We start from the raw sequence: 56,718 nt of genomic DNA, 5'->3' as shown, positions 1-56,718 counted from the left end.
CACGATACCATTCAAAAGTAATGTCTTCCTCCTGAAACAGCTGTTGATTAAAGAACAGCTTCGAGGCAATACGCTTATACTGTACTGCAGTGATATTCGTAAACCAATAGAGCCGATTTGGGTTGGGGTTATTATGACCTGATACCAGATAAATCTGCCTTTTAGTGACGATCAATTTCAGTGAACCATCAATATAATCACTTGGCCATACGATCTCATAGCCATGCTTTTTCTTATCGTACCTGGTGTAGTCACCGGAAGGTAAATACAAGACATCTGCCTGCAGGGAGTAAATATTGTCTGGAATGACATAGGACATATTGTTCCGATCAAATGCCGGCACCACCACTTTGGCACTGTCGATAGGAGATATGACAATACGCAGACTGTCATGTGCGGATTGTGTGTGGCCCGTAATGGTTGCTAAGAGAAAGAAATTGGAGAGTAAAAGTCGATACATGGCGTCAGGTTATAGGTTTTCAGCGATTGCAGGCGATGCAGCTGGTTTCGTTTGCTCAGCCGTGCACCAGCGGACGGGTAAATATAGCAGATATCGTTTATGGCGTGCAGTAAGTGAAAGCCAGAAATATGTTAAATCCGGTGTTCGCATACCCAGTGGTTCAAGACCTGACTGTAGTCGTATGGAAATCCCGCTATCTTGCACCTTCATCCGTAAACAACCCGATCCCCGTTCCCCAATAGCCATTGATGAGAAATATCAAATACTTCACCGCCATCCTGTTCCTGTCGATGATCATCCCGATGGCCCAGGCGCAGGAATTTGATGAAAAGATCGCCGCACGACTAAAGGAAGATAAGATAGACACCTGTATGGTGTACAAGTCTTATTGGGAAGGGAGTATACATTCCGATACCTGCAATTGGTCTGATCCCGTTTGGCTGCTCTGGGTGAAAGACGGTCAGTATTTTCAGCAGTATTTTGCACGGTGCAAAAGTGTCGCTAAGCTACCCATTGGTCCGTTGAACCCGCTTGCCTTTTATTTGGCCCATGCAGGCAGGGTAGCGGTGGAACAGATACAGGAACCCACGTACACCAAAATAACGAAGAAGGGACGCAAGTCGGACGAGGACACCTGGACGAGCTCCCTATCGCATGGGCTGGTATACCACTTCAATTGCAAAGTAGGAGAGAAGCAGGTGGAAAAATACATCAGCGATTACAACCTCGAAACAGCTAAACTGGGCAATGGCATGCCCAACCAGCATTACGTCGCCAACCGGCGCTCCGCTACCTTCGCGCTCATCCGCTACCTTCGCTCCTGGACGGGCACGACATATCTCCAATGGTTGCCAGGTCCCAAAGCCAAACCTGCGCCCAGCCTCAACGGTACCTGGATCCCCGAAAAGATCAATTGGAAGGAAGGCAGCTTTTATTCCCTGCTCATCCAGCAGGATACCAGCATCACGTTAGTGGCCGCCACTTCCCATAAGAACAAAGATGGCTCCATCGATTTCGGCACGCAGCCTGGGTTCATCGTACGCCACGGCACCATCATCCCGGTATCGAATACGGCAAAATAACTTTCCTCCACAACATCGCTTACAAAACGTTTACCCTGTCTGGCGAGCAGCTCCCTGGTCTGGCTGTCAGCGACTCGATGAAGCTGGCAATTAGTGATAAGCTCCGCCTGGTCTGGAATAACACCACCTACATCCGCACCGACCGGTTCACACCCGAAAGTCAGGAGCATATACAACGGTTAAGGAACTTTAATCCTTTCGCAACGCGGTAACGGCCCAGCCCGTAAACACCATGAAATATCCTCCCCAAAAACCTCCTCACAAAACCACCTTTTTGCCCCCGTTTTCCACAGTCGGGGAGGCCCTCGGTACCCAATCCCCCTTTAACACTTTCCCAACGGAAATTTTGGTTATTTTCGCGGCGGCGGCAAAGCTCCGGTAGGAGCTAAGTCGTTGAGCAACAGTCATGAGTCGGAAACTAATACAGCAAGTAAAACGCCTGTTTACCCGTACCTCCCTATGGGTGATCAGCCTGCTATTGGTGTGCACCGCCAATGCCGCCACCGCCGCCGACGCTATTTTCCACCAGGCCATCGTGCTGCAGTGGACGGGCCAGCAGCCCGTCCCCCTCACCGAAACCCAGGAACAGGCCGGTCCCAACAACGACCTGCACTACGGCGAACGCAAAGCCGTCGCCCACAGGAAAGTTAAAGTAAGCCTGCCCTGGCAATTCCAGGTGGTACCGGCTACCCCCCTCAGCACCTTCCCGCCCAGAGATAGTTTACCCGACGGTGCCAGTACAAGGCCCGCCTACTACCGGTTCCTCTTCCGGTACAAACCATTCTGATCCTGTCACACATAGATCCGGCACTGCACACACACCGGCCCACGCTGGCGGCACGCCGTTTTTGTATCGCTCATCCAACATTACTTCATCAACTAATCGACAGGATCATGAAATGCCCACATTGTAACGAGACCTTACTGATGACCGAACGGCACAATATCGAGATCGATTATTGTCCCAGTTGCCGTGGCATCTGGCTCGATAAAGGAGAACTGGACAAAATGCTGCAATATGTAGAAGACAAGGTCAAGGCCCCTCTACCCAATAGTCAGCAACAAGTTCAACAGAGCAACCAAAGCAGCCAGGGCTACCAAGGCTATCAGCAAGAGCAGCCCCGGCATAAACACGAGTACGACGACGACGATCATTATAAGAACAATCCCAATTACCAAAGACGGAAGAAGAAAGGGTTCCTCGGCGATCTCTTCGATTTCGACTAAGGACACAAGAACCCAAGGCGTTTAACAAAAACACGAATGCAATGAACCTAGTGCTGGAATTCCTGCGTAACCTCACCAATCCCGAGTGGATCATGGCCCACGGTGGCCTCTATATAGTGGTACTGATCATCTTTGCGGAGACAGGCTTGTTTGTCGGCTTCTTTTTGCCCGGTGATACCCTGCTCTTCATCGCCGGTATGGTCATCGCCAATACCGTTGCCCCCGAAAGTGCCCCCATCCTCAGCCTGCTCTATTGGCTGTTACTGATCACAGGTGCCGCCATCCTCGGCAATTTTGTGGGCTACTGGTTTGGTCGACGCTCCGGTGAAATGCTGATGCAGCGAAAGGATACCTGGATCTTCAAAAAGCGCCACCTCGTGCAGGCACAGGCTTTTTATGAGAAGAAGGGGGGAGCAGCCATTATGATCGCCCGCTTCCTGCCCATCGTGCGCACCTTTGCGCCCATTGTAGCAGGGATGGTGAAGATGAACGCCAAGAAGTTCGCGTACTTCAATATCCTCGGCGCCTGCGCCTGGACCGGCTCCATCGTGACGGCCGGATTTCTCCTAGGAGAAAACGCCTGGGTACAGGAAAACCTGGACAAGATCATCATTGGCATCGTAGTAGTAACCACTGCCCCCGTATTCATTAAAATGATCGCTGGCCGCAAGAAAAAGCAATCACTGCCCACCGATCCAATTAAATAATCTGTCATGACCGCATTGTATGTAATGCCCAATTTTGCCGACCCGGCCGTCTGGATCAGCCTGGTAACCTTGTGTTTCCTGGAGATCGTGTTGGGTATAGATAACATCATATTTATATCGATTGTAGCGGGCAAATTGCCCGAAAGTATGCAGCGCAAGGCACGCAACATCGGTTTGCTGCTCGCCATGGTGTTCCGCGTTTTGCTGCTGCTGTCCATCAACTGGATCATCTCGCTCAAAGAACCCGTATTCACCATACCCGATCTCGGTGCCCTCACCGATGCGCCCACCGCCCTCAGTTGGAAAGACCTCATCCTCATCGCCGGTGGTATCTTCCTCATCGTGAAGAGTACCCTGGAGATACACCACAAACTGGTGGATAAAGAAGAAGCCGAAAAGAAAGGACCTAAAGCGGGCAATTCCCTGCCTGCTGTGCTCGGCCAGATCATTCTCGTCGATATGGTCTTCTCCTTCGATTCGATCCTCACCGCGGTAGGTCTGGTAGAGAACGTGATCATCATGATCATCGCTGTGATCATTTCCATCGCCGTGATGATGTTGTTCGCAGGTCCCGTTACCCGTGTCATCAACAAGCAACCTACGCTGCAAATGCTGGCCCTGTCATTCCTCGTGGTGATCGGTGTGGTACTCGTAGCAGGTGGCTTCCACCAGGAAGTGGCCAAGAGCATCATCTACTCCTGCCTGGCCTTCTCGCTCGGCGTGGAAATGCTTAATATCAAGTTACGCGGCCGCCAAAAGAACATCAAGCTCAATACCGGCACTGCCCCGGTAGAAGACAATAAAGAAGGGGTTAAATAGCCCGGATAATGCCGGTCTCCGGTAGCGTCTCAAAATGAACAGAGCCTGTATCACCAGATACAGGCTCTTGTATTTACAATGAAATAGGATGATTACTTCGCCGGCTTCCCCGCATGCCTTTTCACTTCATGCTGTACCATCCGTTTGATCAATGCCAGCGGCAACGGTTTGTCCAGCGGAAACTGCACCGATCCGCGGCCCGTCTTATACACCGACAGTGCCTGCTCAAATGACGCGACACCCGTAGGTGCCGGGTAAAACCCAATATGTTGTTTGAAAGCGGCAAAATGCACGAGGTTGCGCCCATCCAGTTTGAAGGTGGGCATATCATACGCGATCGCTTCCTTGGCGTCCGGCACTTCCGCCTGTATGGTAGTACGAATGGTTTGCAACAATTGTTGCACTGCTTCAGGGAAAGCAGCAATATACGCGTCGATGTTGGTGGCTTTTTTAGCGCTGGTAACCATAACGAGGCAATTTAAGGTGACAGCTACAAAACTACCATCCTTTGCCCGCAATCCCCCGGCGGTAATGCGACAAATAAAGGGCCATCGGCGACATCGGCCCGATGCCAGCGCGCCGCGTAGGTTCGTCACCCGGGTCAGGCATCCCAATAACGCGCCCTGCTTACCTTAACCCCAGCTTGCGCATAAAACGTTGCAACAAACTGCGCCGCGGCGCCGTCCCGATCGGGATCACCAGCGCCGTTTGGCGTGGCTCCGTCGCTTTGTCCGACGGCTTCGCATGTATAGGTGCTTTGTTGATAGAAGTAGTAATAGCGCCAACCCTTCGGTATTTGCGAAAGATCGTGGCCGACATCAATTGCTCGTCTTCGCCCGTAGAGATCATCACGCCAAGATGTCTTTTCGCCACCCCAAAAGTAAAAGCTTCCATCAACTGATCTTCTGTACAGTCATACGTATTCTCTCCATTCTTAAACACGCGCTTGCCATTGATCATCGCCGACTGCGCATATATTTTCTTTTCCTCTTCCAGCAGCTCGCCATACTCCATCACCGGCGATTCACTCGTGATCGCCTTGAAGCGTTTGCGCTCGTCGTTTTGGATCAACGTATACATGTGCAGGTTGATGCCGCTGTGACAGGAAGTAGTGAGTATCTCAGATTGGGGAAACAACGACGACAGCGTACGCTCATAATCACTCAGCTGCGCAAAGCCTTTCAGCCTTTCCAGCCGGTCACTCAGTAAATAATCATCGCAAATAATAAGGTGATTGTTGTAGTAGCCGATGTTGATCGATTCATCCATCGGAAGCAGGCAGTCTTCCAGCGTGGTTTCGCCGGCGGCCTCATAATGGCCAAAGCCGAGGTGTTCAAGCAAAACGCGATCACTGACCCGTTCTGCCGGTTGGTTGTTCACAGTGATCATGGAACTTTTGAATCCCATAGGGTAAAGGATTTGGATGTGCGCTCAATGTATATAATAATTTGATCAATCGCAAGTCCCCGGGTACTTATATTAACCGGCAAAAAGCCGCAACAAATAGCGTCCAACCTACGCAAACGGTTGTTCAGATCAACATAATTACAGTTCACGAACACGCCGCTGGCTGCACTCGATACGCAGGATAGTTTTGCACCCATTAATATTGATCCGTATGTATAGAATCATCATTGCTGCCTGCCTGATCCTCGCAGCCTGCTCCAAATCCGGAAAGTCTGGCCCCGATGAACCTCAACAACCGCAAGGTCCGCCATTGTCCACATCACGCGGTGCACCCGTTGGTCCAATAGCCACAGCCACCATCGGCACGCAGGGCGGTCAGTTGTCAACCGCAGACGGGGGCGTAAAGGTCATTGTACCCGCAGGTGCTGTAACCAGCAACCAAACCTTCAGTATTCAAAACGTAGAAAATACCTTGCGACCCGATAAAGCAGCCAGCCGTTCCTTCCGCATGTTGCCAGAGAATATCACCTTCAGCAAACCAGTGGCTGTCGTCATGAAATACGACCCCGCCGATATCTCTACCGGTCTCGAAGACGTGATGCGCATCGCCTATCAAACACCCGAAGGGCAATGGAAAGCCACCAACGCAGCACTCGATAAAAACGCGCATACCCTCACGGTACACGTGCACCATTTCTGCGATTTTGCTTTCTATGAGCAGTTTGAACTCTTTGCCAGTAAGAACACCGCACTGGCCGGGGATAAAGTACAGTTCAGGGTAGGTGTAATAGCAACACCCAGTAACGAAGAAACGGGTGGTGTAGATGACCTCCTCTCACCCACACTGCACATGGCCGGGATGGACCTCACCAAAAACACCTACTACGAACAGATAGACCGGAGCTATATCACCAAAGTGAACAGCTGGAAGATAGTAACCGGCGGCGGCACCCTCACACCACAGGTTAATGGCTATGGTATCAAGGCCAACGCTGAATACACCGTTCCCGCACAGGTGCCTGCAGCCAAAGACGTGATCGTGGAAGTGAGCCTCGAAGGCTCCCGGCCCATACCCGATACATCGGCACCTGGTGGCAAACGTAGCCTCGGCCAATTGATCATCCGCAAAACCATACGTCTTATGCCAGAGGTTTTTGCCACGGCCACTTTTGATGGAAAAGAATACAATCTGAATGACGGACACAGAGGCCTGGCCTTCGACGGCCTCGCTGCCCTCGCAGGTAATGACAATGTCCAGGGTGCGAGTTTCTCCATCACCATGGGTAATATGCTGCGCGGAACTTACGGCCCCGGAGCAATTACGCCCAATTCCAGCAAAATGGCCCTCATTTTCAATTATAAATCAACTGGCGGTAAAACGGTGGCTGCGCAATCCAATTACTGCCAAATCGTAAATGATAAAACCGAAACTAAATATTCCAACGGCCGCCTCACGATTGAGAAATTTGGTGAGCCCGGTGATTTCATCGAAGGCGAATGGAAAGGTTCCGTCTATCAATTAAAAGCCGGCGGGCAGGCCTGCGACTACGAGCCCAAATCACTGGAGCTCCGTTTCCGTATCAAACGACAGTAATAACTTCAGACCATCACGTAGCATAAAGACCGGCTGCCTGCTTCGCAGGTGGCCGGTCTTGTCGTTAGCCTTCCCCCACATCGTCCACATCCCCTGCACTTACCGTCTTCCCGTTGTCAAAATCAGGCAAAGATTTGAACCATTGAACTGACATTACGACTTTTAAGCAGGCATGGCGTTAATATTGCGTCATATACGCTCCCCGCCGGATCAGCCCCCCAGGGCATGGAGAACCGGACTCAATCAGTTAAATTTGTAACAGGGGCATGCCCGATTGGCAGCATGGGCTGCGCGGCAAGGACACCACGACAGGCCCGGGCTGATCACCAGGTCCGACTGCTAAAAATTACCGCGGTTGCTGCCCCACACACACCACCCAACCAAAACGGTGGGCAGTGTGTTACATAAAAACAACCTATGCAGGATACATTCTTTTTTCAGGCCATGTTGTACCTGGCCGCAGCAGTGATCATGGTGCCCATCGCTAAAAGACTGGGGCTCGGTTCCGTACTCGGATACCTCATCGCAGGCATCATCATGGGGCCGGCCGTACTCAAGCTGATCGGTAAAGAAGGGCAGGACCTCATGCACTTCGCGGAATTTGGTGTCGTAATGATGCTTTTTGTTATCGGTCTCGAACTGGAGCCTTCCCGGCTCTGGCACCTGCGTCGCTCCATCGTCGGCATGGGTGGTCTGCAGGTCATCATCACCGCCGCCGTCGTGGCAGGCCTGGCGATCCTGTTCAACATAACCTGGCGCGAATCTCTCGCCATCGGTATGATCGTTTCCCTGTCATCCACCGCCATCGTACTGCAGTCGCTACAGGAGAAAGGATTGATGCAAACCGCCGGTGGACAAAGCTCCTTCGCCGTCTTGCTGTTTCAGGACATCGCCGTCATCCCCATGCTGGCCCTGTTTCCGCTACTGGCCGTTAGTCATGAAGAGGGCGCCGCCGTCGCTGGAGGCCATCACCAATCAGGCCTTGCCGGTACCTTACCCGCCTGGGCACAAACCCTCCTGGTATTAGGTTCTGTATTATTCATCATATTTACCGGTCGATACCTCACCCGCCCATTGTTCCGCCTCATTGCCAAAACCGGCATGCGCGAAATGTTTACCGCAACCGCCTTGTTACTGGTAGTAGGTATAGCCGTACTGATGAACTTCGTAGGGTTGAGCCCTGCCTTGGGCACCTTCCTCGCAGGTGTGGTACTGGCCAACAGTGAATACCGCCACGAGCTGGAGAGTGACATCGATCCCTTCAAAGGGTTGTTGCTGGGGCTCTTCTTTATCGCGGTAGGCGCCTCCATCAATTTCAGTCTCATCCTGCCACATGTATGGCTCATCGCCGGCCTGGTATTGGGGGTAATGCTGCTGAAGCTGATCATCCTTTTTGTGATCGGCAGACTGTTCAACATGAGTACCGCGCAGAATACCATCTTCAGTGTGGGCCTCAGTGGCATTGGTGAATTTGCCTTTGTATTGATCAGCTTCTCGCTGCAGGGTAATATCCTCAGCCAGGAAATCGCCGACACCATGATGGCAGTCGTTGCCATCAGTATGGCACTCACGCCGCTGATCATGATTGCCAACGAAAAGCTCATCGTGCCGCGCCTCTGCTCGGTCACCGCAGCTACCATCAAGTCTACCATCATTCGCGAAAGCGATATCATAGAAGAGAACAACCCCGTCATCATCGCCGGTTATGGCCATTTCGGCAATACCATCGGCCGCTTCCTGCGGGCCAACAATGTAGGTGCCACCATACTCGATACGGATAGTGACAACGTCGATTGGCTGCGCCGCATCGGTTACAAGGTGTACTACGGCGACGCCAGCCGCCACAACCTGCTCGAGATCGCCGGTGCCCACAAGGCCAAAATGATCATCATCGCCATCGGCGATGGGAAGAAGCGCCTGGAGGTGATCGATACCGTCAAGAAACATTTCCCCGATCTGCAGATGCTGGTACGCGCCGGTAACCGCTATGATGCGTATGACCTGATGAATGCAGGGATGCTGCACATCTACCGGGAAACACTCGATACCAGCCTGCGCCTGGGTGTCGATGCCATGAAGATGTTAGGCTTTGCCCCCGAGATCGCCGACCGCTCGGCCAAGACCTTCTTCAATCACGACGAAAAGGCCCTGAAATACCTCTCCACCATTCGCAACGATGAAGAGTACATCACCGCGGCCCGTCGCAACATGGAAGAGCTCACCCAGTTGGTACAGGCCGACCGGGTCGTGCAGGAGCCCCTGCATGAATTACCCGAATCGGCACCGGTAAATGGCTACCGGAAACCCGAAACTATTTCGGTCGATGACCTGTCGTCGGAAATGCTGTTGGTAAGGGCCGATGGGCATAGCAGCGAGGCCACCACCCTCACGCCGGCAGTACTTGATATCGACGAGCTGAACGTGGAGGCACCCGTTCGCCATCCCGACGAAACACCGCCCGGTACAGCTTAGTACAGACTGTCTACTGATTTAATAGAAAAGTATTATCTTCCGGCCCGATACGTATCCTTATTAACCGATTAAACAACATGAAAAAGATATATCTCAGTGACGCAGGCCCCAAGGTATCTCCGGCTATTTATGGATTTTACCGCTGGCAGGAGGTAGACAACAAGGCAAAGGCCATGGAAAGCACCATCAACCTCTGCCTCGAACTCGGTATCAACACGTTCGACCACGCAGATATTTACGGAGGCTATGCCTGTGAAGAACTCTTCGGCAATATCATCGCCAATAGCTCCATCAAGCGCGAAGACCTGGTATTGTTCACCAAATGTGGCGTTGTAGAGCCGCATGCTTCACGCCCCGATGTACGCATCCGCTATAACGATACTTCCAAAGAGCATATCCTGAAAAGCGTCGACAATTCGCTCAAGAAATTACGCACCGACTATATCGATATCTTCCTGCTCAATAACCTCGATCCCATCTCCAACCTCGAGGAAACAGCATTGACCCTGCAACGCCTCAAAGAGTCGGGCAAGGTGAAGAACATCGGTGTGGTGAACTTCTCGGTATTCCAGCACCAGCTGCTGGCTTCTTACCTCAAAACGCCCATCGTGAGCAACCACGTAGAGCTCAACCTGCTCAATACGGCTGCCCTCGACAACGGCCGGGTCGATTACAGCAAGCAGCGCTACATGCGTCCGCTGGCTTCTTCGCCACTCGCTGCCGGGCAGATCGCTACCGGTCAATCCGAGCAAGCGATCCGCGTACGCGCCAAACTGAAAGAGATCGGCGCCAAATACAATGCCGACCAGGAGTCCATTGCGGTGGCCTGGCTCGTGAAGCTCGGTGCCCTGCCACTGGTAGGTACTACCAGCGAGCAACGCATCCGCAATATCGCCAATGCCTTCTCCATCGAACTCGATCACCAGGATTGGTACGAGCTCTACAATGCGTCGAGAGGCGTATAGGCTATTACAATAAGTACATGACCGTCCAAATACTACAGGCTGCCTGCAAGGCAGCCTGTAGCTTTTATACGCCACCTCCGCAGCCCTAGGCCTCAGAGACGGCCCGATACCATAATTGTCGACCCATATTGATGATCATAACTTATAGAGACTGCCTGTGTTTATCCGGCAGGATCGGTAGCTGTAGTACGTTCGGGCAATACCAGCACCGGCACCGGGCTCTTGAAGATTACCTCTTTGGTAGTGCTCTTGAAAAACCATTTCTCCAGTAATGTATGTTTGTGTGGTACCAGGGCCAGCAGGTCGATCTGCTCCGCTTCGATAAAGAAGCCCAGCGCCTCCGCTACATCTTTGTTGTGCGCGTAGGTATACTGCGTATCCAGTGACCTCGACAACCGGTTCACCTTCTCATTTCGATGCAATAGCTCATACACCTCATCAAACCGGTCCTTGATCACCCGTACCACGTACACCTTCGATTGAAACCGCTCGCCGATCTCCGTCAGGGCATCTAGGGTGTGTGCGTCCATGTCGGGAGCAATATCGCTCGCCACCGCAATACGCGATGGCATCCGGTAATTCGCCGTTTCAGGCACTACCAGCAATGGAATCTTCGTGTGTTTGGCGAGGTCAGTCACCGTGCTGCCAAACAATTGCCGGAACAGCTTGCTGTGTACCTTCATACCGGTCACGATCAGGTCGGCCTGTTGTTCTTTCGCTACCTGTAGGATGGTGCGCGAGGCTTGTCCTTCACCAGTCAGCAAGTCAATCTGTACACCGCAATCGCCCAACGCCCGCAGGTGTTGCGACAACCTGTCCAGTACTGACGCACGGGTGTCGACTTCCGGTACTGCGACAGCTGTGTCTACACCAGCCATGACCTGGATCTGGTAGGCATGAAATAGCACGATGCGTGCACCCAGCGCCCTGGCCATAGAGATACCATAAGTCAGCGCATTGTGCGAAGCATTGGTGAAATCGGTGGTGATGAACAGCGTTTTCATGACGGCTGATTTTATACAAATGTAAGCAGGCTGGAACGACAATTGCACTGAGAAACATCAGGCTTACGCCTGATTCCTGTTAACGATTCTCCATTGGTAAACATCGAAATTGTAAACAAATACCAATTATATGCTCGGATATCTACAGGTACAGGAAATAGAGGCACTGCTTAGTACGCAACTGGTAGGAAGAATAGGCTGTCATGCAGATAATAAGACCTACGTGGTGCCCATCAGTTATGCCTACGATGGCGAATACATTTATTGCCGGGCCGATGAAGGCTTGAAAGTGGAGATGATGCGTAAGAATCCTGCCGTATGCTTTGAAGTAGACCGTTTTCATGATATGGCCAACTGGCAGAGCGTGATTGCCTGGGGTACCTACGAAGAATTGATGGAAGAGGTGCCGCGCAAAACAGCTTTGAAGAAACTTGTAGAGCGGGAGTTGCCTTTTTTCAGTAGCCAGATGACCCACCTGTCGCCACAATGGCCTTTTCCCCCTACAGACCTCAATACTATAAAAGGAGTGGTATTCCGTATTCGCCTGCACGAAAAGTCGGGCCGCTTTGAGAACAACAAGGGTAGCAAAGGACCCGAGGCGGCGGATAATTAGTGCGTTTGCGAACATGCACCAGCAACAAGGCTTATGCGCTCCGGCGGTAAGCCTCGATGTTGTTCTGCTTTCTCTTCCTATATTCCCTACGTTGCCTCTATGCCTTTTTGCCTTGGTGCCTTTCCTCAATGCTTCAAAAACAACTTGATCGCCAGCAGCTTCTTGATATCCTTGACCGGGCATTCGTTCCTTACCTCGATGTAGCAACTTCGACCTTCGGTATGAGGCGCGGCACCTTGTAATATCACCTTCATTTCCTCCGAAATACTGCTCTCCATCGCCTCCTCTACGGCCTTATCACCCAGTACGACCAGCACGTAAAAGTATTCGTCTTTGGGAATGCAGTAGATGATCACCCGATTGTGATAGCGCAACCGGATATGCCAACCCACCTTGCTGTAGAAATACAAGACCTGCTCGGCCCCCGGACGGTTTTGAAACACGTACTGCCTGATGTCGAGCCACAGCACGTAGGTGGGGCCCAATGCTTCCCGGATTTGCTTGAGAGCAGGTTTTTTGGCCTGGTCCTGGAATAATGGATTGTACACGTCGGAAGGCTTTAAGTCTTTAAAAGAAACGGATAAACAACCACTTGTAGTGTGGCTACCGATTGATGAATATGAGCACGATCATAAATCGCCTTGATGAATGTCATAACCGTGCCACCAGCCACCCGGCTATTTTTGTTGCACCGGCCATCAGGCCCTAGAGATATTTATTAAATACATACGTTGCATGGACTCCAAAATGGCAAGCCGGAACAAATACCAAACGCTGCAGCAATTGAACGACGCACACTTGCAGGGAAAATTATCAGTAGGCATCAAGGCGGTGTACAATACCGCCACCCATCGCCGGGCGCAGCTGTTATTGATCGAAGAAGAACACGTATTCATCAGCCAGGAAGTGCTGGACGATGTGATGGAAAAGGTCTTGAAAGCGGGGGGAGATGTGGAATTTGTAGAAGCAGGCACGCTTACCGCCTACGACCATATTGTGCTGATCGAGTAATACCTCCGCAGTTTGTCTTAATTTCCCGCCAAAATAGAGGGATCACCGGATATGTTTACTGAAAAGCCGCTGAATGTATTGCTGTTTTGCATGATAGTTACGATCACCACGGCCGTACTGCAATACCTCAACCCTGGGGTTAGCTTTTACGACAGCGGTCTCGTCATAGCTGTACTGCTTACCGTATTCCTCAAAAATGACCGCTATACCCGCATCGCGGGTATGGTAGCCATCGTGCTCATCATCCTTTCGTTCTTCTATCCCCACGAAAGTATGAACACGCAGCAGATCATGATGCAGCACCTTTTCAGCAGCGTGATCGTGATCATCACCACCCTGGCAGTCCTGTACGTCAAGAAATTATACCGCTCCATCGAGTCCGACGAGCGGCAGGTCAATGCCCTGTTCGAACATGCCACCGAAGGCATCGTGCTCACCAACAGCAAAGGCGAGATCGTGCTCATCAATCCCGCCGCCACCGCTTTGTTTGAATATGATAAGGAAGAGCTGCTGGGCAAGCCGATCGAAACCCTCATACCCGCCCGTTTCCATGGCAGGCACAACAAAGACCGGGAAGGCTTCTACAAGAAACCCTCCAATCGCTCCATGGGCCATGGCCGTGACCTCTTTGCCAGAACACGCAGCGGGCGCGAATTTCCCGTAGAGGTCAGTCTCAGTCACTACCAGCAGAGCGATCAGTTCTTCGTGATCGCCTTTATCGTCGACATCACCGCGCGCAAGCAAGCAGAAACGGAATTGCTCGAGCAGAAAGCACAACTCGAACAGATCACGGCCGATATGCGCAAGCTCAACGCTGAACTGGAAACCAAGGTAGAAGACCGTACCCTCATCCTCCGCGAAGCCCTGCAGGAACTGGAGCGATCACAAGGAGAACTGAGTGAAGCCCTCAACAAAGAGAAGGAGTTGAATGAGATCAAGTCCCGCTTTGTCTCCATGGCCTCGCACGAGTTCCGCACACCGCTCAGCACCGTATTGTCGTCAGCTGCGCTGATCGGCAAATACACACAGACAGAAGACCAGGAGAAGCGCGATAAACATATCCGCCGTATCCGTGATTCCGTCAAGCACCTCAACGTACTACTCGAAGATTTCCTCTCCCTGGGCAAGCTCGAAGAAGGGCGTATCAAAGCCGATCCCGTCCGCTTCGCCGTGCGCGAGTTCCTGGCCGAGGTGGTGGATGAGATGAACCTCATCCTCAAACCCGGACAGCAGATACAAACGATCTGCGAAGGCCCCAACGAATTCACCACCGACAACCGCCTGCTGCGCAACATACTCATCAACCTCATCAGCAACGCCATCAAGTTCTCTGGTGAAGGTGCCACAATTGTACTCACCGTGCACATCGAAGGCGATCAACTGACCCTCTCCGTCAAAGACCAGGGCATGGGCATCGCCGAGGAAGACCAGCAGCATTTGTTCACCACGTTCTTCCGCGCGCGCAATGTAACCAATATCGAAGGCACAGGACTCGGCCTGCACATCGTAAAGCGGTATGTAGAATTGCTGGAAGGTGACATCGCGCTGCAAAGTGAGCTCGACAGGGGCACCACCGTTACAGTAGGCTTGAAAGCATTAGCGCTCTAGTGGCAGGAAGCGCTGTTGGTAGGCACCTGCGGCAAGGGGGGACTGATAAAAGGAATGTTGAGGTCCAGCCCGCGAAGGATTAATAAAATACCCATCGTCATCATTACAACAGGCACGGCTTTCCGGAAGCGCGTGCGCCAATGAAGGTTAAGTCGTATACCACCGTAGCCGACGGCCAACAGGGCGGGCAGGGTACCCAGGCCAAAGCAAGCCATAAACAGGCTGCTCATGCCGACATGTCCGGTGGTGAGTGCTGCTGCTACTGCCAGGTACACGAGGCCGCAGGGCAGCAGGCCATTGGCCATACCCAGCAACAGGAATCCATAACGTTTAGGTGCCTGCCACAGGCGTATGTTCAATTGCGTGACCAGGCGTTGAAAAGCAGCAATAGGTGCGAAGGAGGCCAGTTGATGATGTACCAGGGAGAACAGGCAGGCTGCCAGCAGCAGGATGCCCAGACCGATGGAGAAACCCTGTTGCCACCCCGCCAGTTGCAGGCGACGGCCTGCCAGTCCAAAGGCAAGTCCAAGCAGCGAGTAGGTGAGTAGCCGGCCACCATGGTACAAGGTCATGGATAAAAGCCGCCGCCGGGTTGATTGCCCGGCAAGCGGTAAAGCCATGACCAGCGGCCCGCACATGCCAACACAATGCAGGCTGCTGAAGAGACCCAAAACAACACCACTGGTAAAGATGGGCCACATATTACTGAACAGTGAAGGGAGTTTCGGAGTAATAACGGGCATCACCCACCAGCCAGTCTACTTTAACCATATACTGACCGGGTAATACCAGTTTGTTGGGTAGGCGTTGCAGGGCAGCGTCATCGGGCTGCAGGTCGAAGTGGCGGTCTTTGCGGGAGTCCGCGGCACAATAAAACAATACCTGTCCTTTGATGGCCTGTGCTTTCATTTCTGCAGGTAGTTGAATGCGGATAGAGTCGGTAGATTGCTGCACCTGCACTTCGCTGCTGAGTTGCCGCGCGAGTGCCTTGCCGTCGATCACTTGTTGATAGGCCAGTTCGTCACGGTAGTATTCTTTAGCAACCAGGTTCACCGGCGACTGCATACAGCGGTACACCATAAAACCCATGAAGCTGCCAAAACCTGCAAACACCAGTAATAATTTGTTACCCCAATTCATAACGGTAGATTTAATTGTATGACAATCCTGTCCCTCATTACCACGCTGTTGTTCTTTTATAGCCTGTCCCGCCGCATGGCGGGATTGCCTATGTGCCTCGATGCCTCTCCTCCGCCTTCACGCCTTTCCTCGTTGCCTTGATGCCTTGTTGCCTTTCTACTCCACAGGCCCCAGAAAATTCGTCTTCACCACGTCGATCTTCCGATCCCCCTCATACAGCCCGATACGGATAGACTGCTTGCGTTCCTTGATTGCCTTCAATGGCAATACCACGAAGAAAGAGCCGGATCCCTCATCTTCCTTTTTCACGGTGATTGCGTGACCACCAATCACTTCGATATGGCCGGGCACATCTTCCAATACCAAACGTAGTGGGAAGGTGGTGGTCGTTTTATTCGCCACCTTGATATTGTAAAGGTTCGATACACTGTCGGTGCCGCGCTCCTGGTACAGCATACCAGGCGTACGCATAATGGTGGTATCGATGTCTTTGCGGGTCATGAGTAGAATGGTGAGCAATACTACCAGCACCGCCAGCAGACCGGTATACAGTTTCATCCGGGTGGTATAGTGTAAAGGCTCTTTCTTCGCAATGCCGTTCTCGGAGGCATACCGGATCAGTCCTTCTGGTTTGCCCACCGCGGTCATCATGGCATTACACGCATCGATACAGGCGGTACATCCCACACACTCCATCTGCGTCCCGTTGCGGATATCGATAGCAGTAGGGCACACCTTCACGCATTGAAAACAGTCGATGCAGTCGCCGGTGTCGAGGATGGGCTTTTTCTTCAACTTGCCACGGGGTTCACCACGTTTGTAGTCGTAGGCCACCACCATTGAGTTCTTGTCCAGCAACACGCCCTGCAGTCTTCCATAAGGACAAACCACGGTACAAGCTTGCTCACGGAAGAACGCGTACACCGCATAGAATACGCCTGAGAACAGGGCAAGGGAAAACAGGGCGCCAATATGCTGACTCACCGGTTCGATAACGATCTTATACAATTCTTTGATGCCAATGATATAGGCGAGGAAGAGGTTTGCGATGATAAACGACAGGATATAGAAAGCTATGTGTTTGCCGGTACGGCGTACAATTCTTTCAGTAGTCCAGGGTTTGCCCTGTTGCAGCTTCTGGTAAGCAGCACTGCCTTCGATCAGGTATTCGAGCCGGCGAAACACCATCTCCATGAAGATGGTCTGCGGACAAACCCACCCACAGAACAGTCGCCCAAAGGCAGCAGTAAACAGCACAACGAAGATGACAAAGGTCACCGTCGTGAGCCCGAAGATGAAGAAATCCTGGGGCCAGAATACTTTGCCGAAAATGATAAAGCGGGCCTGGGGGATATTGAAGAGGAACAAGGGCCTGCCATCGATATGGATAAAGGGTAGACCGATGAACAACGCAAAGAAAACCCAGCTGACCAGCGTACGCCAGCGATACAAACGCCCTTTGGGCTGCTGCGCAAATACCCACTTCCGCTTTCCTTTCGCATCTACGGTAGCGATCCGGTCCCGGAAACTTTCGTCCGATGCATCCCTCATTGTTATGTTATCTGCTGTTGGCATAAGAATACTTAATACAATGAAACCCTATGATCCTGGTACACGATCTGCTGCTGTATTTTTCTCATGTGACCCTACGATCCTGGCGTGCGTCTGACAGTGGTTTTGTTGAACCTATTTTACCGCTGTTGCACTATCCGTCGCTGGCGCATCTCCTGTGGTATCCACACCAGCTGCTTGGTACAGTTCACCTTGTGGTGCTTTGCCGTTCGGCGGATTGGTGCCGGCCAGCGAATGAATATAGCTGGCGAGTTGTGCGATCTGTACCGGAGAAAAATCATCTTTCCAGCTCTTCATTCCTTTTTCCGGTACACCGTATTTAATGGTCTTGAAAATATCGTTGATGCTGCCACCATGTAACCAGTAACCATCGGTCAGGTTAGGTCCTACTACGCCTTCGCCGGCTTTACCATGACAGGCGGCACAAAGTGATACGAATGTTTTCTGCCCGGCATCCAGGTCACTGACGGCAGTCAACAGTTTCACCGAATGCTCGTCAACATTGTTCGCGGCTTTGGCGAGAAAGGCGGCTTTCTTGACTTCCGCTTCCCGCACGGCCATTTCATACTCCTGCAGGCTGGAGGGCGCGCTGTGCGATACATGGTAGCGCCACAGGTACACGATGGCAAAGAGCACGCACACATAGAACCCATAGAGCCACCAGGGTGGAAGGCGATTGTCGAGCTCGCGGATACCGTCGTAGTCGTGGCCGAGGTCGATGTCCGATTCCTGCTCTACGGGTTTAAACTTGTTCATCTTGTCCCACCAACTTACGGTGGGTTTTGCAGCAATGGCAGCCAGCTTCTTCTTGCGGCGGATGCCCAGCAGAATATTGAGGTTGTACAGCAATACCCCGATCACGACCAGCTCCAGGAAGATCACACTCGTCATGGTATAAAAAGCCGTGTCCGATAACCGATAGCCATTCACCGCGGCGGTAGTTACTTCAGTGTCCTGCGCCATGACTGGCAGGGCCAGCATCAGCAGCGCAACGACAGACAGCACAGGACCCGCACCCTGACTTTTTTTTTGAACAGACTCCACGCCATTGGTGGGTACCACCCCTTCGGGGGCCAGGGCCTCTTCCTGCTTTTGCTTGTCGCGGAAGATCTCCGCACTGCCCAGCACCACATAAGCCAGCAGGGCAATGAGCAGGGCCAGCACCGCCATGATGATGATCATGATGACGACGAAGGGGTCGTTGATCGAAGAGGGCACAGGAGCCTGGGCCCACAAGGCCGGAGCACTCAGCAGGCTACCTGCCAGCAGAAAAGATTTGCGCATACTACGGTACATTCGGAAGCGTTCGGGTTGTATGGATGATTTGCTCATGATCGGTAGTTATAGAGATTGGTCAAGAGGGATACGGCTGATCTCGTCGATCATCTTTTTGTCGGCTTTGAGGGCCCAGGTCAGCATCAGCAGGAAGAAGATGCCGAAGATCAGGAACGAGCTTAGTCCGTAAATGCTGACCCCGCTGATCTTCTCGATATAGTGTATGAATTTCATGATCGTGGTGAATTATGGTGAGTAAGGTGGTTATTCATTGCCGGCGGTTGCTTCCTTCGGCATAGCCTTGATGTCTTTGCCCAGCCGTTGCAGGTAAGCGATCAGCGCGATGATCTCCTGCTGGTTGTTGGTTTTGATCTTGTCACCGGCCAGGCTCAGTTTGATCTCGTCGGCCTGCAGCAGCAGGTCTCTGTTGGCTTGCTGATCATAGCCTGCGGGATAAGGCACCCCGAGTGTCTGCATCGCACGGATCATCGGAGCCGTACGGGCCGTATCGATCTTGTCGTCGAGCAGCCAGCCATAGGTAGGCATGATCGAGCCAGGCGACATACTCTGCGGGTCGAGCATGTGGTTGTAGTGCCAGCTGTCGGGATACTTGCCGCCGAGGCGTGCCAGATCGGGACCGGTGCGTTTGGAACCCCACTGAAAGGGGTGATCGTATACAAACTCACCAGCCTTGGAGTATTCGCCATACCGCGCTACCTCATCCCGGAAAGGACGTACCATTTGCGAATGGCAGGTATAACAGCCTTCGCGGATATAGATGTCGCGGCCATGCAGTTCCAGCGGCGTATACGGTTTTACACTACTCAGCGAGGGCACATTCGACTTCACAAGGAAGGTGGGCACCATCTCCAGGATGCCACCGATGGCGACGGCGATCAGGCTGAATACAAGCATTTGCATGGGGCGTTTTTCAATCCAGCGATGCCAGTGTTGTTTACCGTGGGTAACCACTTCTTTGGCCAGGGGCGCTGCTTCTGCGGCCTCATTGGCGATGAAAGAACCCTGCTTAATGGTCTTACGCAGGTTGTATACCATGATGAATGCACCGGCGATATACAGTGCCCCACCGATGCTGCGGGTGATGTATAGGGGGATCACGTGGGTAACGGTCTCCAGGAACTGAAACTTCAACTGACCTTCTTCGGTAAAGTTCTTCCACATCATGCTTTGCGCAAAGCCGGCCCAGTACAGAGGGATTGCGTACAGTACGATACCGATGGTGCCGATCCAGAAGTGGGTGCCCGCCAGTTTTTTCGAGTAGAGCGGTGTATTCCACATCTTCGGGATGATCCAGTACAACACGCCGAAGGTCAAGAAACCATTCCAGCCCAGGGCGCCCACGTGTACGTGCGCAATCGTCCAGTCGGTGAAGTGCGAGATGGCATTGACATTCTTCAGGCTCAGCATGGGACCTTCAAAAGTGGCCATACCGTAACAGGTGATGGCTACCACCAGGAACTTCAGCACAGGTTCTTCGCGTACCTTGTCCCAGGCGCCACGGAGCGTGAACAATCCGTTCAGCATGCCACCCCAGCTGGGCGCGATCAGCATCACGGAGAATACTACCCCGAGTGATTGTGCCCAGTCGGGCAGGGAGGTATACAACAGGTGGTGAGGTCCCGCCCAGATATAGATAAAGATCAGGGCCCAGAAGTGAATGATCGAAAGCCGGTAAGAATAGACGGGCCGGTTAGCCGCCTTCGGCAGAAAATAATACATCAGTCCAAGGTAGGGCGTGGTGAGGAAGAAAGCCACCGCATTGTGGCCATACCACCATTGCACCAGCGCATCCTGTACACCGGCATACCAGCTATAACTTTTCAGGATAGAAACGGGTAATTCGAAAGAGTTGACGATGTGCAGCATCGCGACGGTAACCCAGGTAGCGATATAGAACCAGATCGCAACGTACAGGTGACTTTCGCGGCGTTTGATGATCGTACCGAAGATGTTGATGCCAAAGAGTACCCATACCAGGGTGATCGCGATGTCGATGGGCCATTCCAGTTCGGCATATTCTTTACCGGTCGTAAAGCCGGCCCATAAGGTCAGCGCGCCGGCTACGATGATCAGCTGCCAGCCCCAGAAATGGATCTTGCTCAGCGTATCGCTGAACATCCGGGCCTTACACAGCCTTTGTAAAGAATAATATACACCCATGAAGATACCGTTGCCGACAAAGGCGAAGATCACGGCATTGGTATGTACCGGACGCATACGGCCAAAGGTGGTGGCAGGTAATCCCAGGTTGATGCCGGGGTAGAAAAGAGAAATAGATGCCCAGAGTCCTGCCAGCATGCCCACAATGCTCCAGAACAGCACTGCATAGGCAAACCATTTAACGGTTGTGTTGTCATAAGAGAATTTGTCTACCGGTAGGGCAGGGGCAGTAGTTCGCTGTTCGGGAACAGCCATGTTTTCAGTCGCGATCATGATTTATACTTCTTTGGGTTTGTCATCAAATAAGATGCGTACAGGTGGTGAAAACTCGTCGTCGTATTGTTTGTGGCGGACACTCCAGATAAAGCCTGCCAGGAAGATGGCCGACACGGAAATACTGACACCTAGTAAGAGAATGATCACTGTCATAAGTAAGAAGGTTGACGCCTCAAAAGTATCCCGCGACCAAAGGAATGAGGATGACTTACCTTATGGTAGAAACTGATATTTGTCAGGTGTATGTCATGTGCTTTAACAGTTGCCCGCATTAAAAAAGAAAAGGCGGGCCCGAAAGAGCCTGCCTTTTCCCCCTCGTTGCCTTTGTGCCTTGTTGCCTCGTTGCCTTCTCTTCCTGCCTTTCCTCAGTTGCCTCGATGCCTTGCTGCCTTGTTGCCTTTCTTCACAACTTCAGCCTCCGCGCCGCCAACTGACTGCTGCCATACGTGATCAGCAATATGCTCAAACTGCTTGATGGCATCAGGATGGCTGCGATCATGGGCGATAGATGTCCCTGCACCGCAAAGAAGACTCCGATCACATTGTAAAGAATCGACAGGCAAAAGCTCGCCAGAATGATCCGGCGGTTGGCGCGGCACAGCCTGATGAAGCGGTTCAGCAAAGGCAGTTGACGCGCCTCGAGGATCGCATCACTCGCCGGTGTAAAATGATTGGTATTCTCTGCCAGCGCAATGCCCACATCACTTTGCTGCAAGGCGCCCGCGTCATTGAGGCCGTCACCGATCATCATCACCCGCTTACGGCGGGTTTGCAGTTCCTCGATATAGTGTAGTTTGTCTGGTGGTTGCTGCTGAAAGCGCAGGTCGGCATACGGGCCCAGCATATTGCGCAGGTTGCTTTCCTCGCTGCTATTGTCGCCACTCAGCAGCGACAGAGAATACCTAGATCGCAATTGATCGATCAGTGGTTGAATGCCTGCGCGGTAATGGTGGGTAAACACGTAAGAGCCCGCCAGCCGCCCATCGAAGGTGACATACACCCGGCTGCCACCCAGCAATTGATTGCTGCCATTGCCGGCAAATGCCCGCGAACCCAGCCGCAGGTGCACCCCCTCTATATAACCTTCTATGCCACGGCCGGTCAGTTCGCGAAACTGCGTTACTTCCAATCCCGCCTTACGCGGCAGTTGTGCTGCCAGTGATCGGGTGAGTGGGTGTTGACTTTGCGAGGCCAGTATACTCACCAGCATTTCCTGGTGGGCAGTGAGGGAAGCCCCTTCAAAATGTATCTCCATTTCCTGGGCCGCTGTCAGCGTGCCCGTCTTGTCAAATACAATATGGTTGATGTCGGCAATGTCTTCGATGGCCTGTGCATCCCGCAGGTAAAAACGGTTGCGACCCAGTATGCGCAGGATATTGCCATTGGTGAAGGTGCCCGACAGCAGCAAGGCACAAGGGCAGGCCACGATCAGGATGGCCGTCACGGCATTCCAGATCACCGATGGGTCTTTGAATGCCCAGAAGGTAGCGGTCACGGCGGCGATGCCAAACACCACCCAGGTAAAATATTGACTCAACAGGTGTACGAAAGAATCTTTGTCCTTATCTGTTTTGGTGTGCTGAGCCTCACGGTTCCACAGCTGCGTCAGGTAGCTTTGGGCCACTTCCCGCGTAACGAGTAATTCCATATTGGCGCCTTGCTGACGGCCACCCGCATATACCAGCTCGCCCATCTCACGAACCACTGGCGCCGATTCGCCCGTCACGAAACTATAGTCGATCAATCCTTGCCCACGCGTCAGGATGCCATCGGCAGGTATCAGTTCTCCATGGTGTATGAGTAAGGTGTCGCCCGCCTTGATATCCGGCAGGGCTACCGGCGTTTCCACTTCGTCTTTAATTACAGACACGGCTACCGGGAACCAGGACGTATAATCCCGGTCGAAGGACAGTTGCCGGTAGGTCTTGTCTTGCATCACCTTGCCCGCCAGCATAAAAAATACAATGCCCGACATCGAATCGAAATAACCGGCGCCTGTACCTGAGATCACCTCATACACACTGCGCCCAAAAGTGATGAGCACGGCCAGCGCAATGGGGGCATCGATATTGAGGAAGCGGTGCCGCAGTCCCTTCCAGCCCGACTCAAAAAAGGGAAAGGCGCTATAGAAGAATACGGGGAGCGCCAGTACGAAGTTCAGCAGGCGAAACATGCCTTGCAGGGAGCGCTCGGCACGTTCCAGGCCCAGGTATTCGGGAAAGCTCATCAGCATGATATTGGCAAAGCAAAAACCTGCTATGCCCAGCCGGTAGATCAGCGACCGGTCTACCCCCGGCTTCACGCCCTTCATGGAGGATAAGCTGATATAAGGTTCATAGCCCGTTGCTGTCAGCAATTCTGCCACACGGCGCAACGATACACGCCGGTGATCGAATGCTATAGTGACCTCTTTGCGGGTAAAATCAACGCGGGAAGATAAGATGCCGTCCTGCATTTTACGCAGGTTTTCCAGCAGGTACAGGCAGCTGCTGCAATGTATATGGGGCAGATAAAAACTGACCCGTGTTTGCGTGTCGTTCTGAAAGCTGACAAGTTGTTGCGCAATGCCGGCATCGTCGAGAAAGGAGAATTTATCCTTGCGCACCGGTATGCGCTGGCTCGATCCCGGTTGTTGATTGAGCTGGTAATAGTCGCAGAGACCTACCTGGTTCAATAACTGATACACGGTCTGGCAGCCGCTGCAACAAAATACGGCCGACTCCAGCCGGATCTTGTTATCCGGACAATCCTCGCCACAATGGGCGCAGGTCAACGCCTGGTCTTGGGTAGATGTAGCCATACAAACGATAAAATAGACGAGCTAAAGTACCGGCCAGGGCGTTGCGGCATGGTGACCTACATCAGCACAAAGGCTGATTCTCATCAAAACAGCGCAGTTTATTCCAGAAAGTCATTACTATTGTGCACGAAAACAAACAGATCGCCCATGTATACCCTGCTGATCATAGACGACCATGACGATATCAGAGAGAATATTGCCGAGATCTTATCCCTCGCAGGGTATCGTACACTCACGGCGCCCAACGGTAAAAGAGGGGTGGAGACGGCCATGCGCGAAAAGCCCGACCTCATCGTTTGCGACATCATGATGCCCGAACTCGATGGGTACGGCGTGTTGCACCTCCTGCGTAAAAATGCCGATACAGAACATATTCCCTTTATCTTCCTGACTGCCAAAACCGAACGGGGCGATTTCCGCAAAGGCATGGAAATGGGCGCCGATGACTATATCACCAAACCTTTCGATGATATCGAATTGCTCAATGCCATCGAGATCAGGCTGAAGAAGTCGGATGTGCTGCAGCGGAAATATACTTCCGATGAGAAAGGCGCCTCCGCCATGATCACCGACCTCAGCAGCAGCGGACTGATCAATATGCAGCTCGACAACTACGAAACCCTCGACCTGGCGAAGAAAACTACGCTGTATGCGGAAGGCAAGCGCCCCAAATACCTGTTTTACCTGAAGAGTGGCAAGGTGAAGGCGGTGCGGCAGCATGAGGATGGTAAGGAATACATCACGAATCTCTATGCCGTAGGTGATTTTATTGGCTATCTGCCCTTGCTGGAGAATAAATCGTATGAGGATACGGCAGAGGTACTGGAAGAAGCAGAAGTGGTACAGATCCCGAAAGAAGAATTCCTGCAATCGGTGTACAACGATATCAATATCGCCAGCCGCTTCATCAAGCTCATCGCTCAGAATGTGCAGGACAAAGAAGAACGTTTGCTGAGCTTGGCTTATGGATCATTGCGTAAGCGGGTAGCAAAGGCATTGATAGATATCCACCTCAAATTCAACAAAGAAAATGGCGAAAAAGCGGCCATCAATATATCCCGCGAAGACATTGCGCATTATGTAGGTACGGCCACCGAATCACTGATCCGTACACTCAGCGACTTCAAAGCAGAGAAGCTCATCGCGATCAAAGACGGCAAGATCAGTATTGCCGATATGGAGAAGTTGAAGAACTTACTGTATTAGCGCCCCCGTCCGCCCGCCATGCGCACTTCTTCCAGCTCCCGGCCATATTCATTCTGCTGCTTCAGTGTCCAGCTATCGGTCACCGTCGTTTCCAGCCACAGGTTGCCGCTCTTGCGGAATACCTGCAGGTTGAGACCAAACACCGCCTGAAACAATTCTTCCAGTTGATGTACACTCATCGTTTCCTCCACCTGGATCTTGCCTTCGGGCACTTGTTGGGCGAATGATTTTAACGGCAATTGACGCGGTAATTTACTACCCAATGGCGCCGTATGCTGGTATTTCAACGGAGTACCAAACAGTTCAATCTTTAAAAAAGGGTAGCAGTCATTGAACTCTTGTTGGATATCGCTGATCAGCCGCTCCTGGTGGATATGAAGTGTCATACCCCAAAACTACCCCTCCTTTTTCCCGGCTTACATGACCTGCGCATCCCCAGTCCCTGATTTTAATCAGCATCGTCACCCAAACCTTGCCATTCAATCGGTTAAATATGTTATTTTGGGCCGCAACTCATTCCTGCCACACAAAACCTTGCTATGCGATTGCCCGTTGTTCAAAGAATAGTATGCCTGGCTGCCGCTCTGATCACATTGACCGCCGTGCAGGCGCAACAACCCACCTGGCCCCTGGGGCCTTTCGTGCGGCCACAAAACGTAAATCCCGTCATCGCTCCCGATAGCAACAGTCGATTCAACTGCCCCATGAACGGCAAGCCCGTCGATTGGGAATCCAATGATACCTTCAATCCTGCCGCCATCGCCAAAGGTGATAGCCTGTATGTGCTGTACCGTGCAGAAGATAAATACGGCATCGGCATCGGTTTCCGCACCTCCAGGCTTGGCCTCGCCGCTACGGCCGATGGACTGCACTTTACCCGCCGGCCCACACCGGTATTATATCCCGCCGATGATAGCCAGAAAGAATTTGAATGGCCCGGCGGTTGCGAGGATCCCCGCATCGCGGTGACGGAAGATGGATTGTACGTGATGCTGTATACGCAGTGGAACCGCAAGGTGCCGCGTATTGGTGTTGCCACCTCCCGCGATCTCGTCAACTGGACCAAGCATGGTCCTGCCTTCAAGAAGTATGGGGGTAAATATTTCGATGTGCCCAGCAAATCGGCCTCCCTGCTGACCACGCTGAAGAACGGACGTCTTGTGATCACCAAACTCAATGGCAAATACCAGATCTTCTGGGGCGAGTACCAGGTGAATATGGCCACCTCCGATGATCTTATCAACTGGACGCCAGTGGTGGATGAAGGGGGCAACCTGAAGCCGGTGATCAAAACAAGAAGGGGTTATTTCGACAGCGACCTCACCGAATGTGGTCCGCCCGCCGTATTGACCAAAGAGGGCATCATCCTACTGTACAATGGTAAGAACGGTAGAGGTGAGAAATCGGACCCGGCTTATACCCCCAATTCGTATTGTGCCGGGCAGGTATTGCTCGATGCCAAAGATCCCTTCACCGTAAAGGCCCGCCTCGATAAACCTTTCCTCATACCTTCGGAGCCTTTCGAAAAAAGTGGGCAGTACCCTTCCGGTACCGTGTTCATTGAGGGACTGGTATATTATAAAAAGCAATGGTTCCTGTATTACGGCTGCGCCGATTCACGCGTGGCAGTCGCTGTATATGACCCCAAACAATCCGTAAAATGACAAAAGCTATTATTCATATAACTGCCATTCTCGTGGCCTCGTTCATGAGTTTGGCTACCGTGGCGCAACCTGCCAAGTCACCTGCCATGACTACCTATGCCAATGCCGTGATCCCCGGCGATTTTGCCGATCCCTCCGTTATCAAGGTCGGCGATACCTATTATGCCACGGGCACGTCTTCGGAGTGGGCGCCGCATTTTCCGCTCTTCACGTCCAAAGACCTCGTCAACTGGAAACAGGTAGGTTATGTATTCAACAAAACACCCGAGTGGGCTTCGGCTTCCTTCTGGGCGCCGGAGTTGTACTACCACAACAATACTTTCTATGTATACTATGTAGCCCGTAGAAAGTCTGATAACCAGTCGTTCATCGCGGTGGCTACAACCAAAGATCCTTTGAAAGGATTCACCGATCACGGTATCATCATCGAGCATGGCAAGGAAGCCATCGATGCCTATATTCTCAATGACAAGGGTACGCTGTACATGACCTTCAAGGCTTATGGCCTCGATAAGCGCCCGATTGAAATACTAGGTTGCAAACTCACGCCCGATGGCCTGAAGCGTGACGGCGACTATTTTACCCTGCTGCGCGATGACGACCGAAAAGGCATGGAAGGGCAGGTGCACCTGAAATGGAATAATCACTATTACCTCTTTTATTCTGCCGGTGGCTGCTGTGGAGTAGGTTGTAGTTATAATGTGCGGGTAGCCCGCGCAGAGAAGATCGAAGGACCTTATACCAACTTCGAAGGCAATCCTATACTTACCCAAAATGATACCTGGAAATGCCCCGGTCATGGCACCTTCGTACAAACGGCCCCCGATACGTGGTACTACCTCTACCATGCCTTCAGCCAAAAAGACAATGTATTTACAGGGCGGCAAGGAATGCTTGATGTGCTGAAATGGAAGGAATACACAGGCTGGCCCTTCTTCAACCAGGGCAATTCCCCCTCCGTGACAAACGCACTCCCTGCGGCAGCGAAGGCACAAACCATCGGTCGCGATGTGCGGGATGAATTCAAAGGCAGTAAACTGCCCCTGTACTGGCAGTGGGATTTCAGGCATACGGTTCCCGCCACTACCATCAAAAAAGGCAGCCTATACCTGTCTGGCAAGCCCACCGCCGATAATGTCACCGGCACCGCGCTGACCGTTCGCCCGGTATCCGGCAACTACGAAATGACCACCCAGGTGATCAATAAGAATGCTGCCTTGAAAGGTCTCACGCTTTATGGCGATGCTAACCAGGCGGTCGGCATCGGGATCGCCGGTGATACGGTTCAGGTATGGGAAACCAAAGACAACAAGCGTACAATACTGGCCCAGGCCAATGTACTCCAGGCCACTATCCAGCTGCGTATGAAGGTGGAAAACGGCTACCAGGTTCGCTTTTACTACAGCCTCAAACCCGGCGACTGGCAGGAACTCAGTGCCAGCAATCAATCGTATTACGATGGTCGCCACCTGCCACCCTGGGACAGAAGCCCCCGGCCGGGTCTCTTGCAGCGCGGCAATGCTACGGAACCGGCCGTATTTGCTGATTTCAGCCTAGTTTACCAGGATTGAGAGCAGGTTCATCCGTCATATGGCGTCTTATTGTTACGTATGAGTAAAATCGCTGAATCCGGCCTCTACCAATACCTACAGCAAAAAGTTATCTTAATCACCCCAACGACCTGTTTGAGCGATCAGCCAGGTCGTTGTATATTTTAGTATGAAAAGACAATTATCTACCTGGCTGCTGTTGTTGGCATGCTCCCTGGGGGCAGGTGCACAACAGTCGGCCAACTATCTTTCCTTCCGCAATGTGGCAGAGCTACAGCGGTTTTTGTCGTATAGCCCATCAAGGGTACCACTGGTTAGCGCACACCGCGGTGGCCCGGCCAAAGGGTTTCCGGAGAATGCTGTTGAAACCTTCAGCAACAGCCTCAACGATCAGCCGCTGATCGTAGAATGTGATATCGCGTTGAGTAAAGACTCGGTGTTGATGATGATGCACGACAATACCCTCGACCGTACCACTACCGGTAAAGGCAAAGTGGAAGACTATACCTGGGAAGAATTAAAGCAACTGTACCTGAAAGACAATGAAGGGAATCTTACTGCCTTTCGAATTCCATCACTCGATGAGGTGCTGAACTGGGGCAGGGGCAAAGTGATCTATACGCTCGATGTAAAACGGGGCGTGCCTTTCGCCCGCGTGATCGACGCAGTGCGCCGTGCCAAAGCAGAGGCGGGCAATGTCATCATTACGTACAACGCCGATCAGGCCGACGAAGTCCACAAGCTGGCCCCCGACCTGCTATTATCTGTCACCATTCGGAATGCACAGGAGTTGCAACGCCTCCACGATAAAGGGATACCCGATGAAAAGATGGTCGCCTTTGTAGGTGTATCGCAGCCCGACTCGAGCCTGTACAACTTGTTGCATGGTCGCAAGATCCAGTGTATTCTCGGTACCATGGGCAACCTCGACCGCCAGGCTACTGCGCGTGGCGATAAAATGTACGCGGAGTACATCAGCAATGGGGCCGATATCCTGAGCACCGATCGCCCCAAAGAAGCAGGAGCAGTGCTGAAGCAATACCGCGAAGACAATAAGCTAAAATTGCCCAATGGGCCATCTGCGGGTCGTGCCCGCCCCTAAGTAGATAACACCCAGCACTTACTCCAGCGGATAGTTGAGCAAGGCATGTTGTGAAGCGGTATGCAGATCGCGCCATACCCGGTTGATAGGTGTGGATGGATCGGCCGCTGCCATGCCGCAATAGGGATACAAACCATCCACTTGCTCGCGGGAGATGGCAGCCAACGCCCGGCTGGTCGTGCTCATCGCCTGCAGCAATTCGTCGGATACGGACTGCGACGATACCATCGATTGCCAGGATTGGTCGACCGCTTGGTAAAAACGTTTCCGGGCGTCGCGGAGTAGCCGTTGCGCTTGCCGCAGCATCGACTCGAAGGGGGGCGCTACTTCCTGCCGTGTATTTGGATGCTTTTGTCTTTCTTCAAAAATATCTTGCGTCAGGTCGAGAAAGCGTGCAGCCATACCGGCAAAATTCACGGCCAGCGTTACTTCGGCAAACTGCAGGAAGGGGAAATGGAATACGGGATCGGGCAATACGGCCTTGCCGGGCTCCAGCACAAAGCTGCGCTCGAAGGGAACATGTACATCTTTGATGGAGAAGCCGGTGCTGGAAGTGGCGATCATGCCGATCGTATGCCAGTTCTTGTGGATGGTTACTTCGCTGGGGTAAAACCAAAACGATTTGTAGAGTGGGTGGCCATTGGCGTCGAGCAACTGCTCACCATTCTTTTGGATGAGGCAATTAGTGGTATACGCAGTGGCGTGTAAGGCCCCGGTGGCATAGTTCCACTGACCATTGACCAGGTAGCCCGAATCGGTGACCTGGGCAATGCCAGAAGGTTTGCCACTGCCAGCCAGGCATACCTTGCGGTTGCCATAAAGCGAAGCTGCCGCAGATGGTGCCAGGAAACCTACAAACCAGTTTGCCCCGCTGCAGAGGGTGACCGTCCAGCCCACACTGCCATCCGTCCAGGCCAGCGCCTCTTCAATGCGCAGGGCTTCGGGCAGCGAGAGGCCGAGCCCACCATATTGTTGCGGCACAAACAGGTTGAACCATTTTTGCTGGTAGATGATGTGTAATTGCTCATCATGCAGGCGACCGATCAGTTCTGCATCGGCCGCATATTCTCTCAACGTACTGTACAGGACCGGATCGATCACGTCCGAAGGATGATGAATCGTTGACAAAGCACCCATAGTTCATTATTCGACGGCAAACCTGTCGAAAGGTTCTTCTGATTGGAGGATTTTGTTCCATTTGATGTAACCAAAAATGGCTACGATAAAAAGGAATAAGGTCAGCACTGCATATAAAGGCAGGTCTTTGTGCAGCAGTAATGGTATCGCGAAAGCGTTGGATATATTCAGCAGGATCCAGTTCTCAATCTTTCTCTTGGCCAGTAACCACATACCAGCCCAGGCGGTAGCGCTTACCCAGGCATCCCAGTAGGGTACTGTAGAAGGCGTAAACTGGTGCAGGCACCAGGCCAGTACCGCAAAACCAACTACAACGATCAGCAACACCGTGATCCAATCCTGCCGGTTGCTGCGGGTAATGGGCACAGGCGGCTCGTTCTTCTTTTTGATCCAGTACCACCAGCCGTACACGCTCATCACGATGTAATATAGGTTTAATAAACACTCGGCATACAATCCCGCCTCAAACAGGATAAAGATCGACAATCCGGTAGCGGCAATGCCGGTAGGGTAAAGCCAGATCTTGTTGGCGCGGGCAAACAATACTTCCGATACCCCCAGGCCCAGCGCCACCCATTGAATAAAGGGCTGAGTGGCCAATTGCTCGCCCAACAGCGAGAACCATGCAGAAACATCCATACGTTAAATACAATTAAGCTGATGAAGTACAAGCCCAAAGGAAGCAGCAGGCGACCTGCGCCGGAAAAGTATTATTCCTCGTCCCTACGCCGGTATTATCCGGATCAGGTGTTTGAAAGCAGTTGCTGTTGACAAGTTTGCTGCTTTCAATGGGTATAATCTCAGCCTGTTTGTCAGTGTCGCGTTGTGGCGGCACAAGGCACCCCTTGAGTTGTAAGCCGCAAAGATAAATCATTCGATCCGGTGCGGCCCGAAAAAAATAGGCCCGCTTGTATGGAAAAAACTCAGTGCTGCATCTCAGCAACCGGGTGCACCTGGGCCACGGCGGCTGGGTGGTGGCCCGTGCAATCAGCAAAAACCAGCTCAACCATGAAGATCAGTACACTACTAACTGCAGGTAGTATTCTCCTGTGTCAGTCATTTGCCAGCGCCCAATCTACGGCCATCGATAAGAACAAGGTGCAGGACTATTTCCAGGAACAGCAGTTTGACGAAGCGATCCAATACCTGCAGCCCCTGGTGGAGGCCGATTCTACCAACCAGGCGGCGTTGCGTTACCTGGGGTATGCGTATTACATGAATGACAATGTACGGGATGCGAAGACCGTTTACCTCAAAATGTTCTCCAACGACTCACTCAATGTAACGGCCAATCATTACCTCGCTACCATCTTCTATAACCGTGAACCGGACCTGGCGATGGAGTATTATGCCCGGCTCATTCGACTGCAGCCACGGGTAGCCAATTACCACCGTGGGCTGGGTGAGTTGTTTAGCCGCAAAAAAGGAAAGGATACAGCATTGGTGTACCTGCACAATGCCTATGCGTTGGCCCCGGGCGACTTTCGGAACCTGGTGGCCCTGGCGGAAGTGTTGATCGATGTAAAGGATTATGCGCAAGCGGATAGCTTGCTGGAGGTAGGGCTTACGCGTGATTCCAATAATATGTCGGTATTGCGGTCGCGGGTGCGCAGTGCGTATGAAAACAAAGATTACAACGCTGTACTCAAACCGGGAGAGGCCTTGATCCGTTTGTCTGAGCTCAACCTGGGACCCATCAACAAGTTGATCCTTTCTTATTACAACCTGCAACGATATGAAGAAAGTGTGCGTGTATGTGAATATGTAATGCGGGCAGGTATCGAAGTGGAAGCGGTGTATTATTATGCGGCCAAGTCTTTTGCGAAATTGAAGCAGTATGACCGCAGCAATGAGTTGCTGGATGCCTGCCTGGAGAAAGCCATCTCCAAAACCGGCGAAATGTATTACTTCGCCTATGGCGAAAACTTTGAAGCTACGAAGCAGTTCAAGAAAGCAGTAGCGGCGTATGACACGGCGTACTATCTGTATAAAAGTCCGCTGGCTTTGTATAATTGCGGACGCATCTGTGAAGTGTCTTTAAAGAACGAAGCATTGGCCCGCAAATATTACACGCAATACCTGAAGACGGCCATTCCATTGGACGCTGACGAGCGTAAAGCCTATGCGTATGTAAAACAACGGTGGGGGAAGAAAAAATAGTTCTAAAAATTAATGGCCAAGATTTATGTCCTCATTGGTAAGATATGCTGCAAAATAATCCGTAGAACTACTTTTCTTGCGCTTAATTCGGTCAATTGCAACCGTTGATGTTGTTGCAAACGGTAATGCACGTATGTTGGTAATTAATGGAATTTGATGGCTTCGGTGAATGTGTCTAATTTCAAAGCTGTTCATCGTCCAGGATCCATTTTACCAAAAACCAAAGCAAATGAGAATTCGAAAAGCGCTCATCACCGGCGTGGTGTTAACAGGCGTTGTTGTACTGGCAACCTTGTGTAATCCAAAACCAACACCTGCAACGCCGGAGGTCGGTGAAAGCAGCATCACACCGGTAGAACTGCCTTCTATAGTTCCCGGTTTCAATTTTCCCGAAGATTCCAACGTCATCTACAGTTGGCTCAACAACAAGAATTTTCCCAACAACTACGATTCTGCCAGCGTGTACAACCATGTGTGGGGTATCTGGGCCGGACTTACCGCACAATCGGGCCAGGTATACCAGGGCGATTCGTTGCGGGTATTTGAAACCTGGCTGGGTATTACAGATATCCGGACGATGATCCAGAACGGCGATAGTGCTTGTGGGGCTACCAAAACCACGCGTGCGCAATTGCATTTCCCGCACCAGGCAGAGCATGGCGGCAAAACGGCGCGTTTGATGCTGGCATCCAAATTAGCTGCCGGCAGGCCAGTCAATGATTCGGCACTCTTTTGGGTCACGGTGGCCTATGATCCCAATGCGGCCTGTTATGCCCTTAGCAACCAGATCCTCAAAATGTCGGTGGTCGATAAATACAAAGTGAAAGGGGGCATCGGTACTATCCCGCCTTTCCCGCAAAAAGCCATCACCATCAAGCCGACGTATTATGTAGGGCAGGGTACGGATAGCCTGATCCAGTTGCCGATCTGGAGCGGACCGCCTCCCGGTGGTGCGCAGATACCCTGGGCGCCTACTTCCTGGCCTACCTGTGTGTACGTCGATTTGCGCAACAGTCAGCCTGCCGGTAAGCAGGTGACGCCGGTGAGCATGTCATCGAAAGATATACAGGGCGCGATCGTCAATGCCAGGGAGTTTATTCATTTCCGGCTCGATTCGGCCATGGCAGCTTATATGAATGCGTCGCAGGGGTCGGAGGGGTTGAATACTGCCCAAGCGGGGCAGGTGGCGATCCTGGTGGCGATGCACGTAGCGACGAAGGAGATCAGTAACTGGACCTGGCAATCTTTTTATTGGGCGCCGGGTAATGCAGTGTATTCGCCCAGTTCGGCCCTGGCACAAAGCCTGAAGCCAAGCCAGATCAAAGGGGCAGCGGCCAATTACCAGGCAACCAGTGCTTATGCGATGGTATTGCCCAACCAGCCGATCAATGGCGGTACCAATACGGGGGTGATCCCGATGATCGGATACAATCCGTATCTCGAGGCGGAGTTCGCCGGGGTAGGGCCTATTGGTGGCGACTCGTCGTTCAACATCAGCAGCAAGCTGATTCCTGGCAGGGCAGTGGGTGTGCAAACCAATTGTATGAGCTGTCATAGCCTGGCGACAGAGTTAAGTCTCATCGGTTACTCGACGGATCAATACATTAGTATGAATTCGCCTATGTTCAAGGATATGATCCAGCTTGACTTCGCGTGGTCGATACAGGGCAATTTGATCAAGGATATTGCGCCGAAGAAATAATTAGCCTCTATCGGGCGTTTAGAAGCGGGTGGTATGGTTACCACCCGCTTTTTGTATTTTTGCGTACCAACTTACGCAGGGCACTCTGATTATGGCGACCACTTACCGGGTTCTTAAAGGGATCTTTATTGCATTGCTGATCACATTTACGATGTTGATGGGCTATTCGTATATACCTGTTCAGAAGTTCCAGCACCATGCTACGCGCCGCACGGCGTATGTGATCATGATCGTATTGTCTATTATCGCGATACCAGTTTTGCATCTGTTGGAGTTGCGTGCGCACAAGAATCCCCAGCCCAAGCGGGAGGATGATTTTTAAGTTCCTTGCCTCGATGCCTTGCTGCCTCCCTGCCTTTCTTCCTCCTCGATGCCTAGTTGCCTCTGTGCCTAGTTGCCTTTTATGCCTTTCCCTCCGTTGCCTTTATGCCTGGTTGTCTAGATGCCTTTTTGTCCCGACGTATGTCGGGATTGCCTTTCTTCCCCTCGATGCCTTGTATCCTTCATCGTTTCTGTCGTAGAATCACGGGTTGCTGGTCAACAAGGAATTGCCTGTCGGCAGAAATGGGTTATATTCAATAAAATCATTGACCATGGAAGAATCCGGCAAAATGAAGAAGGTGGTGGAAGCGCGCATGAAACTGAAGGCCCGCTTCGAAGAGCAAATGAAGGCGACGCCTTCCATGGCCGATAACAGGCCCCTGGGGTCTGGTAATCCCAATCGACACGGTATGCCCGTGGTGCCGGTGGGGCAGGTGTTGACCCATAAATGGCCCGTACTCGACCTGGGCGTACAGCCCGATATCGCCCTGGCCGATTGGCGCCTGACCCTCGACGGGGCGGTGGAGCATCCGGTAACCCTCAATTGGGAGGAGTTTATGGCCTTGCCACAAACAGACGATACGTCGGATTTTCATTGTGTTACTACCTGGTCCAAATTAAATATGAACTGGCGGGGCGTACGCCTCATCGATCTGGCAGCCCTGGTACAACCGAAAGAGACCGCTACACATATACTTTGTTACGGGTACGATGAGTATACGACGAATATTGCGTTGGAAGAAGCCTTGAAACCCGATGTGTTGCTGGTACATACCGTAGAAGGAAAACCGCTGCCAAAGGAGCACGGAGGGCCGGTTCGCGTGATCACACCCCAACTATATGCCTGGAAGGGGTCAAAGTGGGTGAGCCGGATTGAGTTCCTAACCCACAACGTGCTTGGTTTTTGGGAAGAGCGTGGTTATTCGAGTACAGCTTATCCGTGGCGTAATGACCGTTATAGTTGAACAAAAGGTTCACGCGCTCGTTGACTAAAATCATTTAATTGCGGTAAACTGCACCTAACTGGGTATTTATTCATGAAATACGATCATCGGAGCGTAAAAACCGTGGTTATACGTTTGCACATATCACTATATAACCTAAATTAGTACCAGAATTTCTGCCGCACTGTATTAGTATCTACCTCCTTTTTTCCATCGTTCCTGCGAAAACATAGCTGCCTTGCCCGTACACGGCCCAACCTTGATTTTTTACATGGGATCTGTTAAACACAAAAAGAGTGCTTAACTATTAAACGCCTATGCCCGCCAACAACATTACCGAATTGTTGCTTGCCGCAACACTGCTTGTTACCAGTGTGACAGCCTCTATTTACCTGCTTTCAACGTATCGCAGGAGGATACGTTTGCGCACCGGCGATCCACCGGTTCAGGTAGCCGAGCGGGAGGCGCAGCTGCTAAAAACGCAACTCGAACTGCAGGAACAAACCTTTCAGCACATCAGCCAGGAGATCCACGACAACATCGGACAAGCCTTAACATTTGTCAAACTCAACATGCACTCCATCGATCTGGGTAAGCCGGAGGAAACGCAAAATAAGCTGCACGAATCGCAGGCGTTGATCACCAAGGCGATCCAGGACCTGCGTTATATTGCCAAATCGCTGAACACGGATTTTATCAGCGAGGCGGGTTTGACGGCCTGCATACAAAATCAACTACACTTTTTAGAGAAGACCGGGTTGTATACCACGCACCTGGATATTTGTAAAAACTGGGTGAAAGCTTCGCCCGAAACGGAACTGGTATTGTTTAGGGTCGTACAGGAATTGCTCAACAATATCGTTAAGCATGCGGGAGCCACGCACATCGAAATCAATCTGCACTGTTTACCGCAGAACCTGCAGATCACGGTCAGCGACAACGGGAAGGGATTTCTGCCCGGACCCAAATTGTTCAATGGAACCGAGAAGGGGCTGGGGTTGGGGAATATGGACAAGCGACTGGCTGCTGTGCAGGGCAAGCTGATCATTCACAGCACGCCGGGTGAAGGAACTACCGTTTATATCGATGTGCCGCTCAAGCGGGTAGAAAGCCGGAATACCGCCATGGAAAGCAGTGAAATGTACAACTATGCGACGGCCTAGTCCGGCTATATTTGTAACATTAACACGCTTTACCAATACCATCCTGTAAATTCATACCCATGGCAGCAGAAGAGCATATCGTCAAGATACTAAAAGCGGAATTCGTTACGCACAATGTGCGCCGGTTTACGCTGGAGAAACCTGAGGGTTATAAGTTTACACCTGGTCAGGCCACGGAGATCAGCATCAATGCCCCCGAATGGGAAAACGAACGCCGTCCGTTTACCTTTACCAGCCTGAACGAATGGCCTACGCTGGAGTTTACCATTAAGATCTATACCGATCACGAAGGCGTCACCAATGAGCTGGGCAAGCTGGCGGAAGGCGATGAGCTGTTACTGCATGATGTGTGGGGTGCGATTCATTACAAAGGGCCTGGCACGTTCATAGCGGGCGGGGCGGGGATCACGCCCTTTATCGCCATCTTGCGTCAGTTGCACAAAACGAACCAGCTCGATGGCAATCAGCTGATCTTCTCCAATCGTACGGAGCGCGATATTATCCTCAAAGATGAGTTTACCCAAATGCTGGGCGATCGCTTTATCAATACACTCTCACAGGAGGCCAGTGTGCAGTACGATAACCGCAAAATAGATGCGGACTACCTCAAAGAAAAGCTCTCCACGTTTGACCAGTATTTTTACCTCTGCGGTCCCGACCCGATGGTGCTGGGGCTGGAAGCTACTTTGCTGGAGCTGGGTGCGCCCAGGGAGAAGGTGGTGAGGGAGGAGTTTTGACGAATAAGCGAAAGTATAATGCAAAGTCCCCGGAATAAAAAAAGCTTTCAGCAAAACTGAAGACTTAAAACTGTTTAATCTAAAGAAGCTTTAGGCCGCTAAGGGTTGATTTCTCCTTTTGACAACCTTTCGCAGTTCATCTTCCAGAAATCCTTTAAGGCTTAAGTCTTCATCTAATAAGGGCCAATGAATTCCTGTACCACCGCCTATCAATTCATATTTCATCAACTTAGATCTATCTGCACCTTTTAATAGTTTGGATGAAGATAGTTGATGGCTTAATGTGGCTTTTGTGTTTAGGTATATCGTCATCAAATCCAAGTCAGGTTGTATGTCTACTGCCTGTAAGCGAAGACCTTCAGAAAAGATCAGGTGATCGATGACGTCAAACTGTTTACTTTGAGAAGTGTTCATTCCATTTCTTTTTAAAGGATTCAAGGTTTGTCTTTATAGTTTCTATAATTGTTCTTTCCTCGGCATTGCTAAAGCCAATTAAGTATTCAACTGATAAAGACGGTTCAAGCCAGACCTTTCCATTAGCATTTCCTTTAGAAATATGTACATGTATCGGTTCATGATTTTCGTTGCTGTAAAAGAAAAACCGTAGCCATTTACAGATAGTAATGTTGGCATTGAGATCAAATTAACTCTATTTACGCAAATAGCAAACATGTGGATTTATGGTCTAAGTATTATAAGTCTTTGATTACTATAGTTTTTAAAGTTAATTTGAAAGGTTTTTTTGTATGGTTTCGGGCGTTTAGATAAAATGGCCTGACCGATGGCGGTTAACGACAATAATAGATAGGGATGTCATGGCAACGATTAACAATCTATTACTGAAGGCAATAGTTAAAAAGGTTTATATTGCTGTTACTGGCAAATTGATTAACCTTGTCTATATCACCTGCCGTGACGTTCACCCGAAATACCTTCTTTTTATTGCTGGCTGTGCTGTGCCTGCTGCCGACCTTTATCTGGAAAATGATATGGCTTGCCAGGACGACGGTCACTACGGGGCAGGTCTGGTTTACGGGGCATACGCTGGAGGTGAATGGATCGATCAGCAATCACCTGGTGGTGCTGTTTACAGTGGGTAAGGATTCCATACAGTTTAATGAGTCGGCCAGCCTGCCCTATAAAGAGGGCGACGCGGTGCCGGTGCGCTACCAGCCCGGCCATCCTTCCGATGCCCGTGTTGACCGTCCTTCCACCTTCTGGCGCGACGCCCTGCTGAACGGTCTGTGGCCCTTGTCTGTCTTACTCATCATTTACCTGATCCCGGAGCGGTTTGACCCCATCATTCCCCGGCGGAGCAAGATCCGGTTGAGCCGGAAGAGGGTGGTGGAGGTGATTCCTGGGTAAGAGGCGGTGCTAGGGTTTTACGGCCTGTCCTGAAGTATGTTCAGATAGCTGTTGCATTAAGCCTGGTAAGGAGATGGCAGTAACGTTTTCACCCATCGAAAACTTGTCAGCCCCTGAATAAACTACAAATCGCCTGTCCGCTTTTATATCTTCACATCCAACATAGAATCCTTTTGAAACAGCTGGTGATGAGCTTCGCTTAATTTCAATAGCCCATTTTTCGCCGCCTGGATATTCTAAAACAAGGTCTATTTCATCTCCACCAGCAGTTCCATAAAAGTATGGTTGTACCCTTGGAGGAACCACTGACATAATATTTTCGATAACGAACCCTTCCCAGCTTTTTCCTACAATAGGGTGCCCCAACAAACTATTATAATCTGGAATATTCAGCAATGCATGCGTTAAGCCACTGTCGCGTACATAAATCTTAGGCGATTTGATAAGGCGTTTCCCTGCATTGACTGTCCATGGCTTAAGGCGACGAACCAGCAGTAGATCTATCATTAAATCAATGTAGCGTGTAATAGTCGGTGATGATACATCAAGGTTGCGACCAAGGTGGGCCGCATTTAAAGTACTTCCTTGTGTGTGCGCCAGCATTGTCCAAAACCGTTCCAGCGTTTCTGCTGGAATCCTTGGTCCTAATTGTGGTATATCACGTTCCAGGTAAGTTCTAATGAAATCGTATCGCCAGTCCAAACTATTTTGATCCGTATCTGCCAGCAAGCTTTCTGGAAATCCACCTCGCACCCAAAGTGTATTTACATTTTCTACACTTTTGTCGGCGAACTCCAGTGCATCGATGGAATGTAGTTCAAGGTATGCAATACGTCCTGCCAGTGATTCGCTGGATTGTTGTAAGAGATCGATGGAGGCTGAACCAAGAAACAGGAACTGTCCGGTTTTGTTACCTTTCCGACGTTCCATATCAATAATTCCTCGTAATGAAGTAAATATTTCAGGCAGTCGCTGAACTTCATCCATGATAATTAACTTATCCCTGTTTTCAGCGTGAAATGTTTCAATATCCTGGACTTTCTGCAAATCTCTCCGATTCTCAAGGTCCAGATAAATGGATGGGATAGTTTCTGCAATATTCAGTGCAATAGTTGTTTTGCCTACCTGGCGTGGCCCCATTAGGGCAACAGATGGGCTTCTCAATAGGGCTTCTTTTACACGGGCTTCAAGTCTGCGTGGAATCATTTCTGCAAATCTAACACAAAATGTTAGATTTGCAGAAATGCCTGTGTTTGAGTATTTAATGAATTGTTTATCAAATAATTGTGTCTGTAGGTATTGTTGCTAGCCTGGTAGAGACGCGATCATTTTATAGAATTCAGATTCCTCCACTTGCTTGATCGATTTTTCTTTGTCTGGCTTAAGAAAGTTGCCCTCCTTGTCCCTTAACGGAATGGAAATTTCGACGTCCAGGAACCTGCAATAATAGTTGCCGTTTCTCCATCTAACTCCGCCATTTCCGTAAGCTGAGCCGATGAATTTACACCTGCCAATCGTATCGGTATTGGTTAAATAGTACATCTGGCCATTCCTTTTTATTTCAAAACAGTATTGGCCTTCTCTGTTAAACCGAAGTTTATAATACTCCGAGTATAGTGAGTCATTGGGATCTTTGAAAATTAGTTTTTCCGAAATGATTTGTGCATGCACGATTTGGGTAGTCAGCAGCGAGAGGTAAATCACAATGAATCTGCAAGTCATAATAGTTATTTAGGCGTTATGCCTGTAAGGAAGGGGAGAAGGTATAACGTTTAATTAGCTTGTTAAATGTAAGGATTGAGGTGTATAGGCCCAAGTAGAATTAGGGATGCTGATTATTTTGATCGGATTAGGGTATCAGGTAAATCGAACAAAGAAACTAAGGGGTAGGCTGGCTAATTGGAATAAAAAACAAGGGGAGTTGTTTTCTGTGCGTGTAGTAGCTGGTTATCGATGTCTGGTTTTACCCTTTTGGCGACGCAGCAGGAAACTGGCTTCCGTGAATGCTTCCATTTGTTCGTACAGAAAGATGAGGTTGCTGCGCGACCGGCCATCGCGGAAATGGCTGTCGTTGGTGAGGCCGGCGGTTAGCCAGTTCCAAAGCAATGCACGAACATCGGCCAGGTGATAGTTGGTGAAGAATTCTTCGATCACTTCATTCGGTGCTGATTGTTGTTCCTCCGTGAGCCTTAGAATTGTGTTGTTGTCGGTCATAAGTTTTTTTGTTCTTTTCATATTGTACTTTTTCGAGGTAAACAGATTTTATTTATGTGCTTAAAGTTGATGCTGCCTTGGTTTTGGGGAAATGATTAAGATGGATGCATAGTTGTATATTTAGATGTATTATTATATACGGTAGGTAAATAGGTTCGGTTTTATAAAACCGAAGTATTTTCTTAATAAAAAGTTTCATATTCATGTCTTTTCCAGAAAAATTGACCTTGGAATTAATGCGATTTGGCCAACGCATTCATCAATTACGGAAACACAGGGGATTCACTTTACAAGGAATAGAGCGAGAGATTGGAATTTCCAACAGTACTTTGAGCAAAATTGAAAACGGGATGGTTAATGTAGAGTTTCAAACCATCGTAAAGATTGCTGGGGTGTTGAAGGTGGAGTTGGTGGAGCTATTTAATTATGATGGCCAGTTGCCAGAGGAAAATTAGTCACGGGTCGGTTCATGTGGTGGTTTCTTTTCGCTGCTGCTTGCCCTTTTTTTAGGCGTCTTTTTCGGCGGTTCCTGGGTCGCTATATTGCCAAGCCCCTCGGCCTTAAGTTTATTAGCAAGCGCTAACTTGGCGGCTGGGGATTTGTCGCTTAGTTCAAATTCTGCAAGTGCTAATAGCACATTTTCAAACCTGATGAATCCATTTTCGAGATAGTTGACACGTTCGGTTAGGGTAGGGGGGCTGTCTCCGGATATGGGAGATTTACCTCCGTAGTTGTCTGGCGTTTCGTTGACTACCTGGTTAGAAGCTTCGTTTTGCCTCAGCCAATTTTCTGCTTTCGCGATTAAAACGTCGATAGATTTCTCATATTTAACCTCGTCCTTCATTAGGCGGCTGTAGGTCATGCTAGTTCTTTTAAGTATATCATAGGCACTAGCTCTATTGCCGACGATCGCGACAATCTGAACAACTAATCCCTCTAATATTTTAGCCTTCGACTTCAGAATGTTACAAAATGTTATAAAAAGATTTGCTAGGTGTCATATTTGACCTATATTTGCTTTGTACTCATCCCGCATCATGCTGAAGTGTGATACCTCAGCGGCGTTTGAACACTTGGCCGGTTTATTCATCCTGCCTGGATGTGATGCGCCCATAAAGAACAGCAGCCGTTCTCAAAGCAAAGACAAACAATTCCCATTTGTCAATGACAATGCCGGTCATAGCAATATGACATTGGCAACTTACAAATTATTTGCGTAAAGCGTTGCTTTTCGTACAGGTATACTTGTCTGTAACACCAAAAAAAGCCGGCAAACTGCCGGCTTTCAGTGAAAATCTTTCATAACCACCAGTCCATACCCTATACTATGCCCGAAAAGGGCCGCCGGGCGACGGTCAGTTGCATGGCAGATTTGAACCAGCGCCCGCGCAGGCGCTTTAAAAGGCTAAATGACAATGTTAGCCGTACTTCATAATACTTCATCGTCAAGCAAGGCTGGTTTTACGGCAGCAGTTAGCCGCCGGCCAGCCACTATCGTTTGCTTAAGGCTATTCGATTCCTGATCGTACTATGCTATGGTATTCACAGTACAAGTTGATACACGATTGCTCATGTACCTGGAGCTTTAATTTTACCGGGAGAAATTCGTCAGGCGCGTCTTGTCACCTGCGCTATGCTGCTGCTTTATCACTGATGACCGGAGGTGCTATTGGCCATTTCCTGGCAAGTTAAGTAAAAAGGTCAAAAGAGACGTGAAAATAATTGGGGAAACGACGATATAAGATAGCTTTTAAATTCAACCGATGTCAAAAAATCCTACCCGAAAATTGGGTAGGCCTTTATATTTAACTGCCAAAGCAAGCAAGGGCGCATGGCCCTATTATCTGTTATTCTTTGGGAGATTGCTTCGTTTCCAACTTCCTTTGACTTTTAATATTGCTTAGGTAAGGTTCCGTAATGCGGAGATAGGATGCGAGTTGCTTTGCCGGTACGCGCGTAATCAGGTCGGGTTTTGTCTTTTCCAGCAGTTCGTAACGTTCCTGCGCCGACAGAGAAAGCATGATATTATATTGTTTCCTGCCTTCCAATTGGTACATGATGGTCAGCTTCCGGCCATGATAGTTGAATTCCATATGCTTTTCATAGATCTCCTCCAACTCATCTTTGAGGATGTAATACATTTCCGAGTCTTCCAGTGCCTGGATGTATTCGTCACTGCGCGTTTCATCGTGAAAACTTACTACCGCTGTGGCTACATCCCCTTCCTTCAGCAACCAGGTTACAATCTCTTTACCGTCTTTTTCAATGAAACAACGTAGCAGGCCTTTGGTGATAAAGCACATTTCTTTGCAAACATTCCCCGCCTTTAAAATGTACTCTCCTTTTTTAACCGTCCGGTGTTTGATGATACTTCTCAGGTCTTGTTCCAGTTCGGAGCTCATAGGTTTGATGAGATGCAGGAATGCCAACAATTGTTCCATAATTTTTTTGTTTTTGGGTGAATAAAGGTTGGTTTTGATCCTGGTAAGCGTATGTCGGTTGGAGCTTTACTAAAATAGGTAAAATAATCAAACAGCATACTTTCTTCGGATAGCAGGACTAGTGAGAACGGTTTAATATACACGCAGAATTGATCCGATTCGGGTATTAAATGCAGTACGATAATACATTTCTTACGATTTTGTAAGTTTTTGAATATTGTCTGGTCGCTACATTTGGTCATCAGCTGATTTGCTCTCTCCGGGATGTATCCTGCACATGTGGGTTGTAAAAGACGATCATTAGTAGCATGAATCGAGCCTGTTAACGGCTTTTTACTGAATTAAAACCTAACCAATGTCAAATTCCGTAGCATTGATTGAACAGCAGCTTCAATCTCTCCTGAACAGGCTGGCGGAGGTCGAGCGAAAAGAGGTTGACCTCGTCAGGCGGCTGAAAATATGTATTCGATTGTGTCATGATCTACTTTGCTCATGGCGGCACGACGTTGTCCAGAAAGGCTTTCCCGACCAACTAAGCGAGATCTATTTTTTCAAACAGGCTAAGCCGCAGGTTGCGGCCCGGTACAGGTATTACCAGCGTGTATTGCAATTAGACCTGGGTGGATGGAAAGGTATATGGAACCAGGAGCAAAGGTTGATGAAAGAAATGACATACATCGAACATGTCTTCGATCAGTACCGGTCTTTATGGGAATATTGCCAATCGGGTGCAGTACACCTGGACGAGGCCTGGTTTGTACGCGGCCATGAGCATTGGTTGCTGCATGCTGGCACCGGGCATTTCGATGAACGTTTTAGTACCCTTTGTGACGGGCAACTCGCCGAGCTGTTGGCGGCTGAAATGTATAGCCAATACATTGGCCGAAGACTGTCTGGTGATGAGGATCTTGTGGTGGCAAAGCGAACTCCGGTAGGCGTTGATGTCATCGTGTATACCGGTAGTGTAACCCTGGCGACCGCCCTGGGGTATGCTATGTGTGAGGTCAACTCTTTTAACCATGGCCAGGCTTCCCGTAATGGTGTTATGCAGCACCTGGGCAAACAATGGGGTGTGGACCTGCGTAATCACCGGCAGACCATTAACCGCCTGATTGGTCAGCAAGAGCCAGACCGGCCTATCAAAGACCTGCTAGATGGATTCAACCGCTTCCTGGACTCAAAGGACTTCTAATCTTATTATAAACAGTTAAAACATTTTTTTATGCAGGAAAATAGAGAGCAGCCCGACCGGGAGCCGTTACGCTTTACCGGCACCCAAGTTGATTTTGTAACCGTGGCACTCGCCATGGCTAAGATTATGGGAGATGTAGACGATATAGGAGAAAATATGGTGCGAGCGGGTGGTTTCGATATTTCGCCCTATCCCGATTTTAGAACGATGCGGTTGGCCTTGCAGGATCAATGCGATCCGGATGCCTTGATGGCTATGGGAAAAAAAGTGGTAAAGGAGGAACTTAATGTGATCAATGCGTTGGATGAAGCGGGCATTCCCCTGGATACAGAAACGGACGGATTGGGGCAAACAGTAGAGCTTTTCAATAGCCTTGGTTTATCTACCAAAACAATGATGCCGGTAGAGCCATCGAATAGGTTTATTAGCATGCCTGCCGCTGATAGATGGTTTATGAAAATGACCTGGCATGCTGGGCTTGCAGAGTTTACGCAGTTGGTGTTTATGATAGAGATGGCAGGTGCTATGGGCGAGGGCGATAATATATGGGATGGAGAAAAAATTTTCCATTGGTTTTGTTTAAACGTGAAAATCGATTTAGGAAGCTTTAGGGATTTTAGATCGCTTTCCGCTGTTTATCTGTCCACGTTTGATGCCGAACTGGTGACAGCAAAAACGGAGCGCTTATCGCAGGCTCATGAGGCTACACTTGGTACATATACGGGTTGCATTATCCGGCCGCTTTCCAATTATGTAAATCAGAAAGTGTTCCATGTAGAGGTGGCGAAGGCATTCGTGGAATGGCGTCCGGGAGCAGACGAGGACGCCCTTGTTTACATACTCGATGTCCTTTTTATCACCGACGACATGCTGGACGAGGTGTTGGGTAAGCCAGCAAACTTGTCGTGAGTGCGAAAATGTAACTCCGTTTATAAACGGTTTTGGCCCAGAAACTGCGTAAAGCATTGAAAACTTCGCAAAGTCAACTAAAACGCTCGATTTTCGGGCGTTTTTTTTATGCCTTGTTGCAAAAATAGTCGACCGTTTATAAACGGTATGTAAACTAATCGATCGCCGTAGATGCCGCAGCTTTGTGTTATCAAAATTGATTGATATGACAATAACAGCAAACATACCCGGCATGCAAAGTAACGCGATGACACCGCTGTTCAGCGACACTGGCAGGTTACTGGCCTGGCTGTTGCCTGCCGATGTTCTGGATATGCCCTGGCAATCCAACCCCTTACAGTGCAGTGGCAGAACAGTGCCAGAGCAGTGCCAGAACAGTGGCATGTTTACCGACTACCAGTCCGCACGAATCCAGCAAGACGCCTTGCTGCCCTTCGTTCACTACTATACCGAATTAAAGTTCTTGGTCGATCAATTATTTCCATCACGTAAAAAACGAAACATCATGGCTAATGAAGAACCCAAAGGTGTCAGCGCCGAAAGAATGGCGACTGACCCCAATTTTGAGCGCACCCGCGAAAATGCCGCGGAATTTGCAGCAGCGGGCAAAGCCGCTTACCTGTTGCGCTCTATTTTCCGCGACGTAACCGTTTATGCGAAAGACAAGATCACCCAGGCACGATTGCTCACAGTCTGTAAACGGGTATTATCTACCGACGGCGTCAGCAACCGGGGTGAGCGCAGCGTCGCCAACGGCGATCACTTGCAGTTCAAGAACTTCAACTTCAACGGGAGGGCTGGTATCCGTGATACGCTCTATGTTCGCTGTCCGGTCACCATTGACAGGGTCACTGGCAAGGCTACCGTCGCGATCCCTTCTTTTGTTCCAAAGACGATGGTTCAGGCCGCTAAAGGCACCACGCACTACAAGATCGTAGCCGGTGCCTCCGCCATCAATTTTAACACGGGCGATTCGTCTTTCATGCGGGCCGAAACGGGTCATTTGCCCTGGGATCAGCTGCCGACGGCTGCCGCCAACCTGGTGCTCGACTTTCCGCCCAACAGCCCGGATACTGTATTTGTGGCGCTGTGCGTAGAGTTTACCCAGCAAACGAACGGGCAATACTATCCGCTGAAGACGGGCCGTTCGAATGCAGCCACCATCGTGGCGGTAGATCAACCATAGTCGTAGGTAGTTATGTTATGCTCTCCCTCCGGTGCGGTGAATAGTCGAAGTTAGGGCGCACAGGCACGCCGTTGCGGCTATCCTCCTTCTATAGGAAACCAGGTCGCTGATACTACAGCGGCCCCATATCAGCCAACAAACATCGTGGACCACACGTCGCGCAACACCCAAAGGCTCGCCCAGGGGTGTAAGGGTACCGCCATGTCCCGCTATCAGGCGGATCGTCGATTGGACGGTTGTTCTTACACCCACTCATCAGCCGGGTTCTGTGTACAGGGACATAAGGCAGGAGAGGGGCGAGCAAACCGGAGAGAAATATGCTAACGAGCCAATTTGAAAATGAAGGCAAAGGACAGCAGGTGATCATGAGCGCCTGCCTCCATGCCGATCTGTATCCAGGCAATGGTCAGTAGCAATTTTTATTCACCATTCAATTATCAACAATGAGCAACATCGTAAATCGTGTAACAGGCAAAACGCCAAAATTCTTCAAATTGTTGCGTACCCTGGGCGTCGCGCTGGCTGCTGCCAGTGGTGCCTTACTCGCAGCACCCATAGAACTGCCCGAGGCAGTCAATACCCTCGCCGGCTATGTAGCCGTAGCCGGTAGTGTGATGGGAGCGGTGAGCCAGACGGCTGTGCTGAACGAAGAAGAGTAGGTAAGTTAACGGGGGCGCCCGATCTGGGTGCCTCTTTTTTTAGATCGAGGTTGCTTATATAAAAAACAAGGTACTATGAGTCAGATCAAATCATTGCACTTCTGGAACTGGTTTGAGCGGCACCAGGAATACTTCCAAAATTTCGAATCCCTTACGACGATGGATAGAGGGTATTGGTTGATGGAGCTGGAGGCGCATTTGACGGCGTATGACCGTTTTCTGCGGCCGTTGCTGTTCTTTGATGAGGGAGGCATGAAGAAGCGCTGTAAGCTGGTGGTAACGGCGGACGAACGAATAAAGTCGTTCCGGGCTGCAGACCGGCTGGTTAGTAAGGCTCCGCGCCGGGCAGGGTGGGAGATTATTGCCCTGGTACCGCCGGCGCCATTAGAGGATGGTATCGAGAGCGAGTTAGATCTGTTGGGCATTAGGCCGCAGCACCTTTGGTTTGATGTGCGGCAGCCAATGAATGAACGGAAGGAGTTTTGCGTTTTCGTCGATATTGATCCTTCGGAGACCGCCGATGTGACGAGCCTGGTCGACCATGCGGTATTCAACCTGCTGGGGGAGCGGATCTACGCCTTGTGCATCGAGCGGGTAAAGGTGGTGCGCTTTTCGGATGTGCTGCCCGAAAATAGGGCTTTCCTGGCTCCCCTGGATCAGTTGCCGGATTTTGTACAGGCGCGACGGCTATCGGGTATGGTAGTGGGTAAGAACGGCCGACTGGGCGACCGGTAGTCGTGCATTCCGGATGCGGCCAGTATATGCTCTTATCCGGTCAGGCGGCTAGGTGATTATTTTTATCGGCCTGTTAAATCTAAGTGTTTCCGTGTACCGTAGGTTATTGCATAGGATAAGGTTTAATGGTTAACGCATATGAATGGGAGCGCCCGTCTTGTTTAAGGCGGGCTTTTTGATTGTATTGGAGTGCGCTTTAGCGAAAAGTAGTTGTTGTAAAGTAAATGCAAAAAGAATTGCAGTTAGGTATAGGGGTATATGGGCTTATTGGGGTTCCGAGAATTGCCTTTGTTGGATGAAGAGGATTAAGGTGGTTTATTGGTGCCCCTGGATGAAATTCTGTTATTCCTATTAATGACTATGAAGGATTGCAAATGTTAGATGGGGAAGGGATTGGGCTTTCATATTTTTCCTAATTTAAAGTTTCGTCATTTGATGCCCAGTACCATCCTCCTATTTCTGACCTTCTTTTTAAGAGATGATATTCAGTTGAACTCCTCGGGTCTTTTCTGTTAATACGAACTTCAACTTTTTCATCTGTCTTTCTCGCCATTTCCCAATAAATCTGATCAACTTTATTAAGGAGTCGGTTTATTTGAGTGTAAAGCACAATGGTATTGTGAATGATATTTGACCATTCTTCGAAAGAAAGTACTTGTAATTGTGAGTGGGCATCTCCCTCTATATGATTGTTAAGATGAATAAAGCGTCCATGGATTGAATACCTAGAATGTGCAATCGAGTTTCTTATTTGACTGATGTAGCTATCTTGTATTATATTTGATATTACTGGATAGTATGGTTTTAATCGATCTTGAACAAGTTTTGTAAGGATTGCTGACCTTTTAAGGCCTTTGTCTGTGTTCTGAGTGCTTTGTTTGATTTTAAAGTGCCACTCGTATGGATCTCCTAAAACCAGCCTTGTTAATTGGTAAAATTTCTTTATGAAAGAGTCCATCTCCCAAATCTTTTGGTAGATTAGCATCTCTTGTTGGACTAAATATTCATCTTCTTTTAGGAGAATATCTCTTTCTGGATTAAAGTCGGCAGTATACTTTATTCTTTCTAAATATTCTTTATTGTTTTCCTCTGATAAATTTCGTTTGAGGTAGGTTCCAATAAAATCATTATGCGCCCGTTCAGAGTGGCCCTCAACACCTGGACCAATTACATAAGGACTTTGTTTTTTGGGGAGATTGTTCCATTTGTGAACTTCTTCGTGGTAAAAGCCGTTTTCTGATACCAATAATAGGTCGCCAGTGTGAGTTTGATTACTCCATGCGTCGAGGTGCAAGCGGTCAAATTCGGGTTGCAGAGCTACGGTTATTTCATTAAGTATTTGGAGGAAAAGCATAATTTTTAATCGATTGATTCAATTTGACTATTTGCCATATACATGAACTGACAAGAGGTCTTTACCAAGCTTATGAATGGTCATTTCGATTTTTTTTGCTTGAAGTTCAGATGCATGTTTTACTCCGCTGACGTACGAGCGCAGCAAGCTTGCATTAATTCCCGCTAAGGAGGCTACATTTGATATTTTTAGATAACTAAATTGTTCAAATAAGGCTGATAAGTCATACTTGAATTCAAATTTTAGCTCCTTTGGATCAATGCCGTGGTATTTTTTTAAAAGCTTTCTAAAGTTTTTTTCAAGATCTTCGAGCGACTCTGCTTCATCAATCACCAAATTATTTTCGTAGTTGATGCGCCCTAAAAAACCGGTGTCGGCCTTTTCGATAATTAAGGTTAACTTTTTCATATCTTTTCCAAATTTTAAAGGGTAGATATAAAAGCCCATTGGGCATGCAAGACTAAAATTTTAGTCTTGCATGCTTGGCAATGGCACTCAATGTACCTGGCTTTAGGTCCTTTTTTCCGTGTCGCGGAATCGTGACCTTGCCTGGAATCTTTTCGTGAGTCATGTGGACATGACCGCCTTCTTGATTCTTGATTCTCCATCCAGCGTCTCTAAGACGCTTTACTACTTGTTTGAAAGTCATAGTAAGACGATTTTTGGTATTAAAAGTGGCCTGATAAATCAGGCTCAGATCAACCTCCTTTGTTGAAGGAGGTATGCGGTTGTATAATCCGGGAGTTAGCGTTATCCCAGACTTCCTAACCGTATGGGTATTCCATAAGTAGGAATGTCCATATTTTACCTTGCCGTCGGATGAATATCAAAGAACTTTACAAAGGTAGCAAAAATGCAACCTAATTTCCAAATTTATTTTATCTTTGTAAAAACGCGTTTTTCAATATGTTATATATAGAAAAGGGTGCAAGGGTCCCACTTCCGCGTAAGTACCGACCGATTAATAATACGTCAGCTCATATTTATGACCAACTAGTAGCTATTATTAAAGATGATCTTTTTAAGTCGTTTGGAGAGGTTGAGTTAGATCACTTATTAATGGATGAATTTGATGTCAGTCGTGAAAGTGTCCTTGATTTTCTCGTTCGCAATGGAGACAAAGTTGTTGTTAGAGAAGTGCTTATTAAGAGAATTGCCTCTGGAGTTATTGCCGATCTTGCAAATTTTGTATACGAATCAATTAGCGCGGCTAAGAGAGGGAAATTGACGGTGGCATATGCGCTTTTACGTAAGCCGTTTACAGACGAGTTGCTAATTTTAGAGCGGTTATTAACTGAAAGTGATAAGTTCATAGATGAATTCTATTATGACCGAAAGGGTGATGAGAAATATGATCCGGTTGATTTTAGAAACAGAAAATCTGATATTAAAACAATAATTAACGATTCCGTATTTAAGATAAATTCTGAATTGTACAGTTCGGATTTATTGTATAAACTTAGGTATGACGGCGAGAGTCATGCTGGTATATATGGCGAATCCCAGAGAGCTCTACACATCGTGACTAATGGCAATGGTTATGCAACTGAAATGCGTAACCTCAATTTTGTTTTTTCTAACGAAAATGACATGGATTCTCAGTGGAAGCATTTTTATTTTGTTATGCCTTACTTGTTAATCTACACCTGTAGCGTAGTTGATTGTATTTACGCTTTGTATTTGAAAACAGATCAGCAGCAACATGCCTTTAACTCTAGGAGTATAAAACGATTCTTTGGAATTATTCAATGGTTAAATCAATCCAATTGGAATAAGGACAAAGAGAGGTTATCAGTAGGCAGAAAAATCAGAAAGTTATTGAAACACAAATGCGATTGTTGTAACCATATCAACTCTGTAGATAAATACGATATGGATCTTTACTTCGAGGCCGAACTGTTGATTTGTAAAAAGTGTTTCCGTCCCTATTCGCTACAATAGCATATTTTAACTCTAAAAATTTATTTTATGAGTCAAAAAAAGACTGTCAATGGATTTGATAAATTGGTGGAAAGTTTAGTATCTGAATTTTTAAAGGTTCCAAGTTTTAAATTATTGCAAGATACCGAAGATGGAAAGAAGATGTTTAATATGATTATGTTCCGTGTATCTGATATTTCATCTTATAGGGATTTGATTTGTAACCAGTTTATACCTGTGGTAAATAAAACAATAGTATTGGCAAGGCAGGATGTTAGAGCTTCAAGGTATAAAGAGTTTTTGAATGAGAAGGAAATTGCGTTCGAAGAAACCTTACATGATGTTATTAGGTTGGCTTATGTTGGGTTGTTTCATAAGTTAGAAGCATTTATGGAGGATTTATTGAAGGTGCCTGAATATCTATTTTTCGATTTGCTTAATAAGGACGTGTCGGTTGATAAATGGGTAAATGATAAGTATGGATTTAAGTTTAAAGATTGGAGAAGGTTTTATATCACTAATAGGGTGAATTGGATTTGCAATTGCGTGAAGCACTATGACGGATTTCCATTAAAAGTTCCCAAGCCTGCTGGATTTGAGTTTCATTCTGAGAATAAAAGGCTAGTGCTGACAAGAGAAAATTTTAGGAAGGATTGTGACGAGTTGCTTAAGTTTTACCCCCTTTTTATTCAGACAGTTATAGTGCTATGTATGACAAAAATGATATTTGATACTTTCCAGTCAAGCAATGGGCTAGGAGTAATGATCCCTGATGAGCAAGCGCATTTGGGGAAGATGGATAATTTGGCAAGAAAGTTTATGCAATCATTGGAGTCTTTGGATAAGAATAATTATTCACACTAAATTGACTTGTTCTTGGGCAGCTGCATTTGTTGAATTTGTAGTTTGTGTACGAGAATGTAAAATTTGCCCAAGTTGTTAGGGGATTTCATTTTTTATTACACGGAAAATAGCCTTTGTTAAGGTATTTGGCGGCTTGATATTCAATTGGCTAAAAGTTACTAATTCTGGCCAGTCTATTTGTTTGTACACTTCTTCTAACGTGGATAACTGTTTTTTGATTTTAGGTGGTAAATCTAAAAAAGGCTCAAATTTTATGGTCTCGTAAATAAATAAGTATGTTGAATAGAAGACTCCAAACGAGTAGTAGTGTTTGTAGTCGTGTTCATGCGAGTAATTTGCTTCAATTGTTCTCTCTTTTTTATCTAATTTCCCCCAACCCATTGACAATAGAGTGAATATATCAAAGTGAACGGCTTTAGAAGTTGAGTGGTATATGAAAGAGTACAAATCTTTTAGGCCTACACGTTTTGCCATGGTGTAGACCTTGGGGAGTTTTGCATTTTCGAAGTCGTGCCCTGCCCTTCTATATTCATCTAGAATAATCTGGATGTCCCCATGATTAAGGGGGGGCGCTACAATTTGCCCTTTATTGTATTTGCTGAAGAAGCCGGCCTGTGCTTTTGTTGAAAGTTTAAGTTCCTCATGTCTTTTCGTAACTATGAGGTAGTTTTGTTTGGCCTTACTCTGTGTTATCAGATAAGATATTGCTATCAGGTCTTCACAGATGCCTCTTAGCATTGGTAGTTGAAAAAACGATGGTTTTAGGTCGGTCATTTGGCACATGTATCGTACAAAATCGTAAGCTTTTGCGTATGCGCTAATGACAATTGCTCTTGATGGAATATCTGTATGTTTGGAAGGCGGGCATTGCCTTAGTATATCAATTTCTGATTCGAATGATTTGAAGATATTTTCAATTTCAAAAGCAAATTCGGGGCGCATTGAGATTGTTTTTATTTGAAGTTTTAGTAGATTCCGTCATTGAAGCTTTTAATGAGCTTACTAATCTATTGCTGATTGGATTTTGTCCTACTGCGCTCGAATATATATAATCGCATAGAAAATAGATGCGTAAAGTCTATTTCTTTTTATACGAAAACAGTGCTGAGGCTAATAAAACATTGCTGCTGTTCTATACTTTAGGAACATAACTACTCCTTTATTTTCTTAACTACAAGTCTTTAAGGAATTTGACGGTTTATCTTGTCTGGGTTCTTATTGCGTTAGCTCATTTGTTTGGATATTTTCAACTTAGGGATGATCCCGCATTGCAGAATGTGCGGGGACATGCGGCGACCGCATTACGAAATACGATCATCTTGCTGCTGTTGTTCCAGGTTTTAAGAATCGTTAGTGTTAATACGCAGAAGCGAGAGCTGGTTGCTCCGACAAGAGGCGGAAAGACTGATATCTTCGACGAGAGAAACATAACTGTCATTGACTTCCTCCTCTTTGCGGTGTATTTTGCGACAGCCATTCTTTTAAGTATTTAATGTGGTAATGTTATCCAGGTTGTAAATTTTGGGGCGATCCCGGTAAAACTGAACTGGTTTAGTTCCAGTTCGCCTCCAACTTACTTCATCTACTCACTTCCCCGCCCAAACTGCACACTTACTCATTGCCACCCGCCCAGCGGCAGATTGTTTTGGACATTCCTACAGCATCTCCTAAATTAGCGTTCATAACAGTACCCGGCATCAATAGCCGAATTGCTGTGGGAACCCGTAATTGTGTAAACTTTATTCCTGATTGAAAAACAAGGAAGGCCTGACCTAGCAAGGCGGCCTTCAAGACTCGGATTATATGCCTGGCCCCAAACTAACCGTACTGCTGCTGTGCTCCCTCGTGAGTCAATACCTGCAAGCCCAGTTTACTGTTGGCGTCACGGTATTGGACAGCCTTCACCATCCCATCGAATTTGTCACCGTCAGCCTGTTCAAAGATACAGCGCTCGTCAAAACCGCACTCAGCGACAAGCAGGGACGCGTCCAATTTAGCCATACAATGGCCGGGAGCTACCGCATCAGCAGCTCTCATATCAATTATCTTCCCCAAGACACTTTATTGACTGTTTCGAAGCATGTGGAGCTCAAATTCGTGCTTGCTGCCCAGGACAAAAGTCTCACAGCAGTGGCCGTCACCGCCCGCAAACCACTCATTGAACGGAAGACCGACCGCTTTGTCGTCAACGTTGCCAAGCGCATCGCCGGTGCCGCCAATGCCTGGGACGTATTGGGAAAGTCCCCCATGATCTCCGTCAAAGAACCCAGTACGATCGCATTGGCGGGGTCTGGCGTCATGGTGCAATTGAATGGCAGGATCTTGAAAATGCCCGCCGAAGCGCAGGCTGCCTACCTGAAAGGCATATCGGCTGAATCGGTCGACAAGATCGAAATCCTGACCACGCCCTCCAGCGAATATGACGCCGACACCCGGGGCGGCATTATCAATATTATCCTCAAGAAACCGGTATCGGATGGCTGGCTGGGAGGGGTTCAACTCAGCACCACCCAACTAACCTACAACAACCAATCATTCAGCGCCAATGCAGAATATCAACAAAAGAAACTCACCCTGTACGGCTTTGTCAATGCCTCCAACGCTCATTTCCTGAGCTGGCAAAAGCTGTACAATGATTATTCCTTCGAGCGCCCAAACCCGACTGTGAGTAACCAGGAAATCCATGTAGACCGGGAAGCCAAGGAAAAAGCACTCTCCGGTAACCTGGGAATGGACTATGCTTTCAACCGCAACAGCCAACTGGGTTTTGTCGTAGACTATTCTGTGCGGGATATGGACAGGACTACCATAGCGCCTACCTGGTTCCTGTCTCCCGCCTCAGGCGCCATCGACTCTATCAACCGGTCGACCGGTGGCAACTCGGAGTTGGCGAAGTATGTCAATGCCGATTTGTTGTACAAGATCAGGCTCGATAGTACGGGGCAGTCGTTGAAGTTTCAGACCTCCGGCTATCGGTTCAAAGAACACCGGGACGGTCAGTTGAATACCCTTTTCAAACAAGCGGAAGGGACTGGCGAGCTATTCCGTAGCCGGTTTAGGAACATGCTGCCGCTGTCTATATGGAATTACACGGCCAATGTCGATTATATCTACCCCTGGCAGCGAGGCCGGTTTCAACTGGATATGGGCCTCAAATACGGCAGCACCAGGAATAGTGGTGATATCAGCTTCGATAACTGGAATGGCTCGGGGTATGAACCCGATATACAGGAAAGTCAGGCTTTCCTGTACCGGGAGCATATCTATGCAGCCTATGGGTCGTTCGTGCACAAGGTCAGCGGCCGGCTACACTATAAACTGGGCCTGCGCCTGGAACAAACCCGAACGCTGAACAGAAATGATGCGGCCTCGACGGAGAACCGCTACACCAACCTCTTTCCCAATGCCTTTGTCTTTTATTCCCTCCATGCCGATCATCAATTGAGCTATGCTTTTACGAGTCAGCTGCAGCGGCCTTCTTTCTTTGATGTGAACCCGTTCAAGATATACAGCACCGACAGGCTATACTTGACCGGCGATCCATTCCTGCAGCCTTCCCGGCGCTATCGCAACGAGATTACCTATACCTTGCAGAACAGGCATATTTTCCAGCTCATCTATAGCGATACGAGAAATCGGATATCAACGCAAACAATCGTTGATCCAGAAGGTAAGTTGCACGTACAGAAGGGCAATTTTTCCAATTCCCGTGTGGTATCTTTTGTATCGTCGCTGAACCCCGAATTTTTCCCCTGTCTCACGACTTCTTTTGATCTGTACGCCGGCCTGGTCCAGTACAAAGGGAGCGTGGCTGGATTTCCGATCAATCAGCAAACGGCCTATGTGACCGCCAGCATGAACACTGCTGCCACCATCAAGCCGTTGTGGAGCCTGGTGGCGGGTGTAGACGTGTTTGAAGTAGCGCCCTTTTACAGCGATAATACCTATGTGAAAAACCAGGTAATTGTGAATGGTTTCCT

Annotated in this window: 57 protein-coding genes (2 of these 57 cut by a window edge); 31 read left to right on the top strand and 26 right to left on the bottom strand. The window is 49.3% G+C overall.

Features of this window, described 5'->3' with window-relative positions; all coding sequences use genetic code 11:
- Positions 1-460 carry the 5' portion of a hypothetical protein gene (locus P2W70_RS24340; RefSeq protein ID WP_276484150.1) on the bottom strand. The gene continues 275 nt to the left of window position 1, outside the view, so only the first 460 of its 735 coding nucleotides appear in the window; it begins with the start codon at positions 458-460; the stop codon falls past the left edge of the window.
- A 248-nt stretch (positions 461-708) separates the two neighbouring features.
- Between P2W70_RS24340 and P2W70_RS24335 the strand changes: the two genes are divergently transcribed.
- The 5 genes from P2W70_RS24335 to P2W70_RS24315 all read left to right on the top strand — a co-directional run bounded on the left by P2W70_RS24335 (position 709) and on the right by P2W70_RS24315 (position 4,295).
- On the top strand, positions 709-1,542 hold the full coding sequence (locus P2W70_RS24335) for a hypothetical protein (protein ID WP_276484149.1): 834 nt from the start codon (positions 709-711) through the stop codon (positions 1,540-1,542).
- Positions 1,543-1,948: 406 nt separating this feature from the next.
- Positions 1,949-2,329, top strand: a complete 381-nt coding sequence (locus P2W70_RS24330; protein ID WP_276484148.1) for a hypothetical protein — start codon at positions 1,949-1,951, stop codon at positions 2,327-2,329.
- A gap of 107 nt (positions 2,330-2,436) precedes the next feature.
- Positions 2,437-2,769: a TFIIB-type zinc ribbon-containing protein gene (locus P2W70_RS24325; RefSeq protein WP_276484147.1), complete on the top strand. Its 333-nt coding sequence runs from the start codon at positions 2,437-2,439 to the stop codon at positions 2,767-2,769.
- Positions 2,770-2,810: 41 nt separating this feature from the next.
- Positions 2,811-3,476 carry a DedA family protein gene (locus P2W70_RS24320; protein ID WP_276484146.1) on the top strand — a complete coding sequence of 222 codons (666 nt, stop codon included), beginning with the start codon at positions 2,811-2,813 and terminating at the stop codon, positions 3,474-3,476.
- Positions 3,477-3,482: 6 nt separating this feature from the next.
- Positions 3,483-4,295, top strand: coding sequence for a TerC family protein (locus P2W70_RS24315; RefSeq protein ID WP_276484145.1), 813 nt, complete (start codon positions 3,483-3,485; stop codon positions 4,293-4,295).
- 92 nt (positions 4,296-4,387) lie between these two features.
- Here the strand turns inward: P2W70_RS24315 and P2W70_RS24310 are convergent, their stop codons facing one another.
- Both P2W70_RS24310 and P2W70_RS24305 read right to left on the bottom strand, forming a co-directional pair.
- Entirely contained in the window at positions 4,388-4,762 is a 375-nt protein-coding gene (locus P2W70_RS24310; RefSeq protein ID WP_276484144.1) for an iron chaperone, read from the bottom strand.
- A 160-nt stretch (positions 4,763-4,922) separates the two neighbouring features.
- Positions 4,923-5,702: a Rossmann-fold NAD(P)-binding domain-containing protein gene (locus P2W70_RS24305; protein WP_276484143.1), complete on the bottom strand. Its 780-nt coding sequence runs from the start codon at positions 5,700-5,702 to the stop codon at positions 4,923-4,925.
- Positions 5,703-5,913: 211 nt separating this feature from the next.
- Between P2W70_RS24305 and P2W70_RS24300 the strand changes: the two genes are divergently transcribed.
- From P2W70_RS24300 to P2W70_RS24290, 3 genes are all read left to right on the top strand, one after another.
- Positions 5,914-7,296 (top strand): hypothetical protein, encoded by a 1,383-nt coding sequence (locus P2W70_RS24300; RefSeq protein ID WP_276484142.1) that lies wholly within the window; start codon positions 5,914-5,916, stop codon positions 7,294-7,296.
- A gap of 417 nt (positions 7,297-7,713) precedes the next feature.
- Positions 7,714-9,768, top strand: a complete 2,055-nt coding sequence (locus tag P2W70_RS24295; protein WP_276484141.1) for a monovalent cation:proton antiporter-2 (CPA2) family protein — start codon at positions 7,714-7,716, stop codon at positions 9,766-9,768.
- Positions 9,769-9,845: 77 nt separating this feature from the next.
- Complete coding sequence (locus P2W70_RS24290; protein ID WP_276484140.1) at positions 9,846-10,733, top strand: aldo/keto reductase; 888 nt, start codon at positions 9,846-9,848, stop codon at positions 10,731-10,733.
- A 161-nt stretch (positions 10,734-10,894) separates the two neighbouring features.
- Here the strand turns inward: P2W70_RS24290 and P2W70_RS24285 are convergent, their stop codons facing one another.
- A complete protein-coding gene (locus P2W70_RS24285; protein WP_276484139.1) occupies positions 10,895-11,737 on the bottom strand; it encodes a universal stress protein in 843 nt (280 codons plus the stop codon).
- A gap of 130 nt (positions 11,738-11,867) precedes the next feature.
- On the opposite strand from P2W70_RS24285, the gene P2W70_RS24280 reads away from it, so the two are divergent.
- Positions 11,868-12,350, top strand: coding sequence for a pyridoxamine 5'-phosphate oxidase family protein (locus P2W70_RS24280; protein WP_276484138.1), 483 nt, complete (start codon positions 11,868-11,870; stop codon positions 12,348-12,350).
- A gap of 125 nt (positions 12,351-12,475) precedes the next feature.
- Here P2W70_RS24280 and P2W70_RS24275 read toward each other — a convergent pair whose 3' ends face one another.
- Positions 12,476-12,898: a DUF3788 family protein gene (locus P2W70_RS24275; RefSeq protein WP_276484137.1), complete on the bottom strand. Its 423-nt coding sequence runs from the start codon at positions 12,896-12,898 to the stop codon at positions 12,476-12,478.
- Between the two features lie 187 nt (positions 12,899-13,085).
- Between P2W70_RS24275 and P2W70_RS24270 the strand changes: the two genes are divergently transcribed.
- On the top strand, positions 13,086-13,361 hold the full coding sequence (locus P2W70_RS24270; RefSeq protein ID WP_276484136.1) for a hypothetical protein: 276 nt from the start codon (positions 13,086-13,088) through the stop codon (positions 13,359-13,361).
- Positions 13,362-13,412: 51 nt separating this feature from the next.
- Complete coding sequence (locus tag P2W70_RS24265) at positions 13,413-14,969, top strand: sensor histidine kinase (protein ID WP_276484135.1); 1,557 nt, start codon at positions 13,413-13,415, stop codon at positions 14,967-14,969.
- Here the strand turns inward: P2W70_RS24265 and P2W70_RS24260 are convergent.
- From P2W70_RS24260 to P2W70_RS24225, 8 genes are all read right to left on the bottom strand, one after another.
- On the bottom strand, positions 14,966-15,670 hold the full coding sequence (locus tag P2W70_RS24260; protein ID WP_276484134.1) for a sulfite exporter TauE/SafE family protein: 705 nt from the start codon (positions 15,668-15,670) through the stop codon (positions 14,966-14,968). The two genes, P2W70_RS24265 and P2W70_RS24260, sit on opposite strands and share 4 nt — an antisense overlap.
- Position 15,671: 1 nt before the next feature.
- Positions 15,672-16,109: a FixH family protein gene (locus P2W70_RS24255; RefSeq protein ID WP_276484133.1), complete on the bottom strand. Its 438-nt coding sequence runs from the start codon at positions 16,107-16,109 to the stop codon at positions 15,672-15,674.
- 156 nt (positions 16,110-16,265) lie between these two features.
- Positions 16,266-17,660, bottom strand: coding sequence for a cytochrome c oxidase accessory protein CcoG (ccoG, locus tag P2W70_RS24250; RefSeq protein ID WP_276484132.1), 1,395 nt, complete (start codon positions 17,658-17,660; stop codon positions 16,266-16,268).
- A gap of 135 nt (positions 17,661-17,795) precedes the next feature.
- Positions 17,796-19,013 carry a cbb3-type cytochrome c oxidase N-terminal domain-containing protein gene (locus tag P2W70_RS24245; protein ID WP_276484131.1) on the bottom strand — a complete coding sequence of 406 codons (1,218 nt, stop codon included), beginning with the start codon at positions 19,011-19,013 and terminating at the stop codon, positions 17,796-17,798.
- A gap of 9 nt (positions 19,014-19,022) precedes the next feature.
- Positions 19,023-19,190 carry a CcoQ/FixQ family Cbb3-type cytochrome c oxidase assembly chaperone gene (locus P2W70_RS24240; protein ID WP_276484130.1) on the bottom strand — a complete coding sequence of 56 codons (168 nt, stop codon included), beginning with the start codon at positions 19,188-19,190 and terminating at the stop codon, positions 19,023-19,025.
- A gap of 30 nt (positions 19,191-19,220) precedes the next feature.
- The gene (gene ccoN, locus P2W70_RS24235; protein ID WP_276484129.1) at positions 19,221-21,410 is read right to left on the bottom strand and encodes a cytochrome-c oxidase, cbb3-type subunit I; all 2,190 of its coding nucleotides are present in this window, start codon (positions 21,408-21,410) and stop codon (positions 19,221-19,223) included.
- A gap of 3 nt (positions 21,411-21,413) precedes the next feature.
- A complete protein-coding gene (ccoS, locus tag P2W70_RS24230) occupies positions 21,414-21,566 on the bottom strand; it encodes a cbb3-type cytochrome oxidase assembly protein CcoS (RefSeq protein WP_276484128.1) in 153 nt (50 codons plus the stop codon).
- A gap of 250 nt (positions 21,567-21,816) precedes the next feature.
- Complete coding sequence (locus P2W70_RS24225) at positions 21,817-24,213, bottom strand: heavy metal translocating P-type ATPase (RefSeq protein ID WP_276484127.1); 2,397 nt, start codon at positions 24,211-24,213, stop codon at positions 21,817-21,819.
- A gap of 147 nt (positions 24,214-24,360) precedes the next feature.
- Here P2W70_RS24225 and P2W70_RS24220 point away from each other — a divergent pair, with 147 nt between their 5' ends.
- Positions 24,361-25,419 carry a response regulator gene (locus P2W70_RS24220; RefSeq protein WP_276484126.1) on the top strand — a complete coding sequence of 353 codons (1,059 nt, stop codon included), beginning with the start codon at positions 24,361-24,363 and terminating at the stop codon, positions 25,417-25,419.
- On the opposite strand, the gene P2W70_RS24215 is transcribed toward P2W70_RS24220, so the two are convergent.
- Positions 25,416-25,805 (bottom strand): hypothetical protein, encoded by a 390-nt coding sequence (locus tag P2W70_RS24215; RefSeq protein ID WP_276484125.1) that lies wholly within the window; start codon positions 25,803-25,805, stop codon positions 25,416-25,418. The genes P2W70_RS24220 and P2W70_RS24215 overlap by 4 nt on opposite strands.
- Before the next feature lie 153 nt (positions 25,806-25,958).
- Here P2W70_RS24215 and P2W70_RS24210 point away from each other — a divergent pair, with 153 nt between their 5' ends.
- The 3 genes from P2W70_RS24210 to P2W70_RS24200 all read left to right on the top strand — a co-directional run bounded on the left by P2W70_RS24210 (position 25,959) and on the right by P2W70_RS24200 (position 29,735).
- Complete coding sequence (locus P2W70_RS24210) at positions 25,959-27,083, top strand: glycoside hydrolase family 130 protein (protein ID WP_276484124.1); 1,125 nt, start codon at positions 25,959-25,961, stop codon at positions 27,081-27,083.
- Positions 27,080-28,654 carry a family 43 glycosylhydrolase gene (locus P2W70_RS24205; RefSeq protein ID WP_276484123.1) on the top strand — a complete coding sequence of 525 codons (1,575 nt, stop codon included), beginning with the start codon at positions 27,080-27,082 and terminating at the stop codon, positions 28,652-28,654. The genes P2W70_RS24210 and P2W70_RS24205 overlap by 4 nt, the downstream gene beginning before the upstream one ends.
- A gap of 148 nt (positions 28,655-28,802) precedes the next feature.
- A complete protein-coding gene (locus P2W70_RS24200; protein WP_276484122.1) occupies positions 28,803-29,735 on the top strand; it encodes a glycerophosphodiester phosphodiesterase family protein in 933 nt (310 codons plus the stop codon).
- An 18-nt stretch (positions 29,736-29,753) separates the two neighbouring features.
- On the opposite strand, the gene P2W70_RS24195 is transcribed toward P2W70_RS24200, so the two are convergent.
- Positions 29,754-30,863 carry an acyl-CoA dehydrogenase family protein gene (locus tag P2W70_RS24195; protein ID WP_276484121.1) on the bottom strand — a complete coding sequence of 370 codons (1,110 nt, stop codon included), beginning with the start codon at positions 30,861-30,863 and terminating at the stop codon, positions 29,754-29,756.
- A gap of 15 nt (positions 30,864-30,878) precedes the next feature.
- Complete coding sequence (gene pnuC / locus P2W70_RS24190; protein ID WP_276484120.1) at positions 30,879-31,511, bottom strand: nicotinamide riboside transporter PnuC; 633 nt, start codon at positions 31,509-31,511, stop codon at positions 30,879-30,881.
- Positions 31,512-31,880: 369 nt separating this feature from the next.
- On the opposite strand from pnuC, the gene P2W70_RS24185 reads away from it, so the two are divergent.
- The 6 genes from P2W70_RS24185 to P2W70_RS24160 all read left to right on the top strand — a co-directional run bounded on the left by P2W70_RS24185 (position 31,881) and on the right by P2W70_RS24160 (position 37,899).
- A complete protein-coding gene (locus P2W70_RS24185) occupies positions 31,881-33,032 on the top strand; it encodes a tetratricopeptide repeat protein (RefSeq protein WP_276484119.1) in 1,152 nt (383 codons plus the stop codon).
- A 229-nt stretch (positions 33,033-33,261) separates the two neighbouring features.
- Positions 33,262-34,734, top strand: coding sequence for a hypothetical protein (locus P2W70_RS24180; protein WP_276484118.1), 1,473 nt, complete (start codon positions 33,262-33,264; stop codon positions 34,732-34,734).
- Positions 34,735-34,825: 91 nt separating this feature from the next.
- Positions 34,826-35,056, top strand: a complete 231-nt coding sequence (locus tag P2W70_RS24175) for a hypothetical protein (protein ID WP_276484117.1) — start codon at positions 34,826-34,828, stop codon at positions 35,054-35,056.
- A 271-nt stretch (positions 35,057-35,327) separates the two neighbouring features.
- Entirely contained in the window at positions 35,328-36,020 is a 693-nt protein-coding gene (locus P2W70_RS24170) for a sulfite oxidase-like oxidoreductase (protein WP_276484116.1), read from the top strand.
- 296 nt (positions 36,021-36,316) lie between these two features.
- Positions 36,317-37,162: a sensor histidine kinase gene (locus P2W70_RS24165; protein WP_276484115.1), complete on the top strand. Its 846-nt coding sequence runs from the start codon at positions 36,317-36,319 to the stop codon at positions 37,160-37,162.
- A gap of 59 nt (positions 37,163-37,221) precedes the next feature.
- Entirely contained in the window at positions 37,222-37,899 is a 678-nt protein-coding gene (locus P2W70_RS24160; protein WP_276484114.1) for an FAD-binding oxidoreductase, read from the top strand.
- Positions 37,900-37,989: 90 nt separating this feature from the next.
- Here P2W70_RS24160 and P2W70_RS24155 read toward each other — a convergent pair whose 3' ends face one another.
- On the bottom strand, positions 37,990-38,313 hold the full coding sequence (locus P2W70_RS24155; RefSeq protein ID WP_276484113.1) for a DUF2442 domain-containing protein: 324 nt from the start codon (positions 38,311-38,313) through the stop codon (positions 37,990-37,992).
- Positions 38,294-38,455, bottom strand: coding sequence for a hypothetical protein (locus tag P2W70_RS34485; RefSeq protein ID WP_420832409.1), 162 nt, complete (start codon positions 38,453-38,455; stop codon positions 38,294-38,296). Before P2W70_RS34485 ends, P2W70_RS24155 begins: the two co-directional genes overlap by 20 nt.
- A 338-nt stretch (positions 38,456-38,793) precedes the next feature.
- On the opposite strand from P2W70_RS34485, the gene P2W70_RS24150 reads away from it, so the two are divergent.
- Positions 38,794-39,264 carry a DUF3592 domain-containing protein gene (locus P2W70_RS24150; protein ID WP_276484112.1) on the top strand — a complete coding sequence of 157 codons (471 nt, stop codon included), beginning with the start codon at positions 38,794-38,796 and terminating at the stop codon, positions 39,262-39,264.
- Between the two features lie 9 nt (positions 39,265-39,273).
- Here the strand turns inward: P2W70_RS24150 and P2W70_RS24145 are convergent, their stop codons facing one another.
- The gene (locus P2W70_RS24145; protein WP_276484111.1) at positions 39,274-40,470 is read right to left on the bottom strand and encodes an ATP-binding protein; all 1,197 of its coding nucleotides are present in this window, start codon (positions 40,468-40,470) and stop codon (positions 39,274-39,276) included.
- A 741-nt stretch (positions 40,471-41,211) separates the two neighbouring features.
- Positions 41,212-41,499: a hypothetical protein gene (locus P2W70_RS24140; RefSeq protein WP_276484110.1), complete on the bottom strand. Its 288-nt coding sequence runs from the start codon at positions 41,497-41,499 to the stop codon at positions 41,212-41,214.
- A gap of 182 nt (positions 41,500-41,681) precedes the next feature.
- Between P2W70_RS24140 and P2W70_RS24135 the strand changes: the two genes are divergently transcribed.
- Complete coding sequence (locus P2W70_RS24135) at positions 41,682-41,933, top strand: helix-turn-helix domain-containing protein (protein ID WP_276484109.1); 252 nt, start codon at positions 41,682-41,684, stop codon at positions 41,931-41,933.
- Here the strand turns inward: P2W70_RS24135 and P2W70_RS24130 are convergent.
- Positions 41,930-42,340, bottom strand: coding sequence for a hypothetical protein (locus tag P2W70_RS24130; protein WP_276484108.1), 411 nt, complete (start codon positions 42,338-42,340; stop codon positions 41,930-41,932). The two genes, P2W70_RS24135 and P2W70_RS24130, sit on opposite strands and share 4 nt — an antisense overlap.
- A 985-nt stretch (positions 42,341-43,325) precedes the next feature.
- Complete coding sequence (locus tag P2W70_RS24125) at positions 43,326-43,919, bottom strand: Crp/Fnr family transcriptional regulator (RefSeq protein WP_276484107.1); 594 nt, start codon at positions 43,917-43,919, stop codon at positions 43,326-43,328.
- Positions 43,920-44,274: 355 nt separating this feature from the next.
- Between P2W70_RS24125 and P2W70_RS24120 the strand changes: the two genes are divergently transcribed.
- From P2W70_RS24120 to P2W70_RS24100, 5 genes are all read left to right on the top strand, one after another.
- Complete coding sequence (locus P2W70_RS24120) at positions 44,275-45,111, top strand: RteC domain-containing protein (RefSeq protein WP_276484106.1); 837 nt, start codon at positions 44,275-44,277, stop codon at positions 45,109-45,111.
- Positions 45,112-45,141: 30 nt separating this feature from the next.
- Positions 45,142-46,020, top strand: coding sequence for a hypothetical protein (locus tag P2W70_RS24115; RefSeq protein ID WP_276484105.1), 879 nt, complete (start codon positions 45,142-45,144; stop codon positions 46,018-46,020).
- Positions 46,021-46,225: 205 nt separating this feature from the next.
- Entirely contained in the window at positions 46,226-47,206 is a 981-nt protein-coding gene (locus P2W70_RS24110) for a hypothetical protein (RefSeq protein WP_276484104.1), read from the top strand.
- Between the two features lie 443 nt (positions 47,207-47,649).
- Positions 47,650-47,865 carry a hypothetical protein gene (locus P2W70_RS24105; RefSeq protein ID WP_276484103.1) on the top strand — a complete coding sequence of 72 codons (216 nt, stop codon included), beginning with the start codon at positions 47,650-47,652 and terminating at the stop codon, positions 47,863-47,865.
- A gap of 75 nt (positions 47,866-47,940) precedes the next feature.
- Positions 47,941-48,600, top strand: a complete 660-nt coding sequence (locus P2W70_RS24100; protein WP_276484102.1) for a hypothetical protein — start codon at positions 47,941-47,943, stop codon at positions 48,598-48,600.
- 412 nt (positions 48,601-49,012) lie between these two features.
- Here the strand turns inward: P2W70_RS24100 and P2W70_RS24095 are convergent, their stop codons facing one another.
- From P2W70_RS24095 to P2W70_RS34480, 3 genes are read right to left on the bottom strand one after another with little or no spacing between them, the layout of a single operon-like run.
- Complete coding sequence (locus P2W70_RS24095) at positions 49,013-49,954, bottom strand: hypothetical protein (protein ID WP_276484101.1); 942 nt, start codon at positions 49,952-49,954, stop codon at positions 49,013-49,015.
- A gap of 27 nt (positions 49,955-49,981) precedes the next feature.
- The gene (locus P2W70_RS24090) at positions 49,982-50,362 is read right to left on the bottom strand and encodes a hypothetical protein (RefSeq protein WP_276484100.1); all 381 of its coding nucleotides are present in this window, start codon (positions 50,360-50,362) and stop codon (positions 49,982-49,984) included.
- Between the two features lie 52 nt (positions 50,363-50,414).
- Entirely contained in the window at positions 50,415-50,603 is a 189-nt protein-coding gene (locus tag P2W70_RS34480) for a type II toxin-antitoxin system HicA family toxin (protein ID WP_420832399.1), read from the bottom strand.
- 257 nt (positions 50,604-50,860) lie between these two features.
- Here P2W70_RS34480 and P2W70_RS24085 point away from each other — a divergent pair, with 257 nt between their 5' ends.
- Both P2W70_RS24085 and P2W70_RS24080 read left to right on the top strand, forming a co-directional pair.
- Positions 50,861-51,895, top strand: a complete 1,035-nt coding sequence (locus tag P2W70_RS24085) for a hypothetical protein (protein WP_276484099.1) — start codon at positions 50,861-50,863, stop codon at positions 51,893-51,895.
- Between the two features lie 27 nt (positions 51,896-51,922).
- Complete coding sequence (locus P2W70_RS24080) at positions 51,923-52,738, top strand: hypothetical protein (protein ID WP_276484098.1); 816 nt, start codon at positions 51,923-51,925, stop codon at positions 52,736-52,738.
- A 75-nt stretch (positions 52,739-52,813) separates the two neighbouring features.
- Here the strand turns inward: P2W70_RS24080 and P2W70_RS24075 are convergent, their stop codons facing one another.
- On the bottom strand, positions 52,814-53,680 hold the full coding sequence (locus P2W70_RS24075; protein ID WP_276484097.1) for a DUF5677 domain-containing protein: 867 nt from the start codon (positions 53,678-53,680) through the stop codon (positions 52,814-52,816).
- 861 nt (positions 53,681-54,541) lie between these two features.
- On the opposite strand from P2W70_RS24075, the gene P2W70_RS24070 reads away from it, so the two are divergent.
- A protein-coding gene (locus P2W70_RS24070; protein ID WP_276484096.1) for an outer membrane beta-barrel protein crosses the window boundary here: on the top strand, positions 54,542-56,718 show its 5' portion. 238 nt of this gene lie beyond the right edge of the window; 2,177 of the gene's 2,415 nt are visible here — the first part of the coding sequence; it begins with the start codon at positions 54,542-54,544; the stop codon falls past the right edge of the window.

Source organism: Paraflavitalea pollutisoli (assembly GCF_029360705.1).
In the GTDB taxonomy this organism is placed as follows: domain Bacteria; phylum Bacteroidota; class Bacteroidia; order Chitinophagales; family Chitinophagaceae; genus Paraflavitalea; species Paraflavitalea pollutisoli.
Note: the sequence above shows the minus strand (reverse complement) of the source record. Positions and strands in the feature narration are given on the sequence as shown.

Excerpts from the sequence above, each read along its gene's own strand:
- ccoG (WP_276484132.1), bottom strand. The coding sequence starts at position 17,660 with ATGAGGGATGCATCGGACGAAAGTTTCCGGGACCGGATCGCTACCGTA.
- P2W70_RS24205 (WP_276484123.1), top strand. The coding sequence starts at position 27,080 with ATGACAAAAGCTATTATTCATATAACTGCCATTCTCGTGGCCTCGTTC.
- P2W70_RS24185 (WP_276484119.1), top strand. The coding sequence starts at position 31,881 with ATGAAGATCAGTACACTACTAACTGCAGGTAGTATTCTCCTGTGTCAG.
- P2W70_RS24140 (WP_276484110.1), bottom strand. The coding sequence starts at position 41,499 with ATGAAAAGAACAAAAAAACTTATGACCGACAACAACACAATTCTAAGG.
- P2W70_RS24160 (WP_276484114.1), top strand. The coding sequence starts at position 37,222 with ATGGCAGCAGAAGAGCATATCGTCAAGATACTAAAAGCGGAATTCGTT.
- P2W70_RS24305 (WP_276484143.1), bottom strand. The coding sequence starts at position 5,702 with ATGGGATTCAAAAGTTCCATGATCACTGTGAACAACCAACCGGCAGAA.
- P2W70_RS24170 (WP_276484116.1), top strand. The coding sequence starts at position 35,328 with ATGGAAGAATCCGGCAAAATGAAGAAGGTGGTGGAAGCGCGCATGAAA.
- P2W70_RS24220 (WP_276484126.1), top strand. The coding sequence starts at position 24,361 with ATGTATACCCTGCTGATCATAGACGACCATGACGATATCAGAGAGAAT.
- P2W70_RS24175 (WP_276484117.1), top strand. The coding sequence starts at position 34,826 with ATGGCGACCACTTACCGGGTTCTTAAAGGGATCTTTATTGCATTGCTG.
- P2W70_RS24295 (WP_276484141.1), top strand. The coding sequence starts at position 7,714 with ATGCAGGATACATTCTTTTTTCAGGCCATGTTGTACCTGGCCGCAGCA.
- P2W70_RS24245 (WP_276484131.1), bottom strand. The coding sequence starts at position 19,013 with ATGAGCAAATCATCCATACAACCCGAACGCTTCCGAATGTACCGTAGT.
- P2W70_RS24090 (WP_276484100.1), bottom strand. The coding sequence starts at position 50,362 with ATGAAAAAGTTAACCTTAATTATCGAAAAGGCCGACACCGGTTTTTTA.
- P2W70_RS24225 (WP_276484127.1), bottom strand. The coding sequence starts at position 24,213 with ATGGCTACATCTACCCAAGACCAGGCGTTGACCTGCGCCCATTGTGGC.
- pnuC (WP_276484120.1), bottom strand. The coding sequence starts at position 31,511 with ATGGATGTTTCTGCATGGTTCTCGCTGTTGGGCGAGCAATTGGCCACT.
- P2W70_RS24105 (WP_276484103.1), top strand. The coding sequence starts at position 47,650 with ATGAGCAACATCGTAAATCGTGTAACAGGCAAAACGCCAAAATTCTTC.
- P2W70_RS24130 (WP_276484108.1), bottom strand. The coding sequence starts at position 42,340 with ATGACCTACAGCCGCCTAATGAAGGACGAGGTTAAATATGAGAAATCT.
- P2W70_RS24135 (WP_276484109.1), top strand. The coding sequence starts at position 41,682 with ATGTCTTTTCCAGAAAAATTGACCTTGGAATTAATGCGATTTGGCCAA.
- P2W70_RS24265 (WP_276484135.1), top strand. The coding sequence starts at position 13,413 with ATGTTTACTGAAAAGCCGCTGAATGTATTGCTGTTTTGCATGATAGTT.
- P2W70_RS24115 (WP_276484105.1), top strand. The coding sequence starts at position 45,142 with ATGCAGGAAAATAGAGAGCAGCCCGACCGGGAGCCGTTACGCTTTACC.
- P2W70_RS24085 (WP_276484099.1), top strand. The coding sequence starts at position 50,861 with ATGTTATATATAGAAAAGGGTGCAAGGGTCCCACTTCCGCGTAAGTAC.
- P2W70_RS24255 (WP_276484133.1), bottom strand. The coding sequence starts at position 16,109 with ATGAATTGGGGTAACAAATTATTACTGGTGTTTGCAGGTTTTGGCAGC.
- P2W70_RS24095 (WP_276484101.1), bottom strand. The coding sequence starts at position 49,954 with ATGCTTTTCCTCCAAATACTTAATGAAATAACCGTAGCTCTGCAACCC.
- P2W70_RS24145 (WP_276484111.1), bottom strand. The coding sequence starts at position 40,470 with ATGATTCCACGCAGACTTGAAGCCCGTGTAAAAGAAGCCCTATTGAGA.
- P2W70_RS24200 (WP_276484122.1), top strand. The coding sequence starts at position 28,803 with ATGAAAAGACAATTATCTACCTGGCTGCTGTTGTTGGCATGCTCCCTG.
- P2W70_RS24335 (WP_276484149.1), top strand. The coding sequence starts at position 709 with ATGAGAAATATCAAATACTTCACCGCCATCCTGTTCCTGTCGATGATC.
- P2W70_RS24075 (WP_276484097.1), bottom strand. The coding sequence starts at position 53,680 with ATGCGCCCCGAATTTGCTTTTGAAATTGAAAATATCTTCAAATCATTC.
- P2W70_RS24120 (WP_276484106.1), top strand. The coding sequence starts at position 44,275 with ATGTCAAATTCCGTAGCATTGATTGAACAGCAGCTTCAATCTCTCCTG.
- P2W70_RS24155 (WP_276484113.1), bottom strand. The coding sequence starts at position 38,313 with ATGAACACTTCTCAAAGTAAACAGTTTGACGTCATCGATCACCTGATC.
- P2W70_RS24315 (WP_276484145.1), top strand. The coding sequence starts at position 3,483 with ATGACCGCATTGTATGTAATGCCCAATTTTGCCGACCCGGCCGTCTGG.
- P2W70_RS24180 (WP_276484118.1), top strand. The coding sequence starts at position 33,262 with ATGAGAATTCGAAAAGCGCTCATCACCGGCGTGGTGTTAACAGGCGTT.
- P2W70_RS24080 (WP_276484098.1), top strand. The coding sequence starts at position 51,923 with ATGAGTCAAAAAAAGACTGTCAATGGATTTGATAAATTGGTGGAAAGT.
- P2W70_RS24330 (WP_276484148.1), top strand. The coding sequence starts at position 1,949 with ATGAGTCGGAAACTAATACAGCAAGTAAAACGCCTGTTTACCCGTACC.
- ccoS (WP_276484128.1), bottom strand. The coding sequence starts at position 21,566 with ATGACAGTGATCATTCTCTTACTAGGTGTCAGTATTTCCGTGTCGGCC.
- P2W70_RS24290 (WP_276484140.1), top strand. The coding sequence starts at position 9,846 with ATGAAAAAGATATATCTCAGTGACGCAGGCCCCAAGGTATCTCCGGCT.
- P2W70_RS24165 (WP_276484115.1), top strand. The coding sequence starts at position 36,317 with ATGCCCGCCAACAACATTACCGAATTGTTGCTTGCCGCAACACTGCTT.
- P2W70_RS24280 (WP_276484138.1), top strand. The coding sequence starts at position 11,868 with ATGCTCGGATATCTACAGGTACAGGAAATAGAGGCACTGCTTAGTACG.
- P2W70_RS24125 (WP_276484107.1), bottom strand. The coding sequence starts at position 43,919 with ATGGAACAATTGTTGGCATTCCTGCATCTCATCAAACCTATGAGCTCC.
- P2W70_RS24270 (WP_276484136.1), top strand. The coding sequence starts at position 13,086 with ATGGACTCCAAAATGGCAAGCCGGAACAAATACCAAACGCTGCAGCAA.
- P2W70_RS34480 (WP_420832399.1), bottom strand. The coding sequence starts at position 50,603 with ATGACTTTCAAACAAGTAGTAAAGCGTCTTAGAGACGCTGGATGGAGA.
- P2W70_RS24310 (WP_276484144.1), bottom strand. The coding sequence starts at position 4,762 with ATGGTTACCAGCGCTAAAAAAGCCACCAACATCGACGCGTATATTGCT.
- P2W70_RS24285 (WP_276484139.1), bottom strand. The coding sequence starts at position 11,737 with ATGAAAACGCTGTTCATCACCACCGATTTCACCAATGCTTCGCACAAT.
- P2W70_RS24320 (WP_276484146.1), top strand. The coding sequence starts at position 2,811 with ATGAACCTAGTGCTGGAATTCCTGCGTAACCTCACCAATCCCGAGTGG.
- ccoN (WP_276484129.1), bottom strand. The coding sequence starts at position 21,410 with ATGATCGCGACTGAAAACATGGCTGTTCCCGAACAGCGAACTACTGCC.
- P2W70_RS24100 (WP_276484102.1), top strand. The coding sequence starts at position 47,941 with ATGAGTCAGATCAAATCATTGCACTTCTGGAACTGGTTTGAGCGGCAC.
- P2W70_RS24300 (WP_276484142.1), top strand. The coding sequence starts at position 5,914 with ATGTATAGAATCATCATTGCTGCCTGCCTGATCCTCGCAGCCTGCTCC.
- P2W70_RS24260 (WP_276484134.1), bottom strand. The coding sequence starts at position 15,670 with ATGTGGCCCATCTTTACCAGTGGTGTTGTTTTGGGTCTCTTCAGCAGC.
- P2W70_RS24215 (WP_276484125.1), bottom strand. The coding sequence starts at position 25,805 with ATGACACTTCATATCCACCAGGAGCGGCTGATCAGCGATATCCAACAA.
- P2W70_RS24210 (WP_276484124.1), top strand. The coding sequence starts at position 25,959 with ATGCGATTGCCCGTTGTTCAAAGAATAGTATGCCTGGCTGCCGCTCTG.
- P2W70_RS24240 (WP_276484130.1), bottom strand. The coding sequence starts at position 19,190 with ATGAAATTCATACACTATATCGAGAAGATCAGCGGGGTCAGCATTTAC.
- P2W70_RS24110 (WP_276484104.1), top strand. The coding sequence starts at position 46,226 with ATGACAATAACAGCAAACATACCCGGCATGCAAAGTAACGCGATGACA.
- P2W70_RS24325 (WP_276484147.1), top strand. The coding sequence starts at position 2,437 with ATGAAATGCCCACATTGTAACGAGACCTTACTGATGACCGAACGGCAC.